Source organism: Paenibacillus sp. sg306046, assembly GCF_059821225.1.
Window position 1 is genome coordinate 55,242 of record NZ_JCAMRT010000005.1, and the last position, 57,671, is coordinate 112,912.

At 56.9% G+C, this 57,671-nt stretch carries 50 protein-coding genes (1 of these 50 only partly in view); 16 read left to right on the forward strand and 34 right to left on the reverse strand.

Going from position 1 to position 57,671, the window contains the following annotated elements; translation table 11 throughout:
* Positions 1-96 carry the start of a spore protease YyaC gene (gene yyaC / locus AC6ROY_RS06650; RefSeq protein WP_500099373.1) on the reverse strand. It extends 498 nt beyond the left edge of the window, so 96 of the gene's 594 nt are visible here — the first part of the coding sequence; it begins with the start codon at positions 94-96; its stop codon lies off the left edge, out of view.
* Between the two features lie 250 nt (positions 97-346).
* On the opposite strand from yyaC, the gene AC6ROY_RS06655 reads away from it, so the two are divergent.
* On the forward strand, positions 347-1,606 hold the full coding sequence (locus tag AC6ROY_RS06655; protein WP_500099374.1) for a glycosyltransferase family 2 protein: 1,260 nt from the start codon (positions 347-349) through the stop codon (positions 1,604-1,606).
* 493 nt (positions 1,607-2,099) lie between these two features.
* On the opposite strand, the gene AC6ROY_RS06660 is transcribed toward AC6ROY_RS06655, so the two are convergent.
* A complete protein-coding gene (locus tag AC6ROY_RS06660) occupies positions 2,100-2,417 on the reverse strand; it encodes a hypothetical protein (RefSeq protein WP_500099375.1) in 318 nt (105 codons plus the stop codon).
* A gap of 198 nt (positions 2,418-2,615) precedes the next feature.
* Between AC6ROY_RS06660 and AC6ROY_RS06665 the strand changes: the two genes are divergently transcribed.
* The 5 genes from AC6ROY_RS06665 (at position 2,616) to AC6ROY_RS06685 (ending at position 8,011) form a co-directional block, all read left to right on the forward strand.
* Positions 2,616-4,175, forward strand: coding sequence for a helix-turn-helix domain-containing protein (locus tag AC6ROY_RS06665; RefSeq protein ID WP_500099376.1), 1,560 nt, complete (start codon positions 2,616-2,618; stop codon positions 4,173-4,175).
* 121 nt (positions 4,176-4,296) lie between these two features.
* Positions 4,297-5,253, forward strand: coding sequence for an ABC transporter permease (locus AC6ROY_RS06670; RefSeq protein ID WP_500099377.1), 957 nt, complete (start codon positions 4,297-4,299; stop codon positions 5,251-5,253).
* Positions 5,240-6,187 (forward strand): iron chelate uptake ABC transporter family permease subunit, encoded by a 948-nt coding sequence (locus AC6ROY_RS06675; protein ID WP_500099378.1) that lies wholly within the window; start codon positions 5,240-5,242, stop codon positions 6,185-6,187. The genes AC6ROY_RS06670 and AC6ROY_RS06675 overlap by 14 nt, the downstream gene beginning before the upstream one ends.
* Complete coding sequence (locus AC6ROY_RS06680) at positions 6,184-6,942, forward strand: iron ABC transporter ATP-binding protein (protein WP_500099379.1); 759 nt, start codon at positions 6,184-6,186, stop codon at positions 6,940-6,942. Before AC6ROY_RS06675 ends, AC6ROY_RS06680 begins: the two co-directional genes overlap by 4 nt.
* Positions 6,943-7,015: 73 nt before the next feature.
* A complete protein-coding gene (locus AC6ROY_RS06685) occupies positions 7,016-8,011 on the forward strand; it encodes a siderophore ABC transporter substrate-binding protein (RefSeq protein WP_500099380.1) in 996 nt (331 codons plus the stop codon).
* A 191-nt stretch (positions 8,012-8,202) separates the two neighbouring features.
* Here AC6ROY_RS06685 and AC6ROY_RS06690 read toward each other — a convergent pair whose 3' ends face one another.
* From AC6ROY_RS06690 to AC6ROY_RS06700, 3 genes are all read right to left on the reverse strand, one after another.
* Positions 8,203-8,961: an AAC(3) family N-acetyltransferase gene (locus AC6ROY_RS06690; protein WP_500099381.1), complete on the reverse strand. Its 759-nt coding sequence runs from the start codon at positions 8,959-8,961 to the stop codon at positions 8,203-8,205.
* 88 nt (positions 8,962-9,049) lie between these two features.
* Positions 9,050-9,580 carry a dihydrofolate reductase gene (locus AC6ROY_RS06695; RefSeq protein ID WP_500099595.1) on the reverse strand — a complete coding sequence of 177 codons (531 nt, stop codon included), beginning with the start codon at positions 9,578-9,580 and terminating at the stop codon, positions 9,050-9,052.
* Between the two features lie 9 nt (positions 9,581-9,589).
* The gene (locus AC6ROY_RS06700; protein WP_500099382.1) at positions 9,590-10,384 is read right to left on the reverse strand and encodes a thymidylate synthase; all 795 of its coding nucleotides are present in this window, start codon (positions 10,382-10,384) and stop codon (positions 9,590-9,592) included.
* 204 nt (positions 10,385-10,588) lie between these two features.
* On the opposite strand from AC6ROY_RS06700, the gene AC6ROY_RS06705 reads away from it, so the two are divergent.
* From AC6ROY_RS06705 to AC6ROY_RS06715, 3 genes are all read left to right on the forward strand, one after another.
* The gene (locus tag AC6ROY_RS06705; RefSeq protein WP_500099384.1) at positions 10,589-11,389 is read left to right on the forward strand and encodes a Cof-type HAD-IIB family hydrolase; all 801 of its coding nucleotides are present in this window, start codon (positions 10,589-10,591) and stop codon (positions 11,387-11,389) included.
* 316 nt (positions 11,390-11,705) lie between these two features.
* Entirely contained in the window at positions 11,706-12,221 is a 516-nt protein-coding gene (locus AC6ROY_RS06710) for a hypothetical protein (protein ID WP_500099385.1), read from the forward strand.
* A gap of 300 nt (positions 12,222-12,521) precedes the next feature.
* Positions 12,522-13,247, forward strand: coding sequence for a class I SAM-dependent methyltransferase (locus AC6ROY_RS06715; RefSeq protein WP_500099386.1), 726 nt, complete (start codon positions 12,522-12,524; stop codon positions 13,245-13,247).
* Between the two features lie 469 nt (positions 13,248-13,716).
* On the opposite strand, the gene AC6ROY_RS06720 is transcribed toward AC6ROY_RS06715, so the two are convergent.
* The 10 genes from AC6ROY_RS06720 to AC6ROY_RS06765 all read right to left on the reverse strand — a co-directional run bounded on the left by AC6ROY_RS06720 (position 13,717) and on the right by AC6ROY_RS06765 (position 28,950).
* Positions 13,717-15,015, reverse strand: coding sequence for an MGH1-like glycoside hydrolase domain-containing protein (locus AC6ROY_RS06720; RefSeq protein ID WP_500099387.1), 1,299 nt, complete (start codon positions 15,013-15,015; stop codon positions 13,717-13,719).
* A gap of 28 nt (positions 15,016-15,043) precedes the next feature.
* Positions 15,044-17,692, reverse strand: a complete 2,649-nt coding sequence (locus AC6ROY_RS06725; protein WP_500099388.1) for a family 78 glycoside hydrolase catalytic domain — start codon at positions 17,690-17,692, stop codon at positions 15,044-15,046.
* Positions 17,693-18,292: 600 nt separating this feature from the next.
* Positions 18,293-19,750 (reverse strand): DUF5060 domain-containing protein, encoded by a 1,458-nt coding sequence (locus tag AC6ROY_RS06730; protein ID WP_500099390.1) that lies wholly within the window; start codon positions 19,748-19,750, stop codon positions 18,293-18,295.
* Between the two features lie 229 nt (positions 19,751-19,979).
* Positions 19,980-21,752 carry a DUF5605 domain-containing protein gene (locus tag AC6ROY_RS06735; protein WP_500099391.1) on the reverse strand — a complete coding sequence of 591 codons (1,773 nt, stop codon included), beginning with the start codon at positions 21,750-21,752 and terminating at the stop codon, positions 19,980-19,982.
* Positions 21,753-21,775: 23 nt separating this feature from the next.
* Positions 21,776-23,248: a DUF5605 domain-containing protein gene (locus AC6ROY_RS06740; RefSeq protein ID WP_500099392.1), complete on the reverse strand. Its 1,473-nt coding sequence runs from the start codon at positions 23,246-23,248 to the stop codon at positions 21,776-21,778.
* A gap of 49 nt (positions 23,249-23,297) precedes the next feature.
* Positions 23,298-24,140 carry a carbohydrate ABC transporter permease gene (locus AC6ROY_RS06745; protein WP_500099393.1) on the reverse strand — a complete coding sequence of 281 codons (843 nt, stop codon included), beginning with the start codon at positions 24,138-24,140 and terminating at the stop codon, positions 23,298-23,300.
* Between the two features lies 1 nt (position 24,141).
* Positions 24,142-25,092 carry a carbohydrate ABC transporter permease gene (locus tag AC6ROY_RS06750; protein ID WP_500099394.1) on the reverse strand — a complete coding sequence of 317 codons (951 nt, stop codon included), beginning with the start codon at positions 25,090-25,092 and terminating at the stop codon, positions 24,142-24,144.
* Between the two features lie 94 nt (positions 25,093-25,186).
* On the reverse strand, positions 25,187-26,512 hold the full coding sequence (locus tag AC6ROY_RS06755; RefSeq protein WP_500099395.1) for an ABC transporter substrate-binding protein: 1,326 nt from the start codon (positions 26,510-26,512) through the stop codon (positions 25,187-25,189).
* 554 nt (positions 26,513-27,066) lie between these two features.
* Entirely contained in the window at positions 27,067-28,086 is a 1,020-nt protein-coding gene (locus AC6ROY_RS06760; protein WP_500099396.1) for a Gfo/Idh/MocA family protein, read from the reverse strand.
* Positions 28,087-28,194: 108 nt separating this feature from the next.
* Positions 28,195-28,950, reverse strand: coding sequence for a sugar phosphate isomerase/epimerase family protein (locus AC6ROY_RS06765; RefSeq protein ID WP_500099397.1), 756 nt, complete (start codon positions 28,948-28,950; stop codon positions 28,195-28,197).
* 142 nt (positions 28,951-29,092) lie between these two features.
* Between AC6ROY_RS06765 and AC6ROY_RS06770 the strand changes: the two genes are divergently transcribed.
* On the forward strand, positions 29,093-29,905 hold the full coding sequence (locus AC6ROY_RS06770) for a helix-turn-helix domain-containing protein (protein WP_500099398.1): 813 nt from the start codon (positions 29,093-29,095) through the stop codon (positions 29,903-29,905).
* On the opposite strand, the gene AC6ROY_RS06775 is transcribed toward AC6ROY_RS06770, so the two are convergent.
* A complete protein-coding gene (locus AC6ROY_RS06775) occupies positions 29,902-30,129 on the reverse strand; it encodes a 3-dehydroquinate dehydratase (RefSeq protein WP_500099399.1) in 228 nt (75 codons plus the stop codon). The genes AC6ROY_RS06770 and AC6ROY_RS06775 overlap by 4 nt on opposite strands.
* Positions 30,130-30,340: 211 nt before the next feature.
* Here AC6ROY_RS06775 and AC6ROY_RS06780 point away from each other — a divergent pair, with 211 nt between their 5' ends.
* Together AC6ROY_RS06780 and AC6ROY_RS06785 are read left to right on the forward strand one after the other, a co-directional pair.
* Positions 30,341-30,853: a MarR family winged helix-turn-helix transcriptional regulator gene (locus tag AC6ROY_RS06780; protein WP_500099400.1), complete on the forward strand. Its 513-nt coding sequence runs from the start codon at positions 30,341-30,343 to the stop codon at positions 30,851-30,853.
* A complete protein-coding gene (locus AC6ROY_RS06785; RefSeq protein ID WP_500099401.1) occupies positions 30,850-32,118 on the forward strand; it encodes an MFS transporter in 1,269 nt (422 codons plus the stop codon). Before AC6ROY_RS06780 ends, AC6ROY_RS06785 begins: the two co-directional genes overlap by 4 nt.
* Positions 32,119-32,130: 12 nt before the next feature.
* On the opposite strand, the gene AC6ROY_RS06790 is transcribed toward AC6ROY_RS06785, so the two are convergent.
* Positions 32,131-33,459, reverse strand: coding sequence for a PucR family transcriptional regulator (locus AC6ROY_RS06790; protein WP_500099402.1), 1,329 nt, complete (start codon positions 33,457-33,459; stop codon positions 32,131-32,133).
* Between the two features lie 375 nt (positions 33,460-33,834).
* Here AC6ROY_RS06790 and add point away from each other — a divergent pair, with 375 nt between their 5' ends.
* Positions 33,835-34,887: an adenosine deaminase gene (gene add, locus AC6ROY_RS06795; protein WP_500099403.1), complete on the forward strand. Its 1,053-nt coding sequence runs from the start codon at positions 33,835-33,837 to the stop codon at positions 34,885-34,887.
* A gap of 7 nt (positions 34,888-34,894) precedes the next feature.
* On the opposite strand, the gene AC6ROY_RS06800 is transcribed toward add, so the two are convergent.
* The 7 genes from AC6ROY_RS06800 to AC6ROY_RS06830 form a co-directional block, all read right to left on the reverse strand.
* Positions 34,895-36,643: a two-component system sensor histidine kinase NtrB gene (locus AC6ROY_RS06800; RefSeq protein WP_500099404.1), complete on the reverse strand. Its 1,749-nt coding sequence runs from the start codon at positions 36,641-36,643 to the stop codon at positions 34,895-34,897.
* Between the two features lie 210 nt (positions 36,644-36,853).
* The gene (locus AC6ROY_RS06805) at positions 36,854-37,993 is read right to left on the reverse strand and encodes a metallophosphoesterase (protein WP_500099405.1); all 1,140 of its coding nucleotides are present in this window, start codon (positions 37,991-37,993) and stop codon (positions 36,854-36,856) included.
* A 167-nt stretch (positions 37,994-38,160) separates the two neighbouring features.
* Entirely contained in the window at positions 38,161-38,736 is a 576-nt protein-coding gene (locus tag AC6ROY_RS06810) for a hypothetical protein (protein WP_500099406.1), read from the reverse strand.
* Positions 38,737-38,817: 81 nt separating this feature from the next.
* Positions 38,818-40,050 carry an S-layer homology domain-containing protein gene (locus AC6ROY_RS06815; RefSeq protein ID WP_500099408.1) on the reverse strand — a complete coding sequence of 411 codons (1,233 nt, stop codon included), beginning with the start codon at positions 40,048-40,050 and terminating at the stop codon, positions 38,818-38,820.
* Positions 40,051-40,332: 282 nt separating this feature from the next.
* Positions 40,333-42,399, reverse strand: coding sequence for a molybdopterin oxidoreductase family protein (locus AC6ROY_RS06820; protein ID WP_500099409.1), 2,067 nt, complete (start codon positions 42,397-42,399; stop codon positions 40,333-40,335).
* Between the two features lie 195 nt (positions 42,400-42,594).
* Positions 42,595-43,881, reverse strand: a complete 1,287-nt coding sequence (locus tag AC6ROY_RS06825) for an ammonium transporter (protein WP_500099410.1) — start codon at positions 43,879-43,881, stop codon at positions 42,595-42,597.
* A gap of 496 nt (positions 43,882-44,377) precedes the next feature.
* Positions 44,378-45,352 (reverse strand): Gfo/Idh/MocA family protein, encoded by a 975-nt coding sequence (locus AC6ROY_RS06830; protein ID WP_500099411.1) that lies wholly within the window; start codon positions 45,350-45,352, stop codon positions 44,378-44,380.
* Positions 45,353-45,545: 193 nt separating this feature from the next.
* Here AC6ROY_RS06830 and AC6ROY_RS06835 point away from each other — a divergent pair, with 193 nt between their 5' ends.
* Positions 45,546-46,121 carry a hypothetical protein gene (locus tag AC6ROY_RS06835; protein WP_500099412.1) on the forward strand — a complete coding sequence of 192 codons (576 nt, stop codon included), beginning with the start codon at positions 45,546-45,548 and terminating at the stop codon, positions 46,119-46,121.
* Between the two features lie 128 nt (positions 46,122-46,249).
* On the opposite strand, the gene AC6ROY_RS06840 is transcribed toward AC6ROY_RS06835, so the two are convergent.
* The 9 genes from AC6ROY_RS06840 to AC6ROY_RS06880 form a co-directional block, all read right to left on the reverse strand.
* Positions 46,250-46,378: a hypothetical protein gene (locus AC6ROY_RS06840; RefSeq protein WP_500099413.1), complete on the reverse strand. Its 129-nt coding sequence runs from the start codon at positions 46,376-46,378 to the stop codon at positions 46,250-46,252.
* 41 nt (positions 46,379-46,419) lie between these two features.
* The gene (locus AC6ROY_RS06845) at positions 46,420-48,219 is read right to left on the reverse strand and encodes a leucyl aminopeptidase (RefSeq protein WP_500099414.1); all 1,800 of its coding nucleotides are present in this window, start codon (positions 48,217-48,219) and stop codon (positions 46,420-46,422) included.
* Between the two features lie 38 nt (positions 48,220-48,257).
* Positions 48,258-49,283: an aldo/keto reductase gene (locus AC6ROY_RS06850; protein ID WP_500099415.1), complete on the reverse strand. Its 1,026-nt coding sequence runs from the start codon at positions 49,281-49,283 to the stop codon at positions 48,258-48,260.
* A 48-nt stretch (positions 49,284-49,331) separates the two neighbouring features.
* Complete coding sequence (locus tag AC6ROY_RS06855; protein ID WP_500099416.1) at positions 49,332-49,553, reverse strand: hypothetical protein; 222 nt, start codon at positions 49,551-49,553, stop codon at positions 49,332-49,334.
* Between the two features lie 5 nt (positions 49,554-49,558).
* On the reverse strand, positions 49,559-50,275 hold the full coding sequence (locus tag AC6ROY_RS06860; RefSeq protein ID WP_500099417.1) for a DUF3221 domain-containing protein: 717 nt from the start codon (positions 50,273-50,275) through the stop codon (positions 49,559-49,561).
* Positions 50,276-50,399: 124 nt separating this feature from the next.
* A complete protein-coding gene (locus AC6ROY_RS06865) occupies positions 50,400-50,702 on the reverse strand; it encodes a PIN domain-containing protein (protein WP_500099418.1) in 303 nt (100 codons plus the stop codon).
* A gap of 254 nt (positions 50,703-50,956) precedes the next feature.
* Entirely contained in the window at positions 50,957-52,504 is a 1,548-nt protein-coding gene (locus tag AC6ROY_RS06870) for an anti-sigma factor domain-containing protein (protein WP_500099419.1), read from the reverse strand.
* Positions 52,497-53,330, reverse strand: a complete 834-nt coding sequence (sigI, locus tag AC6ROY_RS06875; RefSeq protein WP_500099420.1) for an RNA polymerase sigma factor SigI — start codon at positions 53,328-53,330, stop codon at positions 52,497-52,499. The genes AC6ROY_RS06870 and sigI overlap by 8 nt, the downstream gene beginning before the upstream one ends.
* 251 nt (positions 53,331-53,581) lie before the next feature.
* Positions 53,582-54,010, reverse strand: coding sequence for a hypothetical protein (locus AC6ROY_RS06880; protein WP_500099422.1), 429 nt, complete (start codon positions 54,008-54,010; stop codon positions 53,582-53,584).
* Between the two features lie 296 nt (positions 54,011-54,306).
* Here AC6ROY_RS06880 and AC6ROY_RS06885 point away from each other — a divergent pair, with 296 nt between their 5' ends.
* Positions 54,307-54,519, forward strand: coding sequence for a KTSC domain-containing protein (locus tag AC6ROY_RS06885; protein ID WP_500099423.1), 213 nt, complete (start codon positions 54,307-54,309; stop codon positions 54,517-54,519).
* 239 nt (positions 54,520-54,758) lie between these two features.
* Positions 54,759-56,735, forward strand: coding sequence for a glycoside hydrolase family 15 protein (locus AC6ROY_RS06890; RefSeq protein WP_500099424.1), 1,977 nt, complete (start codon positions 54,759-54,761; stop codon positions 56,733-56,735).
* Positions 56,736-56,829: 94 nt separating this feature from the next.
* On the opposite strand, the gene AC6ROY_RS06895 is transcribed toward AC6ROY_RS06890, so the two are convergent.
* Positions 56,830-57,627 carry a peptidylprolyl isomerase gene (locus AC6ROY_RS06895; protein WP_500099425.1) on the reverse strand — a complete coding sequence of 266 codons (798 nt, stop codon included), beginning with the start codon at positions 57,625-57,627 and terminating at the stop codon, positions 56,830-56,832.
* Between the last annotated feature and the right edge of the window lie 44 nt (positions 57,628-57,671).

Genomic DNA, 57,671 nt, shown 5'->3' on the forward strand with positions numbered 1-57,671 from the left:
TGTCGTTCCTTGCTCGCGAATCGTATGCAAAAATGCGGGCAGCTCGCCGCCCTTTACTTTTTTCCGGAATAACGGCTGAGCCGCATGTTCGTCCATTTCACGTCACCTGTTCCCGTCCGAATTATGCTTCGCCTGCCGCCAGGCATGGCCTGACGGCCTGTCACGTACATGTAGCATACTGTACGTCCGGCGAATCCGGCAACCCTTTGTTGACGCTTGGCCGAGATGGACGCCGGTCATCGTTCGCCGCCCCCTGCAGCTCTGTGCCGCCTCGGCAACATTTGTTGAAGACTGTCGACGCATGCTATAATTCGGACAAACCCGGTAACAGATGGAGGTGCCGCTCATGAGTCTGCTTGGCTTCCTGTCGCTGTGCGCGCTCGGCTATTGGCTGGCGCTGCTGTGGGATACGCTGCGTGCGCGGCGCTGGATGTTTTCACTTCCGCACTTTGCGGGTAATACAGCTCTACAGACGCTGATCCGCCGGATGGACCCGTCCCCCGGCAACCGGAGGGAGGAGCTTGCCCGAAAGCAGGCGTTGTTTGACTACCCGCTCGTGTCCGTCATTATTGCGGCCAAGGAAGAGGAGTCAACGATTACCGACACCGTGAAGCATCTGCTGAATCAGACGTATCCCCGACTGGAAATCATTGTTGTCAACGACCGTTCGCAGGATCGGACCGGGCGGCAGCTTGACGAGCTGCGCAACTGGTCGGAGCGCCGGGACGGCATCGCCGTACCGCTGCGAATCATTCATATCACAAGCCTGCCTGCAGGCTGGATCGGCAAAAACCATGCGCTGTATCAAGGTTATGCGCAAGCGAGAGGCAGCATTCTGCTGTTCACCGATGCAGATGTGCTGTTTTCGCCCGATGCGGTGTCAGACGCCGTCGCGTATATGCAGCAGGAGCAGGCCGACCATCTGACGCTTGCGCCGCGTATGAGGGCCCGCGGGCTGTGGCTGAAAGCTTTTGTTCATTATTTTCTCTTCACCTTGAGCGCTTACGTCCGCCCCTGGCGGTCCAACGACGACTTCCAGCACCAGCACGGAATGGGCATCGGCGCTTTTAATATGATGACCCGCCGCGCTTACGAAGCGATCGGCACTCACCGCGATTTTGCGATGCGGCCGGACGACGACCTGGAGCTTGGACGGCGGGTCAAGCGGCGCAGGCTGCGCCAGCGGCTTGCATCGGGCGTCAACCATCTTGAGGTGGAATGGTATGGCAGCATGTCGGCAGCCGTTCAAGGACTGGAGAAAAATTTGTTCGCCGGCTTCGGCTACCGGCTGTGGCTGGCTGCGCTTGGCGTCGTCGGGCAGCTGGCGCTGTTTCTGCTCCCGCTTGTCGGCTGGCTGTTTGCCCCCGGCTGGGCGGCCTGGGGCTTCGGAGCCTCTGCCCTGCTGCTGCTGACCGTCTATCTGCTGCTGGTTCGTTCCATCACCGGGGAGGGCGGCCGTGAGCTGCTGGTGCTGCCCGCGACCATTCTGCTGCTCGTGTATGTGGTCGTCCGCTCCGTCGGGCTGACGCTGCGCCGGGGCGGCATTTATTGGCGGGGCACGTTTTATTCGCTCAAGGAGCTGCGCGCCATGCGCAGCAGCGATTAGGCCGCCCAGCGGCTGTTCCGGCACGCAGGAGCCCTTTATGAAATCTTAACACGAACCTTGCCCGGCTTGCGTTACAATGAAGGAAAACCATCCGACTTGAAGGAAAGGAGAGAGCTGCGATGCATGTTTCCGACAAGGCTGTGAAATATACGCTTATCAGCACGCTGCTGACGTTCACGCTGCTTGCGATCCATCAGCTGACCGGGGCCCTCTGAGATGACGGAGCTGACCTGCCGGTTGATCCGGACTTCCAGACAGCTTGCCCGGCCTGTTCGCGCCTCGAACCTGAAGGCTTGCTCTCTTTACTTGACTGTGTTTCATTAGATGACATTAAACAAAGAGCCTCGGCTGTCCACGATGCATCGCGGATCGCCGAGGCTCTTGTTTTGTACAGCATGTTAGGCTGTGCGGTCCGCGTCTGCCGTCTGCAAGGCAAGGCCCTGCTTCTCAGAACAGACCATCAGGGCCAGCAGGGTCATCCGGGCTGACCGGGCTAACGCACCTGCTTGGGCTGATGCGTATTCGATGCGGTCGCATCCAGGCTTTGCTGTGCTTGCGTCAGCTGATCCCATACCTGCGTCAGCTCCTGCTGCTGATGCTCGGCATCCCGCGAAGCCATCTGCGCTCGCGCCTTGTCCAGCTGCTGCTGCGCCGCCTCCAGCTCGGCCAGCGCAGCCGCAAGCTTGTGCGGGTTGGATTCCAGCTGCGCGTGGCGGACGGCCATCTCCGCATCCTTGGCGATCTGAATCGCCTTCTCCGCGTTGTCGACGACATGCTTCGTCGGCATCTGATGTTGGTTGATATCGGTCATACCAGCATGCTCCTCTCGATCCTGTAAATGGGCCTGCGCACTTAACATGCGCGAACGACAGCCGTTTCATTCCGTCATTTCCTGAGGATAACATTGACGCTTGCTGCACAAAACCAGTACGATTTAATGAACACCCTTTTTCAATAGAAGTGTTATTCCTGCACAATATTCACGCTACAAGGAGGAAAGGTGGATCGCATGGAGCCCTCTAATCCTGCACCTGTCAACTTTGCACATATTGAGCTGCAATATACAGAAACACGCGAGGTGCCGCTTGAGCCCGGCAGCCCGTACCGGCAAACGGCAGGCGGCCTGCACCGCTTCCTCATCTGTCCGAGCGCGGACTTATACGTCACGCCCCAATCTGACAGCCTGGATGACTGCACCGTACCGGCTGGCGAGCTGCTGTACCTTCCGGCCGGCCAGCCGGCTGACGTGCAGCTGAGCGCATCGCTAGGCTCCATACTCGTCGTCATCATGTTCCGCCTGCGCTCCGGTCAAGACGCGGTCAGCCTGACCGGCTCGCTGCAGCCCAAAGGCTTCCGGATGCCGCAAATTAAAAATTTGCTCGCCGAATTCATCGCTCATGATGAGCATAGCCATCCGTCGGATTACTTCCGCATGCAATCCCATCTGTATGCGCTCGCTTCGGTCTGTCTTACGTCTGACGTATGGGCAGCGCCGGAGAAAAGGAGCCGTACCGGCGTGGTCGAGGCGCTGCGCCAGCGCATTTCCAAAAACTACGCCGCCCCTCTGGATATGGATCAGCTGGCGAAAAGCTCGGGGATCGGCGTACGGCAAATTAACCTGGAGTTCCACAAGCATGTCGGGTTAAGTCCGCATAAATTTCTGATGACGACACGGCTAAACGCCTCCCTCCGGCTGCTTGCCGACGCCGACATGTCGATCGCGGAAGCGGCCCATGCGGTCGGCTACGCGGACGAATATTATTTCAGCCGGTTATTCAAGAAGGAAATGGGCGTAACGCCAACCGTCTTTGCCTCGCGCGCCCAAGTAGCGCTTGCCAGTCTGACCGTCATTTTCGTCGGCGACTTGTCGGTGCTTGGCATTACGCCGCGTGTGATGATGAAGCGGGACTGGGAGCTCGATACCGCGAACAAAGAGCATTATTTGGCCGAAATCCGGCGCAGCCGCCCCCGATTGATTTTGACGGGACCGGTTGAGAAGACGTTGGAGCAAGAGCTGGCTGACATCGCGCCTGTCAAGGTTATCCCATGGCATCAGCGCCACTGGAAGGAGCGGCTGCTTGAATTCGGCGAGCTGTTTAACCTGCAGTCTGTCGCCCGGCGCTGGCTGGCCGAGTTTGAGCGCAAGGTCGATAACGCCAGGCAGTATGTGAGCCAAACCTTTGGCTCCACGCCGTTTCTCATTATCAGCGCCCGACCGGGCACGTTCCGGCTTTATGGAGCCGGGATGCCCAAGTTTACCAACTTCATCTATAAGGAATTGGCGGTACAGGCCCCGTCCGCTATTGAGCAGCTGCATGTGATCGACACCCCCGCGCTGCGCGAGCTGGCACAGCTCGACTGCGACAATGCCTTGTTTCTGATCGAATACCCTGCCTCCGAAGCCACCCTGCAGCAAATGGCGCAGGAATGGCGCAGCCTGAAGCCGGCCGGCGCCGACGCGCACTGCTTTTTTATTCGTCTCGAACAGCCCTTCCTCTATAATGCCTCGATGCACATGCTGCTCATAGATCAGATCGTTAGTCATATTCTTGTCAAAAAAAACATGTAAATGAATGAAAAATCCATCTGCCTATCAAAAAGTCCATTCCGTTTTCGAATGGACCTTGTTAAGATAGGCTTCGATCGAAAATGAAAATGATAATTGATATCAATTAGATTGGAAGAACACTATGCGAGTTTATGTGCTGGCGCCGGCACTGCTGATTTTTTCCGTGCTTTCTTTATTCGTCGGCGTCTCGGATTTAAGCATAACCGATTTGTTTGCCTTGACCGAGCATCAGCAAGAAGTGCTGGTGATCAGCCGGATTCCAAGGCTGCTGAGCATTTTAATCGCCGGAGCGGGAATGAGTGTGGTCGGACTGCTGATGCAGCAGCTTGCGCGTAACCGGCTCGTCTCGCCTTCGACAGCCGGTACGAATGAATCGGCGATGCTCGGCGTATTAGTTACGCTGCTGGTTTTTCCCGGCGCGCCCATTTTGCTCAAAATTTTGATAGCTTTTGTATTTGCCTTGGCGGGAACGATGGCGTTCATGCATATTCTCAGCCGCATTCAGTTCAAGGACCCGGTGCTGATTGCGCTGGTCGGGCTGATGTTCGGCAGCATCATCGGCTCCATCGCCAGCTTTGTCGCCTTGAAGTACAATTTGCTGCAAAGCGCGTCGAGCTGGCTGCACGGCGATTTCTCCGCCATTTTGAAGGGCCGGTATGAAATGCTGTATATTAGCGTACCGCTGCTGATCGTGGCGTATGTGTTCGCCGACCGGTTTACGATTGCGGGGATGGGCGAGCAGTTTGCCGTCAATCTTGGGCTGAATTACAAGCAGGTCGTGTTTATCGGGCTGACGCTTGTCTCGCTTGTATCGGCAGTCATTTTGCTGACGGTTGGCTCGCTGCCGTTTCTGGGGCTGATCATTCCGAACCTCGTCTCCTTGTACAAAGGCGATCGGCTGCGCAGCAACTTGCCGCATACGGCGCTGGTAGGCGCTTTGTTCGTGCTCATCTGCGATATCATCGGCAGACTGCTGATTTTCCCGTATGAAATTTCAATCGGGCTGATGGTAGGCGTGATCGGCAGCGCGATCTTCCTTTATTTGCTGGTAAGGAGAAATATGTATGCAGGATCGTAGGAAGCTGGTACTGCTGGCGGTTATCGCTCTGGCGCTGATCGTCGTATTTATGACCCTGTATGCCAGCGGCAACTGGGACTATATCATTCCCCGGAGGGCGAAGAAGCTGGCCGCCATCGTGCTGACCGGGACGTCGATCGCCATCGCCACCGTCATTTTTCAAACGTTGACCCAGAACAAAATTTTGACGCCGAGCCTGATCGGGCTTGATTCCTTGTATGTGCTGCTGCAAACGGCGGTTGTGTTTTTCCTGGGATCAACGAAGCTGACCTTTATGGACAAAAACCTGCAGTTTGTCATGGCGCTTGTCGTCATGACGGCGTTTGCCGGCTTGCTGTACAAGCTGCTGTTCCGCAAGGAAGGAAGTCATATTTTGTACCTGCTGCTGGTCGGCATTATTTGCGGGACGTTTTTCTCCAGCTTGTCCTCGTTTCTGCAAATGCTGCTTGATCCCAATGAGTTTGCCGTCGTGCAGGACAAAATGTTCGCCAGCTTTAATGCGGTGAACACGGATATTTTGCTGCTGGCGTCGGGGCTGACACTTGTTGTGCTTGTCTGGTTCCGGAAAGATTTCAAGCTGCTTGATGTGCTGGCGCTCGGCCGGGAGCATGCCATTAATCTCGGGGTAGACCACAACCGGATGACGAAGCGGCTGCTGGTCGCGGTTACGCTGCTCGTCTCCATCTCGACGGCGCTTGTCGGGCCGATTACGTTTCTCGGCTTTCTCGTGGCGAATGTCGCTTACCGGCTCATTGGCTCCTACCGCCACCGGCTCGTGATTCCCGCTGCGATTCTCGTCAGTATCATTGCCTTGGTCGGCGGACAGTTGCTGTTCGAGCGGGTATTTTCGTTTTCGACGGCGCTGAGTGTCATTTTGAATTTTGCAGGCGGTATTTATTTTCTTTACTTATTGCTAAAGGAGAACAAATTGTGATCGAGGTCAGCCAACTATCGAAGCGTTATGGAGATCGACACGGCATTCACGATATTTCACTGCGCATCTCCAAGGGAAAAATCACCTCCTTCATCGGGCCGAACGGCGCCGGTAAAAGCACGCTGCTGTCTGTCATCAGCCGTCTGCAGTCGATGGATGAGGGCACGGTGACGATCGACGGCATGCAGGTAGCCGCTGAGCATACCCGGGAGCTTGCCAAAAAAATTTCCATCCTCAAGCAGTCGAACACGATCCATGTCCGGCTGACCGTTGGCGACCTGGTCGCCTTCGGCAGATTCCCGCATTCCGGCGGCAATTTGACCAAGGAGGACCGCGAGCATGTCGAGGAAGCCATCGCGTATATGAATCTCGGCGACATCCGCGGCAAGTACCTCGACCAGCTCAGCGGCGGCCAAAGCCAGCGGGCGTTTATCGCGATGGTGCTGGCGCAAAATACCGACTACATCCTGCTGGACGAGCCGCTGAACAATCTGGACATGAAGCATTCGGTGCAGATGATGAAGGTGCTGCGCCGGCTGGTGGACGAGCGGGGCAAGACAGTCGTGATGGTGCTGCACGATATCAACTTCGCCTCCGCTTACTCGGATTATATCGTCGGGCTGAAAGATGGCCGCGTCGTGCGCGAAGGCGCAACGGATGACATGATGGAGCCCGGCGCGCTGATGGAAATTTACGACATGGATATTCCGGTGCACATGATTAATGGCAGCAAGGTTTGTCTTTATTTCAAATGAGCCGTCGCGGGGGGTGGGGGGGCTGCCTGTCCGCGCGCTACATTACATACTACATCGTATAGGAGTGTTCATTATGTTAAAGAAAAAATCATTCGCCCTACTCGCTTTGACAATTGCAGGCTCGCTGCTGCTGTCCGCTTGCGGCTCTACAACAGGAGGCGGCGCGACCACCGGCAGCAGCCCGGCGCCAGCGGCAACACCGGCTCCGGCTCCGGCTCCTGAAGCAGCCAAGGAAATTACGATCACCCATTCCCTCGGCACCGCTACGCTGAGAGGCAAGCCTGCGAAAGTCGTCGTCTTCGATTATGCGACGCTGGATACGCTGGACAAGCTCGGCATCGAGGTTGCGGCTCTCCCGCAGGCGAATCTTCCAAAATATTTGTCCAAATACGCCGACTCCAAATACGTGAATGCCGGTACGCTGTTTGAGCCGGATTACGAGAAGCTGAGCGCCCTCAAGCCGGACGTTATCTTCATCGGCGGAAGAACCGGGGAAGCTTACAAGGAGCTGAGCAAGCTTGCGCCGACGATTTCGATGGCTTCCGATTATAAAAACTACACGGCCTCGTTTGCCGCAAACCTGAATAATGTCGCCAAAGTATTCGGCAAAGAAGCGGAAGCAACCAGCGAGCTGGCCAAGCTGAACGCCTCCATCGCCGAGTTGAAGGGCAAAGCGGGCGCGGCAGGCAAAGCGCTGATCGTCCTGACGAACGGCGGCAAGCTGAGCGCTTACGGTCCAGGCTCGCGCTTCGGGATGATTCATGAGCAATATGGCTTTGCGGCGGTCGATGACAAGCTGGATACAGCTACCCACGGCCAAAGCATTACGAGCGAATATATCGTCGAGAAAAACCCTGACGTGCTGTTTGTCGTCGACCGCGACTCGGCTACCGGCGCAGCGGGCGCGAAGCCAGCCAAAGAAGTGATTGAAAATGAGCTGGTGAAGAAAACGAACGCTTATAAAAACGGCAAAATCGTGTACCTCGATTCCAACTACTGGTACTTGTCCGGCGGCGGCCTGCTCTCCGATACCGAAATGGTGAAGGAAGCAGCGGCAGCGGTGAAATAACAGCAGCTTGAACAAACATCCGCACATCCGCGGCCGAGCAAAAAATCCTCCGCACTCACAGCAGCTGTGAGTGCGGAGGATTTTTTAATGCGAGCGTAGAGCAGCCGGGCAGCTGTTCCGCACAGCCCCTGCGCCATAACTATGCGGCACATGCGAAACCCGCGAAATTTCCGGTCAAGCTAAGCTTCCGTTTACCGCAGCGGATCATTATCCGAAAACAAATCCGGATTAGCCTTGAGCATGTCCGTTAGGACGGCTTCTACCTTTGCAGCGTCGCAAACCCTTACCACCGCATCGCCAAGCTGTCCCTTGTACATCGCGCCTGCGCGTTCAAGCACCTCATCCACTTTCCAGAAATGCTGCGACCACGACAGTCCGCAATGTCTGCGGGAAGGCACCGGAATTTCGGTTCCATCGGGTAAAACGGTGTACAGCCTCTCATGACCATCCGTAAGTCTGCCGGGGATGTCCAGCCATTCTTCGACGCCATGTATAAAGGTGTTGCGCTTCAAGTCAACCCCCACCAGCAGGATGGTCGCCCTTCGGTCCAGCAGCTTCCCCCAGGAGGAGCCTCTGGCGCATGGCGTATCGAAGCGGTGATCGTCTTGCGTAAACTCAGCCGAATCCGTGCCCAGAGCCGCCACCGAATGCGTAGGGTGCAGCGAGCGCACGACACCCGGCCGCTTGCGAAAAAGCTCAGGCAATATGCCGACGCAGGACGGGGACTGAGCTACGTAAAATTTCGGATTATCCGCCTTGATATAGGACCACGTATGTGTGGGCAGCACCAGCAGTCCATCCTTCATATACGCTGTCAACGCATCCAGAACGGTGTCTGCTCCACCCTCGACGGGTCCCATGCTTTTCATCGAAGAGTGGACCAACAGCGTCCCGGCGCTGTCGATTCCCAATTGCTCCAATTGCTTCATCAGGCTTTTACTCGTATGCATACTCTCCACCGCTTTCTCGGACATCCTAGCAAACTATGTTCCTGTTCAGTCCGATTCCCTTCTGAAGAAAACATGTCACGCCCAGCCTCTAGTGAGGCAAAGGGGAACCATCCTGACCCGGCTTCCGCACATAGAAGACAAAATCGTAATCATACGGATTTTTCTCGTCGCGTACACCCGCTGTGCGGGACACCTCCTGCCACCCGCCCGGCTCCAGCTCCGGGAAAAACGTATCGGCGGCAAACGTATGCCGGATTTCCGTCACGATCATCCGGTCCGCATGCGGCAGCAGCAGCCGGAACACCTCGGCGCCGCCGATGACAAACAGCTCCTCGTCCGCCTGCTCGCCGCCCCGTCCATATAGCTGCACCGCCTCCATCACGGAGCCGACGACACGACAGCCCTCCGGCGCAAACCGGGCGTCGCGGGTCAGCACCACATTGGTCCGGCCGGGCAGCGGCTTGCCGATCGAGTCATACGTCTTGCGCCCCATCAAAATCGTCTTGCCCATCGTCGTTTGCTTGAAAAATTGCAAATCAGCCGGCAACCGCCACGGCAGCTTGTTATTGACGCCGATCCCGCGCTGCTCGTCCATCGCAAAAATAAAGGTGATCAACAGGTCGCCCTCCTAGATCGCAATCGGCGCTTTGATGCCGGGGTGCGATTGATAATCGACAAATTCGAAATCCTCATACCGATAGTCAAATATCGACTCCGGCTTGCGTATGATGCGCAGCGTCGGCAGCGGATACGGCTCGCGCGTCAGCTGGAGCTGAACCTGCTCCTGGTGGTTCGCATAGATGTGGACATCTCCGCCCGTCCAGATCAGCTCGCCGACCTCCAGCCCGCATTGCTGCGCGATCATATGCGTCAGCAGCGCATACGAAGCCAGATTAAACGGCAGCCCCAGAAACGTATCGACCGATCGCATCTGGAACATACATGACAGCCGGCCTTCCGCTACATAAAATTGAAAGGCATAATGGCAGGGCGGAAGCGCCATCCCGTCCACCTCGGCCGGATTCCAGGCGCTGACGAGATGCCGGCGGGAATCCGGGTTCGCCTGCAACTGGTCGATCAGCTTCGCGATCTGATCTACAACTTGTCCGTTCGGACCAAGCCAGGTGCGCCACTGCGCGCCGTACACCCGTCCCAGATTGCCGTCCTCATCCGCCCACTCATCCCAGATCGTCACGCCGTTCTCCTGCAAAACTTTCACATTCGTGCTGCCGCTCAAAAACCACAGCAGCTCGTGGATGATGGAGCGCATATGCAGCTTTTTCGTCGTGAGCAGCGGAAATCCTTGCCGCAGGTCCACCCGAAGCTGCCGGCCGAATACCGACACCGTGCCCGTGCCTGTACGATCCGACTTCACGGCCCCGTTCTCTTGTATATCTCGAAGTAAATCCAGGTAAGCCTTCATCTAACCGTCACCCCGTTTTCCCTATACAAGGCCGCACGATTCAGCTGTTCAGCCTGCGCGCCTGTATGCGATTCATGTTCTGCCGAGCATTCCCTTCCTAGTATAGCAAACCGCTCTCCGTTGCAAAAGACGGCTCGCGCATTGATATCCCGCTTCCTGAGGCCTATAATGAAGGAAAACGGGATTGGCGGGAGAGGATTAGCCATGTATACGATGATTGCGATTGATATTGACGACACCTTGATTAATGATGAGAAGCAGGTAACGCCGGGCACGGAGCAGGCGCTGCGGGCGGCGATGGCCAAGGGCGTCGTCGTGACGCTCGCTACCGGACGCATGTATGCGTCGGCCAATCAATTGGCCGCTCAGCTCGATCTGAATGTGCCGCTCATTACCTACCAAGGCTCGCTGGTCAAAAAATCGCTCGACGGCGAGGTGCTGTACGAGCGTTATGTGCCGCTGACTGCGGCACGCGCAATTTATGAATATTGCAAAACAAATGAATTACATTTGCAAACCTATCTGGATGATTTGCTCTACGTGCAGGAGGATAATGCGAAAGCGCAGGCGTACGCGGCGCTGTCGAAAATTCCGTATATCGTCGAGCCGGATTTCGCCGCGCTGATCGAACGGCCGTCCTTCAAGCTGCTGATCATTGATGAGCCGGACAAGCTGGACCGGGTTGCCCAAGAGCTGCGCGGTCTGCTCGGCACCGAGGTGCACATTACGAAGTCCAAGCCGCACTTCCTGGAAATTATGCACGTGGAAGGCACCAAAGGCCACGCGCTGGCCCATCTCGCCGAGCACTTCGGCTTTGGATTGGAGCAGGTCATTGCGGTTGGCGACAGCTGGAATGACCATGAGCTGCTGGAAACTGCCGGACTCGGCGTCGCGATGGCCAACGCTGTGGATTCGTTGAAGGCGATCGCAGACTACATCACGTTAAGCAACAACGAGGACGGCGTGAAGCATGTCGTGGACAAGTTTATTTTTCAGACCGTCTAGCGGCCTGTCCACTGATGTTGTCATGAAGTCCGAACGCCGGACTGCACCGTTCCTTAGCCAGCCGTCATGAGCCTAAGCTCCCGACGGCTGGTTTTTCTTGTCAACCGTTGTCCATCACAACAGACATGTGTCCGTTCCAGGGAGCTTGCAGGTTCCGGAGCGGCTCAGCCGAGATTTTCCAGAGCTGTGGCTTGACGAGCCTCCGCTTTTTTCGGTTCACCTTTCCTCTTTCCTTACATATAGTTGGTAAGGGTGTCATAGGCGCCGGCCTATGTTCAGGAAATCATTTTACCCTGAAGAGGAGAGGATAACATGGATGAATTTGATCCGAATGCGGCTCCTTCGCAGCGCGGCCTATTTCCCGGCTTACCGGGTGGCGGCCTTGGGGGGCCGGGTATGCCCGGTGGGCCAGGTATGCCCGGCGGGCCAGGTATGCCCGGCGGGCCGGGTATGCCCGGCGGGCCAGGTATGCCCGGCGGGCCATTTATGCCCGGTGGGCCGGGTATGCCCGGCGGGCCAGGTATGCCCGGCGGGCCGGGTATGCCAGGCGGGCCATTTATGCCCGGTGGGCCGGGTATGCCCGGCGGGCCATTTATGCCCGGTGGACCGGGTATGCCCGGCGGGCCAGGTATGCCCGGCGGGCCTGGTATGCCCGGCGGCGGGCCTGGGGGGCCGGGCGGCGGACCGGGAGCGCCCCAGTCGGCTCCGCCTTCCTTTATCCCGCAAAAAACAGCTCAACTGTACGCAGTCGACCCAGGCAGCATCCGTAGATGTCTGTTTCGCTTTGTGTACATCTGGCAGCAAAATGGAGAGCAGTATTGGATTTATTTGACATTTGTCGGGCGTAATTCAATTTCCGGCTTTCGCTGGTACGGTGTCGGCCCCGTCGGGTATTGGATTTACTTCGGACTTGATTTGCGGAGAATTGAATCGTTCTTCTGCTGGCCGTAAGACAGTTGAAGAAAAAACCTGCGTCCTCTGTACGAGATGCGCAGGTTTTTTCGGCTGTAAGCCGCTTCTACCCGCAAACAGGAGCAAGAAAAAAACAGCCACCCGTGACAGCCGTCCACATCCATTTTCCCGGACGCACATACGCTACATAGATACCTGTGGAGAAGTGAGGGGACGTGTGATGCGTTACTTGGATATGCTGACTCGCCTCGGCATCGGCAGCGCCCATCCGGGCGGCTTCGCTGCCACGCTGGCACAGCTGGAGCGGTATCCGCTGCCTGCGGGCGGGCGAATTTTGGAGGTTGGCTGCGGCACTGGCCGTACCTCCTGTTATTTAGCGCGGCAGGGCTATCAGGTGACCGGGCTGGACCTGCGGCCCGAGATGCTTGCCAAAGCCGAGGCCCGCTCCCGCGCCGAGCAATTAAACGTAGAATGGGTGCAAGGCGATATAACGGCGCTGCCTTTTGAGGATGAAACATTTGAGGTTGTGTTGGCCGAATCGGTGACCAGCTTCGCCGTCATCCCGGATGCGCTGCGCGAGTATGGCCGGGTGCTCCGTTCCGGCGGGACGCTGTATGACCGGGAGGTCATCGCGTTTGCAACGATGGGCACAGCATCAAGCGAGCAATTGTGCGCGTTTTTCGGGTTCGACAAGCTGTACACGGAAACGAATTGGCTGGGCGCTCTCGCAGCAAGCCCGTTCACGAGCTACGAGCTGCTGGAGCGCTCTCTGTTCCAGGAGCATCTGGGCGAGGACCAGCTCAAGCATCCGGACGCCCAGCAAATTTCCGATGGCTCCGCCTTTTTCGATCTGGCGCTCTGGGAAATATCCATGCGTCACGATGAGCTGATTCACTCGCATAGAACCGAGCTTGGCTACACCTTAATCAGGGCGATCAAGGGCTGAACGCCCGGTTGGCCCACGCGCTGCGACGAAACAGCGGCCCTCCTTTACTACTGGAAGCCGGTTAATCGTTATATCGAACACTTATCAACAGAATATCCACAAAATTCACAAAGTTATGCACAAAAACTCACAATCCATCCACATATCCACCCTGTTTACACACAAATCTGAAGCTGAACACCAAGCTTTTTCCAGTTCCATATTTCAAAACAGGAGTATTTACAGCCAGTTATGCACAGACTTATTCACAATGTATGCACAATCTATGCACAACTTGAGTTTTGCTTCATCGAAGCTGCGGATAACTTACCGTTATGTCTGCTTTCCTATGTGGACGAAGCGGGTTGCGGGTTGCGGGCTGTGACCTGCCCCAACCGCTCCGCCTCCTTGGCCGAAGCACAAAAAACGCCAGCCGCTTCCTGAATGCTGCAGCAGCAGACATCAGAAAAGAGGCTGGCGTTTCGTTGGTTTAGGACAAATGGCGGCTTAGCGGCTCCTTGCCGTTCCACTCGTCGATCATATTCAGCACCAGCAGGTTCCAATTCAGAAACCCGCCGTTCATCACCGGTTCCCCGGTTTCCGGATTGTAATATTCATGCAGCGTGCCGGTTTGCTCAAGATCGCGGCCCAGCAGCTCGACAGTTGCCCGGCAAATTTCCCCGGCCTCCTCGCGGCGGCCATAGTTCATCAAGCCGCGGAAAACGACATAATTGGCGACAATCCAGATCGGACCCAGCCAGTTGGACGGGTTATTCGTCACTGACAAATCATACATTTTCTCATCGCGGGACAATGTCCGGACCCCATAATCGCTGGCGAACGTTTCCGGATCGCTGGCATGCCGTTCGGCGAGCAGCGCCGCCTGGGTATCGTCGGCCGCGCCGCACCAGAGCGGCAGAAATCCGGTCCAGGCCCGGATTTTGATCGGCAGCGTGTTCCAGAACACGCCAAGCCCCTGGTGAAACCAGTCGTACGCCCGCGTTCGGATATCGACATCGACGGAATAAAAAAACTTGTCCCGCCGGTCCCAGCATTCACGCTGGATCGCCGCCTGCAGCGCTTCCGCCTTGGCCGTATACTGCGCTGCACGTTTGCGGTCTTCGCCGTCCAGCTGCCCCGCCAGCAGCGCCATCGCTTTCAGCTCGCTGACCATAAAGCCGTTCAGAAACATATTCGCGGTTGAAAATCGCGGTCTGCCAAATGTCGCCGGATCATTGTCCATCCCGATCATCACATCGTCGACCCATACGTACAGCCCGGTCCGTTCATGATAATAATACCGGTCGTAGCACGCAAAATAAGCTTCCAGGCCGCCCATGTACGGATGCATCCACGTATAGTCGCCGCTAACTCCGCTAATAAGAGCCATCTGCTGGCACAAAAACGGCTTGTGCATATTCAGAATTTCGCCTTCCTTATGCTTGGTGATCAGATAAGGCTCCTGAACCCCCTCGGCCTCCTTCATGATCATCATCGGAATGTAACCGTCCTCCAGCTGATGATCCATGAAGTTGTGGACGTTGCCCTTGGCGTAAATCAAATACCGCTCCGTTTCCTCAGGGCTCTCGGCCAAATTGAGCAGCGCATACACAGCCCAGAAGGAATCCCAGTCCCATAGATTGCCGTCATAGACGGAGCCGGGATCAACAAACGGGTGACGCAGGAAATGCGTCGGCTCCTTCAACGTCAGATGCGCCTGGCTGCGAATGAAGTCCCGCAGCTTGCCCGCATAATCCGGATTATAGCCTGCCGTAGTCGTCGATGTCATACGTATTGTCCCCTCCCGCGCCTGAGCCTTACAGCTCAACAGGCCGCTTGCTGACGAACGTATACCGGCCAGAGCCGATCCGGTATTTCCGCTTGCCGCCTTCTACACCCAGCTCCTCCGCGTCGGCAGGCACGTCCAGCACATCGGCCGGCACGTACACCGTCGCCTTCGTGTTGGCAGGCACGACGACCTCCAGCACGAAACGGTCCGTCTCCAGCTGCCAGCCGCTGCGAATCGGTCCATAACCGCTGTCCACCTCAGCCTGCACATGCGTCAACCGGCCGCCAGGACGCGGATGAATGACAATATGCTTGAAGCCCGGCTGTGCGGCATCCGCGTCGATTCCGGCCATGTACCGGTACATCCATTCGCCGACAGAGCCGAGCGAATAGTGGTTGAAGGAATTCATGCCGGGATTTTGGAAGCCCGCCTCCTCTGTCCAGCCGTCCCAGCGCTCCCAGATTGTCGTCGCGCCATGCTTGACGGAATACAGCCAGGACGGGAACGTATCCTGATGCAGCAGCGTATATGCCAGCTCCGTCAACCCGTGCTCGGTTAAGGCGGGCAGCAGGTAGCCGACGCCAAGGAAGCCCGTGGACAGATGATTGCCGTTTTCGCGGATCAGCTGCTCCAGTCGGCTCGCGGCGAGCGGCAGCAGCTCCGGAGGCAGCAGATCGAAGTACAACGCCAGTACATAGACCGTTTGCGTATCCCCTTCGATCAAGCCTTGCTCGTTCACATAACGCTTGGTGAAGGCGGTACGGATTTGACGGGCCAGCTCTTCATAATGCGCGGCGTCGGCTTCCTGGCCGACAACCGCCGCAATACGGGCGAACAGCGAAGTGCTGTAAGCGAAATACGCGGTTGCCAGGACATCATTTGGCGTATCCGCCTTAATCGACAGCCAGTCCCCATAGTTCGCATGATCCGGGCGAATTAGATCAGTCGCCGTCGTTTTGCAATATTCGACCCATTTTTTCATCGGCTCGTAATGCTGCTCCAATAGGCGTACATCGTCATACATCAAATACAGCGTCCACGGAATGACAACACCCGCATCGCCCCAGCCTGCATTATCCGGAGCAAACCAGTTGACATGACGCTGCTTCCATTCGAACCAGCCCGCATCGGGGGCTACGTCCGGGAAGGCGCCTTCCGGCGTCTGGAAGTCAACCATGTCGGTCATATATTTGATGAAAAACCGCGATACGTCCATGTTATATGCAGCCGTCCGGATGAAAATCTGCGCATCGCCGGACCAGCCTAGCCGCTCATCGCGCTGCGGGCAATCCGTCGGCACACTCACATAGTTGCCGCGCTGTCCCCAGCGGATGTTGCTGATCAGCTTGTTCAGGCTTGCATCGGACGTTTCCAGCGTCCCGGTCGGCGGCGTATCCGAATGTGCAACCCGTCCCGTCACCGCATCAGCCGTCAGCTCGCCCGGATATCCTTCCACCTCGACATACCGAAAGCCATGGAACGTAAAGTGCGGCTCGTACACCTCCGTACCTTCGCCGCGCAGGATATAAATATCCTCTTGCACAGCACGGCGCAAGTTTTGGATGTACAGCGTGTCATCCTCCTGAATCATCTCGGCATGACCAAACTTCACACGGGTACCTGCCGGTCCGCTGACCTGCAGCCTGATCCAGCCGACCATATTTTGTCCCAGATCGACCATATACGTGCCGCGCGGCGTTGACCAAATCTTCACCGGACGCACTGATTCCGTTACCCGAACCGCACGGTCCGGCTGCGCCGTCAACAAGCCGCTGTATGGCTCCAACACCTCTGCGGACCTCCATGCGTCGGCGTTGAAGCCTGCTGTCGTCCAGCCGATCGGCTCCTGCCGCGCGTCATACGTCTCGCCCATCAGCATATCGGAATACGCAATTGCGCCATGACTCATCATCCAGCTGCCATCCGACACAACACGTGAGCGGCTGCCGTCCGTATATTCGATCTCCAGCTGCAGCAGCGCACTTGGACTTGTCCCATAAATACAGCGCCCCATCATGCCGACATGTCCCGCATACCAGCCTGTGCCGAGCACAATGCCCAGCGCATTGGCTCCGGACGCGAGCAGCGACGTCACATCATACGTCTGGTATTGCGTACGCACCTCGTAATCCGTCCAGCCGGGGGCGAAATAATCGCCGCTAACCCGCGCTCCGTTCACGTGCAGCTCATAGACGCCGCGGGCCGTCGCGTACACAAATGCCCGTTTAACCGGCTTGTCGGCTGCAAATTCCTTGCGGAGATATAACGCAGGCGGCAGCTCCGTCGCCGCATCGACCGTCTCGCCGATCCATTCGCCGTGCCAATCGGCTGACGCGAGCAGCCCCATCGACCAGCTTGCAGGCTCGCTCCAGCCGGACTCCGCTCCGCCTCGCTCCCATACCTTGACCTTCCAGTAATATACCTGCCCCGCCTGCAGCTGGCTGCCAGCAAAAGCAACTTGCACAGAACGGTCGGACACAACCTTACCGCTGTCCCACACATCGCCTTGATCTTGGTCAAGCAGCTCCGAATCAGTCGCTACAAGCACGTGATACGCTTCCTGCCACTGGGACGCTTGCTCGGATTCCAGTACCCAGCCAAATCGCGGCTGCAGCGTATCCAGGCCAAGCGGCTGCTCCATGGATTCCACCCGCAGGCGACGAACTTCGATAGACATTTCCTTTTCCTCCTCAGATTTCCGTTTCAAAATTGCCTGATTTATGCGGCGCTTGTTCCCGTGTCTGTAAAACCACTTTTACAGCAGCTTCCTGAGACTAGCGAGCCGCTTCAAATCCATCGCACAAGGTCTTCATGACAGCTGAACACTGAACGCCAGACGGCGTTCTCCCTTGACCACCCGCCACAAATCCGCCCCGCACCAAGCGCTCCTTGTCAACCATATGTCCGCCTCCAGTAGACATTTGTTTTTAAAAGGTGGACATTCCCCCACCATCTCTGCCACCGGCCTTATGTCCATATGTGGACTCTGGCGCGCCTGAACCTACTAAATCCGGGATTCAAGCTCACTTGCACACTCACAGCCGAGGTACATCCCTATCTATGTCCACCCTTCAAAAGACAAATATTCGATAAAAGTCCTCCCCCGGAGGACATTTCCTAGCCGGTGCTTATCCTGACGCTTTCATTGACATTTTCCCAGACACTTTCATGGACACTTTCCTTGACACTATCCCGGACGCTTCCCTTGACACTTTTCTCGATACTTTCATTGACGCCATCCCAGACGCTTCCCTTGACACTAGCACACTTCACCCGGCTATCCGACGTACGGCTCCAGCGCTGTCGCCCGCACCGCCATATACGACTGACGCGGCAGCGGGATTATGCAGCTTCCTTCTACGGCGCCCTCCAGCCGCTCAACCTGCATATGCCAGGTGTCGATCACCTCGATCCGGAACAACCGGCCCTCAGGCAGCTCCAGCTCCCAACTGGCCGGACGGCTGACGCCCAAATACCACCAGAAGCAGTCCCGTTGCTCCGGCTTGCGCCACAGATCCGCTTGTCCCTGCTCCATCAGCTCGCGCAGAAAGGCGATCCGCCGCGGGCTTTCCCCGTGCAGCTTGCCGCCCCGTGAAATCCAGGAATCGTCGCCGAATACTTCGCCGTGCGCCGCATAGCCACCGTGTACCATGCTGTCCCAAAAGCGGCTGACCAGCTCCTCTCCCGGCACATTGCCCCAGCGGCGGGGCGAGTTGCCTTCGTAGCAGCATTCATCCAGGACAACCGGCTTGCCATGCGTGCGAATCCATTCCGTCATCAAGCTGGAATCCCAATGCTGCACGCTTTGGTGAGTTATCCACGGTTTGGAATAATTATACGTAGAGGTCCGGGTGTAATCGTACATTTTGGTGCCATTATGAATGGAAAGCAGATGTCCGTACGGATCATAGCGACGCACGTATCGGCAGACGCGATCCCAATCATCCATCGTCTTGTGTACGTTAAAGTCAAACTCATTGGCCAGCGACCACCAAACGTTGCGGAAGGAGGACAGCCGGGCGATCACGTAACGAAGATACAGCTCCTCCGTTTCCGGCTCCAGCTGCTCGAAGCCCCAGACCCCCATATCATAAGGGTGGAACAGGATGATGTCCGCTTCGATGCCAAGCCGCTGCAAGTCCGTAATCCGCCGTTCCAGATGGGCGAAAAAAACCGGATTAAACCGGCTGACATCCGCCCCCGTTTCCCGGCTTCCGGCGAAAGCCAGCTGCCGCGAATGCATATCGCCGGTCGGCAGTATGCACATCCGCACCTTGTTAAACGGCGAAGCCGCCAGCTCGGACAACGTCAGCTCCTCTTCCGCCTCGTCCTCGTGGTGGACCCAATGGTATAACGTCGTGCCGAATGGCAAATAAGGCGTGCCGTCCGCAAACCTGAACCGGTACGCGTCGTGCGCCTGGACGAGCCCATGGCTGTCCGCCTCCGGTTGAACGGCCTCGAAGCTGCCCTCCAGCCCATCCAGCTGCCCGCTGCTGCTGCGGGTCCTATACGTCCACTTGCCCGGCGTATCCGGCATAAAGCGAAGCTTGTACACGCCATCGCCGTCATAAAAGCCCTCTGCCTCCACGGTCCGGTTGCCGCGGCTGAACTCGGCGTAAAAGATGACCTCTTGATAAGGATTACCGGTCCGGGGACCGTCGAAGCTGCGCTCATACCGCCCCCAGCACGGGATAGCGGCTCCTGCTCCATTTGCGTTAGCGCTTTGCTGATCCATACATTCCTCCGTTTCTGGCTCCATGCTCCGTATATTTCGACCTGTTCAGATCGTTCTGTACTACGGTTTCAGCTCATCTGTACTAAGGGAGCTATACGAGCACTTCTGTATCACTGAGCAGTACGGCCGCTTCTGTACTGCCCGCCTCGCCCGCTGGCCGACCACTCAGTAGCTCTTATCTGCTGTTGTCTGCTCTTATCTGCTCTTATCTGCTCTTATCTGCTCTCACTCAGCTCTCATCCGCTCCAGCCGTATCCGCCCGCAGCCGCTCATCGGCCCGGATGAAATTGTCGTCGGCTTCCAGACGATGCGCAACCGCCGGGCGCTGTCCGCTGCCGTTCGCTGCCCGCGACGCCCGTACGGCAAACACAGATGGCCGCCCGGACAGCTCGCCATGCCGGTCAGACGAGGCCGCTCCGGCATTCGGCACAGCGCGGCTGCAAATACGCAGCGCTTGGTACAGCTTCGACGGCAGCGGCACATGAATATGGCCGTCCGCGCCGAAGTCGCCTTCGACGTCCGTTACCGTCATCTCCCACACGTCGATCAGCTCGACGGCATAGCGGCCCGGCGGTACAGTCAGCTCCTTGTACGGAAAGCGGTGCAGGCCGTGATACTGCAAATAAAACAGCCCGTCCGCGCCAAGCGTCGCCGCATCATAATATTCCGGCATATACCGCAGACCGGCAGGCGCATTTTCCAGCACCCGGCGCAAGAAAGCTACGCGAGACGCCGATTCGCCGGCAAGCCGTCCGCCATGCGTTTGCCAAGTGCCGCCGCCAACCGAAGCGGATTGCCCGGTCAGCGCGCTCACAAACGCCTCGCCATGCCCGGCATAGCCGCCTCGGCAGACGCTGTTCCACAGTCTGCTGATCAGCTCCTCCGCAGGCAAGCTGTCCTGCAGTCTCGGCGCATCGCCCTCGCCCCCGCACACATCGAGCAGCACAGGCTTGCCGTGCAGCGCCGCATAACGTGATACCTGGCTCGGATCATAGCACTGCAGGCTGACATGGGTAACAGCAGTCGCGGCAAAATCGAGAAACGGGTCCGCCGTATGAATCGTCAGCAGATGCCCTTCCCCGCCATAAGCCAGCACCTGCCGCAGCCATGCCTCACTTGCTGCCGGCGTCAATCCGTCCGCTCCGGCCTGCAGCGCCCAACCGACATGCCGGTACGCGCCGTAGCGGCTGACCAGCTCACGCAAGCCCGCCGCCTCTTCCGCATCGCCGAGGCCTCCGTTCAGCAGCAGCTCGGCTTCGATTCCCAGCTCGCCGAGCTTGGCTACTGCCGCTTCCAGCCCGCGGTCCGCGGGTCGGCGCACATCAGCCTGCAGCCTTACCTTCGTGAAGGCTGCTTCACTCAGGGCAGCGAGTGTTGCATCCAGCGCTGACTCCTCATACCCGTGCAGGCACGTTGTACCTAACGGGTAATACGGCGTGCCATCCGCGTAAGCGAATTCCCGCGGGCCGATGACCCGGACCGGGCCGCGATTGCCCGGACCCGGCGCTGTGCAGGTAAACTGCCCGCCGCCGCTCCCCAGCGTATAGGCCCATTCGCCCTCTTCATCCGGCATAAATCGGATGACCATCCGCCCTTCCTCGTCGCGGAAAGCAAACCGCTCGCGGGTTAGACGCGGCTCTGCGAGCCGTATAAAAACCGCCCGCAGCGGACCCCCGCCCGGCTCCGATGCCTGAAGCGCCTGCCCCGAGCCGAGCCCCCCGCTCACTCTGCTCTCACCCTCGGCTGCGCTCCTGTCTCCAGCTACGCTCCCATCCTCGGCTTCTCCCCCGGCTCCTGCTCTGCTCCCATCTCCGGCTGCAACCCCGACTCCTGACGTGCTCCCATCTCCGGCTGCAACCCCGACTCCTGCCGTGCTCTCACCCTCGACTACGTCCCCGGCTCCCGCTATGCTCCCATCCTCTGCTACGATCAGCTCCAGCATCCCCCAACGCTCCACCTGCCGTATCAGGCTGCCTGCCGATCCTGCCGCTGTTCCCGTCATTACGCCAACACCTCCATCAAGCTTTATATCGCCCTGACCCGGACAGCCATATACGGGCGGCCCGGCATCGCAATGCCGGTTACACCAGAGTACGCGCCATCCAGCGGGGTAATGGTCATATTCCACGTATCAATCAGCTCAATCGCATACTGCCGGTCCTCCGGCAGCGGCAGCTCACGGTACGCCGGGCGGTGATTGTTGTAATATTGGAGAAAATACGTATCCTCGCTCCCCAGCGTCGGCACGTCGCGGAACCGCTCCTGCGGCCGCAGGCCGGCCGGAGCCTCATCGACGATCTGGCGCATAAACGCCAGCCGCCCCGGCGTATCTCCGTACAGCTGACCGCCGCGCGCCCACCAGATCACGTTGTCGGGATGCATGAACGTTTCACCGTGACCGCCATAGCCGCCCCGTGCGAAGCAATCCCAGAACTTGGCCGTCATCTCCTCGCCGGAAATATTGCCCCAGCGCTGCGGCAGGTTGCCTTCGTAGCAGCATTCATCGACAATAACCGGCTTGCGGTACAACGCGCTCCATGATTTCATCAACGTGACATCCCAATGCTGCATGCTGACATGCGAAATCCATGGCTTCGTATGGTCGTAATAAATGATTGCGCCGGGATTGTACATACTCGATCCGTTATGAATCGAACGCAGATGCTGATACGGATCACATTCCAGCACCGTGCGCAGCAAACGGTCCCAGTCGCTCATCACCTTTTCCTTCATAAAATCAAATTCATTCGCAAGCGACCACCAGACATGGCGGTACGCGCCCAGACGGGCAATCACATAACGCAGGTAAAAGTCGTCCGTCTCCGCCGACATCCGGTCGAAGCCCCAATGACCGACATCGTAAGGGTGGAACAAAATCAGATCAGCCTCAATTCCCAGCTCCTGAAGCTGGACAAGCCGCTTCTCCAGATTGGCGAAGTATACCGGATTAAACCGCTCCCAGTCGAAGCCAGCGGCCCTGGAGCCCTCGAACGGAAAGTACGCGGGTTCATTGGCATTAAAGCTGTACCGCTTCGGAAACAGGCACATGCGGATTTTGTTAAACGGGCTTTGCCGCAGCGTAGCCAGCGTCTCCTCCTGCAGCGCTTCATCCTGATGCGTCCAGGCGTAGGAGGTTGTCCCGAACGGCACGTAGGACGTCCCGTCCTCATAGTGGAAGTGCAGGTCGTCGCGAACACGGACCGGTCCATGATTGTCCGCCGCAGCCGACGTACATACAAATTCGCCGCTGGCGCCGGCCAGCTCGGCATGACTGCTGGAAACCTCATAGGTCCAGACGCCTTCCGTATCCGGCATAAATCGGATTTTGTAGCTGCCGTTCCCGTCGTAGAAGCCGTCTACCGCAACTGTGCGCTGCCGGTGCCGGAACACGGCGCCCAGTGTAACTTCTTTGTACGGATTGCCTGCGGAAGGACCGGCAAGCGTCAGCTCAATCATACCCCAGCGTTCGATCGTCTTGTTGGACAGTAATGGTCTCATCTCTATCACTCCTGAAACGTTTTAATAGTCATCGGCAGAACGATCAGGTTCAGCCTTTGATGCCGGTAGTTGAAATCCCTTCGACAAAATATTTCTGGCAGCTGAAAAAAATAACGAGACTTGGAATCAGCGCCAGCACGGACATCGCGAATAAAACGCCCCAGTTCGACTCGCCGGAGGAGTCCATAAACAGACGCAAGCCGAGCGGAACGGTGTACAGCTTGGCTGTATTCAAGTACAGCAGCTGGCTGAAGAAGTCATCCCATGTCCAGATGAAGGTGAAAATCCCTGTCGTAATGAGCGCCGGCAGCGCCAGCGGCATGACGATTCTCCAATAAATACGGATTTTGCCGCAGCCGTCGATCGTCGCCGACTCGTCCAGCTCCTTCGGCAGTCCGCGAACGAACTGAACCATCAGGAAAATAAAGAAGGCGTCGGTGGCCAGCCACTTCGGCACGGTCAACGGGTAATACGTGTCCACCCAGTTTAATTCCTTGAACAAAATATATTGCGGAATGATCGTGACATGATGCGGCAGCATAATCGTGACCAGCATAAGGGCAAACCAGATTTTTTTCCAATCAAAATCCAGGCGTCCGAACGCGTACGCGGCCATCGAACAGGACAGCAGGTTGCCGACCACGCAAAGTATGGAAATAATAAACGAATTAAGCATGAACGTCATAAACGGAACACGCGCGATCCCCTTCCAGCCCCGGATATAGTTGTCCAGCGTTACTTCCTTGGGCCATAGGCTGAGATCGGTAAAAATGAGATTGGCCGGCTTCAGCGAGCTGCTGATCAGCCACAAAATCGGATACAGCATCACCACGCCGAGGACGATGATGACACTATGGAGCAGCAGTTGCTGCATGCGATTGGATGCCGCCATATCAGTTTCCTCCATCTCCGTAATGAACCCATAGTCGCGATGTGGCGAACAGCACGGCCGTAAAGATGCCGATAATGATCATAAGCGTCCACGCCATCGCGGAAGCATAGCCCATCTCATAGAAAGCGAAGCCTTTCATATACAGGTACAACGTGTAGAACAACGTCGAATCCATCGGTCCGCCCTGACCGCCGCTAATAATAAACGACTGGGTGAACGCCTGGAACGAGCCGATCAGCTGAATGACCAGGTTGAAGAAAATGACCGGCGTCAGCAGCGGCAGCGTAATGTTCCAGAACTGCTTCATTTTGCTCGCGCCGTCCACCTGCGCCGCTTCATAGAAATCCTGCGGAATCTGCTTCAGCCCGGCCAGGAAAATAATCATCGAGGAGCCGAACTGCCAGACGGACAACGCCACAATCGAATACAGCGCATAGTCGGGGTTGGCGATCCAATCGGGAGCTTCGATGCCAAACAGCAGCAAAAACTGGTTGACGACGCCGGTGCCGCCGAAAATTTTGCGCCACAGCACGGCGATCGCTACGCTGCCGCCAAGCAGCGTCGGCAAATAATACATCGTCCGGTAAAAGCTCAGCCCGCGCAGTCCCTTGTTCATCAGCGCCGCCACCAGCAAAGCAAAAATCAGCTTGAACGGAACGGAGGCGAATACGTAAATAAACGTTACCTTCAAGGACGTTATAAACCTCGGGTCGGCGGTAAACATCGTCTTGTAGTTTTCCATTCCAATAAATTGCGGCGGTGCGATCACGTCAAATTTGGTCAGCGAATAATAGAAAGAACTGATCATCGGTCCGATGGTCAAAGCAAACAAGCCGATGAACCAAGGCAGCAAAAACAAGTAAGCGACGGCGTTCCGTTTCCATAAACGTCCGAGAAATCCCGCAGCTTTCACAGCAGAACGTTTTGGAGCCGCGTCGGTAACTGAGCTCATCAGGCACACTCCTTTACATAGTCGTACAAGCCCAAGACGGATGACAGCAGGCCCGAATCTGAGGCACTCCGGATTCGGGCTGCTGGCGATGCGATTATTTTTTGACGACCTTCTCCGCCGCGCTTAAAATTTCCTGGGCGCCGTTCGGAATCGTGTCTTTGCCGAAGCCGACCTTCTGCGTCACATTGACCAGTGTCGTTTCAAATTCCTTGCCGTTCGGAATTTCACGATCCGGTACCCGAGAGTTTTTGGCGGCCACATCAATGTAAGCGTATACTTTTTTATCAACCTCGCTTGCTTTTGCTTTCAAGGCTTCACGTGCCTTGGACGAGCCTGGAACACCGCGTTCGCTGCCCAAAATCATCGTCGCCTCCGGATCGTTGACCATAAAGCTGATGAACATCGCGGCTTCCTTCGGATTTTTGCTCTTGCTGTTGACCGACAGGAATTGGCTTGGCTGCAGCCACAGCCCTTGCGCCGATCCAGCTGGACCCTTAGGCGGCAGTACGACCTGAATTTCATCCTTCATCGCCTTCTGGTAAGCATTGAGCTGGTTGGACCAGACCAGATGCATCGCGCTTTTGCCTTCAACAAAGGAGGAGTTTTCCGGATTCTCGGTATACGCCGCCGTGACAGCAGCCGGAGCCACGCTGCCTGCTTTACGGAAGTTGTCCCACAACGTCAACCAGCTTTCCGCTAAAGCCTTATCGAAGCCGACCTTGCCGTCCTTGTATAAGGTCTGGTTGCTTTGACGAGCGAAATAGTTCATATACAGCGGCAGCTTGGACTCATCGACCGCTCCGTAGTAGCCTTTGCCCAGCGCCTTCGTCAGGTCGGCGGCATATTTTCCGAATTCCTCCCACGTCCAGTCGCCAGTAGGCGGCTGCATGCCCGCTTTCTTGATCAGCTCCGTATTGTAAGCGATTCCGTAAGCATTTGAGCCAAGAATGATCCCGTATTGCTTCCCGTCCATCGCCCCGGAATCAATGCTTGACTTCTCGAAGTCCGCGATATTAATTTCTTTGCCCATAAACGGAGTCAGGTCGTAAAAGGCGCCCTTGGCGACATAATCGGGGTAATTGTTGCCGATCTGGATCAGGTCCGGCGCGTTGCCGCCCGCGATCTGCGTGTTCAGCTTATCGAAGTAGCCGTCGCTGCCCATATATTCGCCGTTGATTTTAATATTCGGATATTTCTTCTCGAACAGCTCAATCACCTTGAGCGTAGCATCATGCCGGGCTTGAGCGCCCCACCATACCATCCGCAGCTCAACCTTCGCATCGCTTGCAGCAGCTTTGCCCGGATCGGCGGCCGCGCCCTTCTCCGGTTCGGAAGCGCCGCCTCCCGGGGAACAAGCGGACAGCATCGCGGCTGTCAGTACCGTTGAGAGCAACAAAGACATGTTTCTTTTCATTTTCATGTGACAAGCCTCCCTTTTTTGTGTACAGTTGATTCACTTCGGACTTGCTTGATGGCTGAATCTCAGGCTGCCCCTTTGTAAACGCTATCATAATGAAATGTGCGGCATCAGCTGCGACCCTGCCTCCTTCATCGGCCCCCCCCAATAGGTAGGGTTAATGAAGGCGTTGTCTGTTCATGAACTAAGCTTGCAGTGATTCTCCTCAATCATAACACTAGAATAAAAAAAAGGTCAATCAGAATTTACTAAACTTAATAATTAAATTATCAGATTTGACAACTAAAATTATTAAGTTTTCTTGTAAATTTTATTTAACAGCGATTTCATCCTGACTAAAAACAAAAAAACCAGTCTTTAAGCCCACGATTTCCCATCCAAATCGCCCCTTGTCAAGGAAATCCAGGTCGGCTTACATTTCTTACGCAACTAATTATTTTAGTTAAGTTTAGTTGATTCTTGGTGAATTGTTCACGTGAAGCGGCTGAAGGCCATAAAAAAACTGCAGAAACCGAACAATCGTCCGTTTCCTGCAGCTTAATGATCGTGCCTGACAATTACAGCGAAACAATGCGGCCGGTCGCTTGCGATTCGAACGCCGCCAAAATAACATTCAGGGAGCGCTTGCCCTCTTCGCCGGAAATACGCGGAGGCGTACCGCTAAGAATACCTTCGACGAATTCACGAATCACGCCGCTCGTCAGCTGCTGCTCGTTCGTTGAGATGCCGCCCACGTTGTGCTTTTCCACGGAGCCGTCACGCAATTCGACGATAACCTGATCCTGCGGGTCCGTGCCGATTTTCATCACGCCGTTCTCGCACCACAGCACCGTGCTGTTGTCTTCGCCCTTGTAATACGTCCAGCTCGCAACAAGCGTGCCGATCGCTCCGCTTTTCATCCGAAGAATACAAGTGGCGTTGTCGTCAACATCCGTACCTTCCTTATGGCGCGTATCGACAAATGCCGCTACCTCGGACACCTCGTCGGACAGCAGCCAGCGGATCAGGTCGGACTTGTGTACGCCGAGATCGCCCATCGCGCCCATAACAGCCTCAGGCTTGCGGAAAAACCAGCTCTCCCGTCCGTCTACACTCCAGCGCTCCGGACCCGGATGTCCGAACGAGGTGCGGAAGGTCAGCACCTTACCCAGCTTGCCGCTTTGGAGCAGCTCCTTCGCTTTCACATGCGGAGGCATCAGACGCTGGTTGTGGCCAACCATCAGCTGTACGCCATTCGCTTCGGCAGCCGCGATCATCGCATCGGCTTCAGCGGTCGTCGCAGCCATCGGCTTCTCGACCAGCACATGCGCGCCCGCATTCGCAGCCGCAATCGACACCTCGGCATGAAGGGCGTTCGGCGTGCAGACGCTCACGGCATCCGCCTTTACTTCAGCCAGCATCTTGCGATAATCCGTAAACGCCTTCGCGCCGTACTCGTCCGCGTACTTGCGCGCGCGCTCTTCGTTAATATCGCAAAATGCAACCAGCTCGACCTGCGGCAGCAGGGCATACTCCAAAATATGGCGGTACTTGGCAATCGAGCCGCAACCGACAACAGCTACTTTCAGCTTGCTCATGAATGTTTCGCTCCTTTGATTATGAGTTGCAGCCAGCTCTGCTCCACTTCTCCAATACGCTTCGCGCACGCCTCGTGACCGATCGTTCCTTCATGGAACTTTTCCTGGCTATACGCGCTGCAGGTAATGCTCCTTCAACCAATTCAAGCTGTTTGAAACACTTTCCAGCGGCGGCTTCTGGCAGTTATCCTGCTCGACGATCAGCCACTCCACCCCGGCGTCCGAGGCAGCCGCGATGACATCATTCAAAGCCACGATGCCTTCGCCCAGCTCCAGCGTCACGGTATTGCCGTCCTCCACCTTGTAATCCTTGGCATGAACCAGCGGCAGACGTCCGGCATACTTCGCGATATAAGCGACCGGGTCCTGACCGCCCCGATGCACCCAGCAAGCATCCAGCTCCACGAGCAGCTCCGGCTGCGCTTCGAAAATCGCATCGAAGATCAAGGCGTCGCCCACCTTGCCTTCAAATTCGAAGGCATGGTTGTGATAGCCGAAGCCGAGTCCCTGACGGCGAATTTCGCTGCCGAAGGTTTGCAGCTCGGCGATAATCGCCTTCCAGCCTTCCTCGCTTTCATCCGGCGCCCACGGCACAATAATCGTCTGGCCGCCGATTGCTTTCATATAGTCAATTTCGCCTTGCAAATCATTGCGCAAACGTTCGAGGCTGACGTGGCTGCCCGGAACCTTCAGGTTCAGCTCCTGCAGAAGCGCATTCATCCGGTCGGCAGGCAGTCCGCCATAGCCGGCGAATTCCACGCCCTCATAGCCGAGCGCGGCCACCTGGCGCAGCGTGCCTTCGAAGTCGGCCGCCGTTTCATTGCGAAGCGTATACAATTGAACGCCGATTCCCATTTTTCTCATAGCATCCACAGCTCCTTAATCTATCATTCCATGTTATGCGCTTGTTGTTCTTTTACTATACAAACAATCGTTTTTTTTGCATATCGACGATATAATTAAAACATCAACAATTTGGCTATCATTTTTTGGAGGAGGGGTTGCCTTGCGCGCCACTGTATTGACCTGCGGTTATTCATTCCATACCGAGCGTTTTACCATGCAATATAAAAACGGCTCACCCCACTACTTGTTCCGGCTGCAGACGGAGGGCACATGCCAGGTGTACATGAACAACCAGTGGCTTGCCATTGAACCGGGCCACCTGATTATGATCAAGCCCGGCGATACGTACATGCTGCTGATGGATGAGCAGTCCGGTCCGGACGGCGAGCTGACGCGGGTAGCCAGCGGCGATTATTACTTGTGCTGTGAAGGCGACTGGATGGACGAATGGTGGGAGCGGGGAGCAAGACCGCCGCTTAGCCGGATCGACCCCGACGAGAAGCTGATCTCGCTCTGGCAGCAGTTGCTGCTGGAGCATCTGCGGACGGCAGCCAGCGAGCCTTCTGAGCTGACCGACTACTTGCTGCGTGCGCTTTGCCTCTGTCTGGAGCGCGCCATTACCGATACGGCGCCGAGACCGGGCCGTCCCTTCGCCGCCGTCAGGTTGAAGCGGTTTATCGAGGAAAACGCCACCCGCACCTTCAAGGTCGGAGAAGCGGCCAGCCATGCCGGACTAAGCGTCTCCCGCGCCGTCCACCTGTTCAAGGAATGCTTCGGCTGCTCCATGATGGAGTATGCGCTTGGCCTGCGGCTAGCGGCGGCGGTGGAGCGGATGACGTATACGTCGATGTCGCTGGAGCAAATAGCCCAGACATGCGGCTTCGGCGGGTATTCGTATTTCCACCGGGTGTTCAAGGACGCTTACGGGGTCGCCCCCGGCCACTATCGCGGTCTACAAAAAAAGTCCCTCTAGTAGAGGGACAATGCGAGTGAATCCTTTTCATTAAAAGAGTGCAAAATGGCTTCACAGCCGATGACTTCAATGCTTATGAGCGATTTCAAACATTTCTGCAAGGTCGTTCTTCCGGTTGCCACCTTTTTGTCGAGTGCAGCCTTCAGCAGCTTCAGTGTCTTTTTATTCAGGCTGTCGGCGAAAACCGGGACCTCTTTGTTTTGAAACGTAACAAAAACTTTCATCCCTGACACCGTCCTATTCGATTTCTTGTTTAATTCGGAACTTATACTATTAGCATAATCTACTATTATTAAAATAAGCTTAAAAACATATTACAAAATAAAGACAAGTTGCGCAATCAAACACTGGAAATCAGGTTGCATTCCATAATCCCGGTTCGTATAATCGAATTAGTAGCACTTGCAACTAACCTATACGGAACGAGGAACTATAGTGGCTGAGCATAAATACACGATTCCCCGGTTAATTTCACTGCTTCACCGCTCCGGCCACATGTATGTCGCCAGCCGGCTGAAGGAGCATGAGATTGGCCGCGGCCAATACATTTTTCTCAATGCGTTGTACAAGAAAGACGGACTTAGCCAGGAAGAGCTGGCGGAATATTTATGGATCGACAAGGGCACAACCGCCAAGGCGCTGAAGAAGCTGGAGGAGCAGGGCTACATCCTGCGGCAGGTACGGGATGACGACAAGCGGTTTTACCGCGTCTTCCTGACCGCCAAAGCGCTGGATATCCGCGATGAGGTACGGCGCGTGCTGACGGACTGGCGCAGCCTGCTGACCGAGGGCTTGTCCGAGGACGAGAAGGAGCTGGTCTGGACGCTGCTCGAACGGATGGGGGAAAATGCGGCCCGTGTGGCGAGGGACAGCACAGCTCCGCGCGAGGAATCCGATCCTCGGCCCAAGCCGCCGGCCGAAGAAAACACGGGCGGTGAGCCGTCATGAATGTCAGACCGGCAGGCGAACGGCTGGTTCACAACCATTTCCATGCGTTGACACACCGGAATTACCGCTACTTCTGGTTCGGCCAGTGCATCTCGCTGATCGGCACCTGGATGCAAAATATCGGGCAGGCGTGGCTGGTGCTGACCTTAACCGGCTCGCCGCTGCTGCTCGGGCTGCTGGGTACTGCGCAATTTCTGCCCTTCACCCTGCTGTCGCTGTTTGCAGGCGTCGTCATCGACAAGTTTCCGAAGAAGCGCATCTTGATCGTCACGCAGTCCGTCTCCATGTGCCTCGCCCTGACGATGGCGGCGCTGGTGTTTACGGACACGGTGCGCTACAGCTATGTCGTCGTACTGGCGCTGCTGCTCGGCATTACGAATACGTTCGATATGCCGACCCGGCAAGCCTTTAACATCGAGATCGTCGGCAAGGATGATCTGATGAACGCGATTGCCCTGAATTCGGCGACGTTTAACCTCGCCCGGATTCTCGGTCCGGCGTTCGGCGCGCTGATGATGGCGCTGCTCGGCGCGGGCTGGTGCTTCCTGCTGAACGCTCTCAGCTTTATTGCGGTGCTGTACGGCCTGACGCGCATCGAAGCGCCAGCCTACGTTCGCGAGAAGCGGAAGGACACGGGCCTGCTCAAGGAAATCAGGGACGGCCTGGCGTACATCGCACGCGATCGGCTGCTGGCGCAGACGATGCTGCTCGTCACGATCGTCGGCACGCTGGCCTACAACTTCAGCGTACTCATCCCGGTTTTTACGAAGGACGTGCTGCACCTGCAGGAGCAAACGTACGGGCTGCTGATGTCTTGTCTCGGCATCGGCTCCTTCTGCGGCGCGCTTGCGATGTCCTTCCTGAGCAAGCAAGGCCCGCGGCGGCGGCTCATTTTGATCTGCTCCATGCTGCTGTCAGTGTGCCTGGTTTTCATCGGATTGACCCGTTCGCCGGTAACCGCCGGTATTTGTCTGGCTGTAGCGGGCGTGTTCAATATTTTGTTTGCAACCAACTGTAACTCCACGCTGCAAATGCATGCGAAAGACGAATACCGCGCCCGTGTTATGAGCGTGTATTCGCTGCTGTTTGTCGGCTCCGCCCCGCTCGGCAATTTCCTGACCGGACTGGCGGCAGACCGGCTTGGGGCGAGCGGCGCATTTATCGTATGCGGCGCGACTTGCCTGCTTCTCTGCTCGGCGGTCATTCTGATCTTCCGCAAGCGGTCTGCTCCGGCCGTTCCCGGCGAGCCTGTGAAGGCAGCCTGAGCCTGAGCGGCTTTAGAGACTTTCGTGCAGGATGCGGCGGAACATAAAGGCCAGCTTCAGCCGCAGCAGGTCGTCGATCCGCTTGAAATCGACATCCAGCAGCTCGCTGATTTTCTCCAGACGGTAAGCGACGGTATTGCGGTGGACGAACAACTGCTTGGCCGCTTCATGAATCTGGCCGTCGCATAACAGGAACGCTTCCAGCGTACGCATCATCTCATGAGCGTAATCGGGGTCTTTGGCGAGCAGCGCCTCCAGCACCTCTTCGCCATAGCCGCGCATTTCCTGCACCGGCACATGGCGGAAAATATAAGCCAGATCAACGGAATCGAAGCGGACGACCTGCTCCTTCATGCCAAGCTGCTGCGCCAGCCGGAACGCATCGACACATTCCTCATAAGCCTGGCGCAAAAACGCGCTCCGCGTCTTCCGCCCGCTGACCGACATGCGAAGTTGCCGCCGCAGTCCGGCTTCGGGCAAATGCCCGAGCGCCTCGGAGGCCAGCTGAACAAGCTTCCCGGAATCGGCAAGCATCCGCGCACAGCAGATGGAAAGCACCGCCGCTCCGACAGGCACATGGACAAACTCCAAGGGGCCAAGCGTCGGATTGCTCTCCAGCACCCGGATCAGCTCGGCTGCGGACACCTCCTTGCGAAGACCCGCGGCTTTGTCCGGAACCATTTGCGTCAGCATACATTGAAAGGTGCCGCGCAGCACGCGGACTCCCGCCAGCTCCAGTTGAGCGTTCAGCGCCCCTTCGGCCAGCTCGTCCCGCAAATACCGGGCAAACAGCTCGCCCAGCTCAACCTGCTTCGCACGACCCGGCTTCGATAAGCGATTCTGCTTCAAGTGGTAGGCGGCCGCCTCCGCAATCTGGATCAGCAGCCCCTCCTCCTCTGGCAGCAGCCCGCCTCCCTGACGATAAAACACAGCGAAGCCAAAGCTTGTATCCCGCCATTCAAACGGAACGCGCAGCCATTCACCGCTCTGCGTGCGGAGCCGGCGCACCCCTGTTGACCACGGCCAGCCGCGCAGCAGCTCCTCCTCGCGTTCTGTAATGGACGTAAACAGCAGCTCCCGTTCAGGGCTCAGCAAGGCGAAGGGCGTCTCCGCAATTTCCAGCAGCCGGTCAAAGAAATCCGTTGACTCCTGCCCGTTCAAAACAAGCTGCATCAGCTTGCGCTGCTTCAACAACAGTCCGCCCATTTTCAGCCGGTTTTCAGCACCCTCCTCCTCCTCAGCTCCCGTCCTCACCTTCGTTGCACCGCTTCTATTTGTCAGTAATCGTCTTTCGACAGACGGGTAATTGACCATGGTTTGTCCGACAGCCACCTTCATCATCCTGTGACTCCCCCTTCAAAATCTAACATATATGTAACAAAAATAACCTCAAAACTGAATGCTTAGCGTAAAATATACCATCACATTTAGATTTTTGTAAACAATCTTACGTATTTATCCACAAAAACGCCTATTATTGTTATGTTTATTGACACACAATTAACGTAATGTTATGATGTGAAAAAAAGCTTCTGAATTGAAGCACTTTCGAACTTGGCCCGTCACCCAAAGCTCTCCCCCCGCTTGAGCTGACGCCGACCAGGACGATCACCCCCCTGTACCCACTCATGTCGGCCATCCCTAGTGCCCGTAGACATTCGAATCGAATGTCTATTTCTTTTATCTTCATCACCATCCCCAAGGAGGCTGCCGCTTATGTTGAATCCCGTTACCGATTGGAAGCTGTTGTCGGAGCTGCCCAAGGTCGATCTGCACCTGCACCTGGACGGCTGCGTGAAGCCGGAAACCGCGATCGCGCTGGCGAAAGAGCAAAAGATCCGGCTGCCGGCTAACGGCACGGAAGCGCTCGCCCATTACATGCAGGTGACAGCCGCCTGCAGCAGCCTGAAGGAGTATTTGCGGAAGTTTGATTTCACCGGACAATTTCTGCAAACCGGAGCCGCCTTGACGAGGGTTGCGTACGAGGTTGTGGAGCAGGCGGCCGCCGAACGCTGCCGATACATCGAGGTCCGGTTCGCCCCGCAGCTGCACCGGAAAAACGGCCTTTCTCTGGACGAAGTGCTGCGCGTCGTCACCGACGGACTGCGGCAAGGCGAGGCGCAATTCAAGCTCAAGGCGCGCGCCATCGTCATTTGCATGCGAAATCACCCCGCGGAGATAAACCGCGAGGTGATTGAAGCAGCCGCCCGTTATATGGGCAAGGGCGTCGTTGCCGTCGATCTGGCCGGAGACGAAGCCGCCTACCCGGCAGAGCTGTTCCGTTCCACCTTTGCGCTCGCCCGCCAGCACCGCCTGCCGATCACGATCCATGCCGGAGAAGCTGCCGGTCCGGAAAATATTTACGAGGCCATCACCGAGCTAGGAGCGGTTCGGATCGGCCACGGGGTACGGCTGGAGGAAAATCCGGAGGTGCTTCACCTGATCCGGGAACGCCAGATTCCGCTGGAACTTTGCCCGATCAGCAACATTCAGACCAAAGCCGTGACCGGCTGGGACGCCTATCCGATCAAACGGTATTTCAGGCAAGGACTCGTATTGACGATCAACACCGACAATCCGGTCGTTTCCTCCACTTCGATCACGCAAGAGTACCGCACCATTGCCGAGAAATTTCAATTCACGCTTCGCGAGCTGGCCGCCCTGATCATGAATGGGGTCGAAGCCGCATTTTTGCCGCCAGCCGAGAAGCACCAGCTCCGGATCGACTTTATTCGCCGGTTCCGTGAATTGAATGTGCCGCTTGTCTAACCAGCCATCAGCCTGCCGTATGGAAGCGGACGTTGAAGGTCGTCCCTTCTCCCGGCATGGATTCTACGCGAATCGTTCCCTCGTGACGCTCGGCAATGCTCAGGCATACTGCCAGCCCCAGCCCCGTCCCTCCATGCTTGGTAGTGAAAAACGGCTTGAACAGCTGCTCCTGCACCTCGCGCGTCATGCCTGAGCCGGTATCGCGGATCAACAGCTCCACGGCATCCGACGCCCGGCGTGTTTCTATCGTAAGTATTCCGCTCCGTTCCATCGCTTCCATTCCGTTGCGCACCAGATTGATGACCAGCTGCTTGATTTCCTTCTCGTTCAGCAGCAGCCGCGGCGCGGTCTCAGCCAGCTCATAACGCAGCGTATGCCCGCGCATATTGGCGTTGGCCATCAGCAACGGATGAAGCTGCCGGAGCAACTCATGCAGATCCGTCTCGGCGCGCTCCACAATCCGGTTTTGTGCCAGCGACAGAAAATCATTAATAATGACATTAGCCCGGTCCAGCTCCTCCTGAATCACGGCCAGATAAGGCTCGGAGGGGATGGACTCGCGCTCCCGCATCAGCTGAACGAAGCCGCGAATGACCGCCATCGGGTTACGGATCTCATGTGTAATGCTGGCGGCCATCTGGCCGACCAGACTCAACCCCTCCATATGACCGATTTCCCGCCGCAGCCTGGTGACCTCAGTCATATCCATCATAATCGTAACCGCGCCATCATACACCCCCTCTGCCGTAAACAACGGATAAGCGCTGACTGCATACGTTTCGCCCCTCACATCAAGCTCCAAACGGATCTCACGCCCTTGAGTTGCGCCGTATAGCGGAGAATCCTCCACCGAATAGCCGTACAACTCGGCCAGCTCCCGGTAGGGCATCCCGAGCAGCTGCCATTTCGTATGATTGGGAAAAAAACGCTGAGAAGCTTCATTAGCAATAGCGACGTTCCCGTCGCGGTCCAGGCCGAAGACCGTAATCGGGGCGCCATCCACCAGCTGCTGCAGCTTATGCGCCTGATCGGCGTACCGCTCAGACATGACACGCAGCTGACGCTGCAGCCGCCGTTTCTCCATAATACTTTCGACCAGGTAAATCATCATTCCGATCGCGGCCATCTTAAGCAAGCTAAACAGGATCGTGTTCCAAATCATGTGGCCTAAGCCAAGCTCCGCCTCAGCTCCCAGTCCGAGCAGAATTGCTCCGACCAAAAATTGCATCAGGCAGCTAAAGCCGGTAATGATGACCGCCACTCTCATCCTCCCGATCACGGTCGAGATGTCAAACCAGCGCTTGCCCGCAAACAAAGCCGCCACCGTCAGCAAACAGCCGGCCATCACCATGGCCAGTCCCATCCCGGAGCCAGCCATAATCAGCCGCGATCCGACGTACAGCAGCGTCACCAGCAGGGCGCTCCGCCTGCCGCCGTACAGCACCGCTACGATATAAGGGAGGACGCGCATATCCCATTGGATATACGTCCCCGATCGCATCCCAAACAGCACACATAACAGCAACGCGACAGCTGAATACAACACCAGCCGGTTTTTCAGCTTTCGCTCATCATTTTCCCGGCATGCCATCTGGCGGCCCGTCCATAACTCAACGAGAAACAAGGGCATCACAGCCAGAAACACCTGTAACAGCATTTCCTTGAAAACCAGCATAGCGACCCACTCCTGGTTCATGTCAGATAACTGGACAATCGTCCACTGCTTCATCATATTGGAAAAATTGATAGGATTCAACAAAATCCTCGCTAAACCGCCATTTCCCTTGGCTATAGCTCCGCTTGCTCTGCAAGCGATTACGCGCAACCGGACATTCAAGCGCCTCAGACTGCCCCGCAGAGCCAGGCCCAAGGAGCAGACGGCGTATACAAATGCAAACAAGCCCCGGAGCCAAGCGCTCCGGAGCCTCCCTACTTCCTTCCTGATAAAGCTTCCTTACCGATACGACTACCCCTGAAACACAAGCCGGATATCCAGCACCTCCGAGCGGCTTCCCAGCCGGATTGGCGGCCCCCAGAAGCCGAAGCCGGAGGACACAACAGCATGCATGGCCCCCTTGCGCAAATAACCCCAATCCAGCTCGAACAGCCGACGCGTAATCAAGTGATTGGGCAGCATTTGTCCCCGGTGCGTGTGACCCGACAGCATCAGATCGACGCCGGCCTCCATCGCAACGCCCAGCTTGCGCGGCTGGTGGTCGAGCAAAACAATCAGCTTGCTGCGGTCCGCATCGTGGAGCAGCTCCGCTACCGGCAGCCTGCCGCCCGCGGAGCCTTCCGCCGTATAATCCTTGCGTCCGGCGACATAGACGCCGCCGTCCAGCAGCTTCACGCGATCCAGCAGCACCTCGATGCCAAGCCCGCGCATATGCTCCACGTAGTCCGCAATATGCCCGCCGATGTACTCGTGATTGCCCAGCACCGCGTATACGCCCAGCGGAGCGCGCAGCCGGGCCAGCTCCTCCCCCATGCCTTCGCGGACGAACGGCTCAAAGCTGTCATCCAGCACATCGCCGGGCAGCAGGATCAGATCAGGCGACAGCTCCGCCACCTTCCGGGTCAGCCTTGCGATATGCCGCTTCCCAATCATCGTGCCGAGGTGCAAATCCGACGCCACTGCGATCCGCAGCTCCTTCCGTTCCCCTGCCTGCTTCGCAACCTGCAGATCGTACCTGCGGACAACCGGGGTCCATGCATTCCACGACCCGCGAATGAACAGAAACGCCAGCACGGCCAGCTCCGCCAAGCCCGCAACCGCCGTCGCCCGGCCCGGCGTCAGACCGCCCCGCACCAGCAGCCAGCCTCCCAGCTGCGCGAACGGCGTCAGCAGCAGCCCGTAGAAAAACAGACCCAGCCCAAACGCCCCAACCACGCGCAGCAGCTTGTAAAGCCCATACGGCAGCACACGGCGCAGCAGCATAGCCGCTATATAGCCGAAAGCCAGCACACCGTACCCGGCCGCATACAACCAGCCCGGCGCATTCGGCAGCAAAGTTTCCCAAAAGCGGTAGCCGCTCCAGCCGACATAAATCTGCAACGCAGCAAAGACAACCAACATAATCCCAATGATGACGAAACGATTCCTCACACCTATCTGACTCCTTGCCGCGTACCGCCTTATATTTTCGACAGCTTTCGCTTTATTTTCTCACAGCCGCCCCCTCAGCGGCAACCGACACACCACACGCCTCTTGCCGTCGAATCCAGTCCCCGACACGTATGACCGATCGCAATTTCATCAATCATTACCCCGAGCTACGCCCGTGCCGCATAAATATGCATCCGGCCAATATATTCGCTCACCATCGTATGGATGGCATCCACAGCCTGTTCAACAGACAACTGCTGCGACAACTCCATGCGAATCGCTTCGATCCAGCGCTTGCATTCCTCTGCGCCAGCCTCATGGACCCGTCCATAGTCATCCAAATATCCCGGCACGAGGAAGCAATCGACCGAATTCATCACATATCCGAATACGCCGCCCGGCATTCCGGCTTCCTTCCACGCCTTCAGCCGGTCATACAGATCACTTAGCGCAATCAACCCGAGCCGATGCGACCGCCGCGCCCATTCATAGCGATCCTCGTCCAGCAAACCGCGCTCCAGCCGCTTCTTGTTCGTTTCATCCAGCAAATACAACGCGCCGCCCCACTCCGACGTAAATTTCAGCCAGAACTCGGCCGCCTCTCCGTCCAGCTCCAGCCGAAGCCGCTCCTCAAATACGATATCCGGATTTTGCTCCAGCAGCTCGCGCGCCTCTTCTCTGCGCTCAGCCCCTTCGCCCTCCCGCTGCTGACGGTTTACCTCTGCATCCATTCCCTTGCCCATCTCATCCTCGCTCCTCATTCACTTGGTTATTGCTCTATCATACACGAAAAGCCGCCCATCCGCAGATGAGCAGCCTCTTCGCTAACCAGTGACCGAAAATACAAGCGCCTTGCCATCCGCCTGCAGCCGAAGCTCGACCGAAAAACGGCCGATCTGCATCGTTTGCGGGGCTACAGTCTCCCCCTTGACCGCCTGCTCGTACACAGCCGCAAACAAGCGGTTAAACGTCTCGGCGTCGTAGCCGAAAATAAAATCCGTAAATTTGCGGATGCTTTCCAGATTACGCGCCAGCACCCCATCCTCCAGCCGCACCGTAACACCGTACGCCCGGAATTGCGGGTCCAGCCACAACGACGCTTCATTATTGTTGCGCCCGCTCTCCGTGGCGCTGTTTAAGGCGGCCGACTTCGCTTCCGCATCCTTAAACAGCCTCAGCACCGTTTCCTCCAGATCATAATTCGAACCGCGCAGCTTGCCCGCAGCTTCCATCACCCCATAGCTTTGCAGCATCCTGTCGTCCGGAAAGACGAGCCGTTTGTAGCTCCCGTCCTTTGTAGGCACAACCTTGACAAACGATTGCTGCGCCGCCGTCACCGCAATACGCGCCGATTTATTTTGCAGCCGGGCGACAATTTGCAGCGCCTCCGCTCTCGTCACCTCGCGACCAACGCCGAAGTAGCCATTCGGGTAACCTTCCATGATCCCCTTGGTCATCACTTCGCCGATAAACTTCTGCTTGCGAGCCTGAACACTCTGGAAGTCGCCGAATTGCCGGGCCGTCGCCAAGCTGTTGACCTCATCCTCCAAATATTCCGTGCCCTTCAATGCGTAATAGATCAGCTCCGCTACATCCTCGCGCTTCAGGTTCGCCTTGTAATCGGAAAACTGCTGCTTATCCATAAAGTGCAGATCGCCTGCCAAATCAATGTAAGGCTTGGCCCAATAACCGACCGGGCTTGGCCGGAAGGAAAAATCCCGGTAATCCTGACGAATCAAGCTTTGATTCGCCGGACTCAGCGCCTCCAGAAACGCGTTCGACCAGCTCCGCTCCCCGTTCGGATGAAGCTGCGAGAAGGATAGCAGCAAAATTTTGACGAATTGGTCCACCGTAACCGGATCATCAGGACGGAACGCGCCGTCAGGAAAGCCGTCCAGCAGCCCCTGCTGCACCATCCCGTACACCGTTCGCTCAGCCCAGTGTCCGGCCACATCCTTGAATATTGTCGCCTGCGCCCCGGCAGGCTGTCCACCGAAGCCGAGCAGCCCGGCTATGCAAATCGCGATAATACTTAGTTGCTTCATCAGTCTGATCATCAGGTGTCGCTCCACTTCTTCTTAGAGGTTCAAAGGACGCCTCGCGCGCCTCTCCTAGAATAAGTGTTGTTTGCAAATTTGAACACCTGCCGGAAGCCCAGATTCCAAGTTTCGCTATAACGAATCATTTTCAGGACCAAAGCCTCAGTTCAAGCCGCCAGCTTGCAGCCCGCAGCCTGGACTTTGGGCGCACACTCCGACCGTTCCCCTCCCCATACAGCCGCCGGCAGCCCTGCCCGCCAGCGGCGCTGAGAAGTCAGACCTAGGCCGCCATTCGACCCTTTATCCGCTGATGCCGGCCGCAGCAGCCCGCCCTAGCTTCTCTACCTGCACCTTCCCCGAGAAAAAAGTCGCGCCGCCGCCCATATCGGCCACCCGATCCGGCGTCAACGCATTAACAAGCGCCGCAGCTCCAGCCTTGCCCGCCCATAACCCTTGACTGACGACGACGCCAGGCAGCACATCATAGCCGGCCGCCACGGTCAGCTCGCATTCGCCGCGGCCATTCCACACCCGCACTCGTTCGCCGCTGACGACGCCGAGCCGTTCCGCATCGGCTGCATGCATGTGCAGCTTGGGGGTGCGCTCCATTCGCACATGCTTCTCATTGTGAGCAAACGTCGAATTAAGGAAGTTATGATTCGGCGCAGGAATAAACCAGAACGGCAAGTCCGTTTCATCCGGCAGCGGCGTATAGGTCGGCAGCGGCGGATAACCCTTGCGCTCCATTGCCTTGGAGTACAGCTCGATTTTCCCGCTCGGGGTGAACAGCTTGCCTGGAAAAAGCGGCTGCACCGCCGCCTTGATGAACCGTCGCTCGCGCAACGCCTCCAGCGTGATCGACTCCAAGCGCGGATTGGCCGGGTGATTCAGCGCCTGCCGGATCAGCTCGTCGTCCGAATCGCGCAGCGCCTGATCCTCGAAGCCCATCGCCTGCGCCAGCAGCCGAAACACGTCCACATTGGACTTGCTTTCGCCGTAAGGCGCGATGACCGGCTCCTGCAAATGAACGAAGTGATGCCAGTACGATTTCATAAAATCCGTGTTTTCCAGCGACGAGGTGGCCGGCAGCACGATATCCGCGTACATGGCGGTTTCCGTCAGAAACAAATCATGCACAACCGTAAATAAATCGTCCCGCTCCAGCCCCCGCTTCACCTTGCCGGCGTGCGGCGCGACCACCGCAGGATTCGAGTTGTACACGTAAAGCGAGCGAATCGGCGGGTCCAGCTCCAGCAGCGCGCTGCCAAGCAGATTCATATTGATGCGGCGGGTCGGGGAAGCAAGCAAGTCCGGCCGCTGCAGCCCCGACGTATTATGCTGCAAATATCCGCTGTTGCTTTTGATCGCGCCGCCGCCCTTGGCGAGCCAGGCGCCGGTCAGCGCCGGAAGACAGGAAATCGTGCGCACGCACATCCCGCCGTTGTCATGATGCTGAATCCCGTTGCCGATGCGCAAAAACGAAGGCGACGTTTGTCCATACAGCCGCGCAAGCTTGTAAATATGCTCCACAGGAACTCCCGTAATCGCGGACACCCGCACCGGATCGTACGCTTTCACATGCTCGCGCAGTTCGTCGTGACCGACCGTGTAGGTTTTCAGGAAGCTTTCATCCACCAGCTGCTCGGCAAATAACACATGCATCAAGCCAAGCGCCAGCGCCGCATCCGTCCCCGGCATAATCGGAATAAACCAGTCCGCCCAGCGGCCCGTCTGATTGCGATGCACATCAATGACAACAATTTGAGCGCCTTGCTTGCGCGCCTGCTCAGCCAGCATCACCTGATGCATATTAGTGCTAACCGCATTGATGCCCCACATCACAATCAGCTTGGCATGAACCGTATCCTCCGGATCGCAGCCGACACTGCCGCCCATCGTATAGTGATAACCCTCCTCGCCTGCCGCCTGGCAGATCGAATATTGCAGCCGACTTGCCCCCAGCCGGTAAAAAAAGCGCCGATCCAGCCCCTCTGTTCCAATCCGCCCCATATTGCCATAAAAGCTGTAGGGCAGTATAGATTCCGCGCCATGCTCGGCAATCAGCCGCTTCCAGCGGGTCGTAATCGTCTCGATCGCTTCCTCCCAGGAAATGGGCTCAAACCGATTTTCACCCTTTCGCCCTACACGCCTGAGCGGAACCCGCAGCCGTTCAGGATCATAAATACGCGACGCCAAATGCCGAACCTTGTTGCAAATCGCCCCCTTCGTGACCGGATGATCAGGGTCCCCTTCGACTTTGATGATTTTCCCTTCCTCTTTATGAATCAACAGCCCGCATTGATCCGGGCAATCCAGTGAGCACACAGCAGGCACAATACCTGTCGATTGTTGGAGATAAGCTGACATGAACAACCTCTTCCTTCCCTTGCATCGGACAGCCTGCGGCGGACCTTGCTGTTATCTTGCTGATATCGTAACGACCGCCAGCCGCCGCTGTCAAGATGTCAACCGCAAGCAGGACCCCCCGGTTCCCTGGAAGGGAATCGAGAGGTCCTGCCCTATGCCTTATTTTTGTATAGAAGCGATCATTTAATCCATCAACTAAGCGTTAACCGTGCCGCGTTTTTCAACTTGCGCAACCTTCAGGTGCTCCGGGTAACCGTAGCTGCCGTGCTCGCTCAAGTCGAGGCCGATCGTTTCTTCTTCTTCCGTTACACGCAGACCCATGACGGCCTTCATAATCGCCAGAATAATGAAGGAAGCAATGAAAGCGAAGGCTCCGCATGCGATAACCCCCATAGCTTGAACTCCCAATTGCTCGAAGCCGCCGCCATACAGCAAGCCTGCTTTACCCACGCCAACCTTTTCAACCAGCTCAGGCGTTGCGAAAATACCTGTGGACAACGTCCCCCATACACCAGCTGTACCGTGAGCGGACAAAGCGTAGATCGGATCGTCGATCCGCAGCTTTTCAAACATCCGCATGCTGGCGAATACCACAATACCCGCTACCAAACCGATTACAATCGCCGACCAGGATTCAACAAAAGCGCAAGATGCCGTAATGGCAACGAGGCCAGCCAACGCACCGTTCAGCATAACGCCGATATCAGCCTTGCCATTTACCGCCCAAGCCACCAGGAAAGCTGCAACCGCACCCGCAGCTGCGCCGAGCTGGGTGTTAATCGCTACGAAACCGAAGAAGCTGCCGTCGCCTACTGTAATTGTACTGCCTGCGTTAAATCCGAACCAGCCTACCCACAGCAGCATAACGCCAAGCGTCGTGAATACTTGGTTATGGCCCGGCATATCATTCGGCGTACCGTTTTTGTTATATTTGCCAAGACGCGGCTTCAGCAAAATGGTTGCAGCGAGAGCCGCCATTGCGCCCGTCAAGTGAACAACCGTCGAACCGGCAAAGTCTTGCTTGCCATGCTCCGCGAGCCAGCCGCCGCCCCAGATCCAGTGCGCAACGACCGGATACACAATAACCGAGAACAACACGGCAAACACCAGATAAGCGGACAGCTTCGCTCTTTCGGCAAATCCGCCGAAGGCAACCGCCATGGAAATGGCAGCGAAGGCTAGCTGGAAAATAAACATGACCGTCGGAGCCACTGTAGCGCCATCCGGCACTGTCTTCACATCAAAACCGAAGTAGTCTCCCCAGCCGATCAGTGAATTGCCTTGCGATCCGAAAATCAGCGCGTAGCCAACCGCCCAAAAAACCAACGAGACGATGCCGAGTGCAACAATCGTTTTACCGGCGATATGACCGGCATTTTTCATTCTGGTAGACCCGGCCTCCAACATGACAAACCCCGCTTGCATGAATACAACGAGAATTGCGGCAAGCATGACCCAAATCGCATTCATTCCTAATTCCATAGCTTTCACCCTCCACTTGATCTGAAGTAATGATTCGAGGAGCCTGCTTGACTGTTGCTTCAGCTCGTCAGCATCGTTTCGCAATCGCCATCCTCTCAACTCATGTACATATTCTATGACACAAGTTCTTGTTATGTCAATAATCCTTACACAAATAAATTTTGGATGTGCTAAATACGGTTTAACCTAACATCTGCAATCCATCTTTCCTTTAGAAATCCGAAATTGACACATAGCTAACACATCGTCGGTGCAGCTATCGGTTTGCTTGCCTGCTCGTAAAGCCCCTAGCGGCTCCAGCCTGCGATTCTCCCGGCTCAAGTCTCGTTTTGAGCAAGGCCATAAGTGCTGACAGCCACCCGGAACACGACCGTCCCACCCTGCCTTTTGCCTTCCTTAGGCGCATGGCAAACAGGCCAAACCGCTCTATCGGCTTGACCTGTTAACACGCCTTTTGCTTTCATTCCCTTGGTTTACAAAGCGATACTCCCGTTCGCTAACTTCCCGGATGTAAGGTTTCGATTAACCGGTGCACAGGCAATGTCAGCTCTGCTCGCACCGTACAGCGCTGCGGGTCCGTCAGCGAGTCAAGCACATGCCGGACGATCCCGGCAAAACCGCGCCGCTCCAAAATCGTGTCCCAGCTGCCGAAAACCAGCTCCTGCGGAGCGGCTCCACGTTCCATCCAGACTGCCCGCTCCAAATTCACGACCTCGATCGAGCCGCCGCCGCCGTGAAGCTCCAGCTTCTCCAGATCAGCTCCTGCACGGCGGGCCATCGCAAATTGACCGACCGCCCCCGGCAGGCAAGCGCCTGCGCCCGGCCCAGCATCGGTCCTGCTGCCGGAAAAACGCAGCGTACCGGAGCCAAGCGTCAGCTTGCCTGCCTGATCCGTCAGCTCGGTATAAGCGGCTGGCTCCGCTTCATCTCCGCCCAGCCAAAGCAGCAGATCGAGCATATGGATCAGATCGTCGTACAATGTTTGCTTGGCCGGATAAGACTGCAGCCGCATACGGTGCTTGACCACCGAAGCTAGCTCGAAGCCGCCCAAAGCGGCCATTCGCTGCTTCGCCTCGACATAAAGCGGCGCAAACCGGCGGTTGAAGCCAACCGCCAGCAGCAGCTGCCGTTCGGCCGCGTAAGCAGCCATTCGCTCGGACGCTTCGATATCGTAAGAAAGTGGCTTGTCCACGTACACATGAACGCCGGCCCGCAAGCATTCCATGACAATCTCCTCGTGCGTAGGCGTCGGACTATGCACTAACACAAGCTCAGGCCGCTCCGAGCGCAGCAGCTCGCTGACCGATCCATAGGTTCCGCTGATCCGGTACTGCTTGCCGATTTGCTCGACGGTGGCCGGCGTGCGGCTGTACAGCCCGACAATATCCACCTGCTCGTCGCCGGCCAGCAGCGGTACATACACTTTACGGGCGATATCGCCCAGCCCGATGATTGCAACCTTCGTCTGCATCCGCTTGCTCCTTAATGAAAATTTGATGATCCCAACTTCTGCCGACTGCTTTCATGACAAGAACCGATGTGATACTATTTAAGCATATGTGATGCTGACGACGGACGTGCCCGGCCGCGATCAGCTTGTAAGGAATGCGGGCAGACACGCCTGTCAACGCACCACAACAGTATGTCTGGAGGATTGCACGTACATGTCCAAAATGAAAATCTGGTTGCTGGCCCTGTGGATTACCTTGTTCGCCGTGTTTCTCGGATGCTCAATCGTGTTCGAGTCGCCGGTGTGCCTGTATGTAGCCAGCGCCCTGCCGATTCTGATTGTCTTATGGCTGCCCAATTCCGAGCAGCACCAATATATCCGCAAGCGGCATCTGCGGCGGGTCCGGCTGGTCACCCGCGACAGCGGCGAAAACGGCAGGCTTATCATCAGCTTTAAGCCGGGATTTGTCCGCTGGAAGCCCGGCAGCAGGCTCTACTTTCATCTCGACACGCTGAAGCGCGAAAATGCGGAGGAAGCCTCCGGCCGCGCCGGCCAGGAGCAGGCAGCCGGACTTTCCGTGCTTGGCTACGACTTGATCGCCCATCCGAGCAAATCCGGCTGGGTCGGCATTGAACTGGATCAGGTGGCGGCGCGGGCGTCCAGTCTGTCCATTGCAATCGGCCAGGTTTCCCGCTTCATCATCCCACTTGAGGACGTCGAGCAGGCAGCCGTTCGCCGGATGGCCGGTCTTCTTCCGATGACAGGCGGCGGCAATCAGGTCCACGCCTGACTAATATGCAGCCCCTCTGATCGTCCCCGGCTTGCACAGCCGGCAGCCGCAGACTCGGTTCGGCTTTCGCCGACCGGGTCTGTTTTTGATTCAGGGGCTGCCGCTGCCGTTTGTTGTTCCCCCCCGCATCAAGCCGTTTTTTCACCTTGCAGCTCCAAAAGCGGCCGCGACACGAACGAAGCTTTCGCCCACTGCCCGCTGTTTCCGGGTTCCCGATCCGACTTGAGGCAGACTTTCATGCACGTCGCCAGTTCCATCGCCCGGCAGCTTCCTCGGCTCCGGCCTGCAAGTCTGTCCATCAGCTCCCGGCTTGCAGCCTGTCCATCAGCTTGGCCAGCGTGCGAACCAAGGCGCCGGTGCCGCCCAGCGGCTCCGTTCCGCGCTCGCTCCACAGCCAGGCTGTGCCGCCCGTATCCAGATGCACCCACGGCGTCTCGCCGGCAAAATGCCCGACAAACAGTCCGCCGGTAATGCAGCCCGCCCAGCGGTCGCGGCTGGCCGCGTTTTTAATGTCGGCAATCCCGCTTTTCAGCATCTCGCGATATTCCGGGTAGTTTGGCAGCGGCCACACCTTTTCATTCGCCGCACGGGCGCTCGCCAGCACCTCCTGCAGCAAAGCCTCGTCCCCGCCAACCGCGCCTGTTGCCACATCGGCAAAGCTGATCAGCACAGCTCCCGTCAGCGTAGCGACATCAATGAGCCGCGTTGCCCCAAGGTGTTTGGCATATAACACGCCGTCCGCCAGCACAATTCGACCCTCGGCGTCGGTATTCAACACTTCCACGGTCTGACCGTCCATCATCGTGACGATATCTCCCGGCTTGAAGGCCGCGCCTGACGGCATATTTTCCGCAGCCGGGATGACAATGACCACATTCACCGCAGGCTTCTGCAAGCCGAGCACATGAATCAAGCCGAGCAGGACGGCCGCGCCGCCCATATCGCTGATCATTTCCTCCATGCCGCCCGGCTCTTTTAGGGAAATCCCGCCTGTATCAAATGTAATGCCTTTGCCCACCAGCCCGAGGATCTCGTCCGGCCGGTCCGGAGCTCCGTCGTAACGCACCGCAATCATGCGCGGCGGCAGCACGCTGCCCTGGCCGACAGCCGTCAGCCCGCCCATCCCGTGCTCGCGGATGCCCTGCTCGTCCAGCACCGTGCAGGCCAGCCCGTAACGGGCGGCCAACCCTTGCGCGGCGCGCGCAAGGTCATCCGGCCCGAGATAATTGCCGGGCAGGTTGGTCAGATCACGCGCCGTATACACGCCAAGCGCCGTAGCCCGCGCCGCATCCAGCGCGGCTTCCAGCGCCGCGCGCTCCGCTGCGGCTGCGCCCAGCAGCGCGACGCGCTGCAGCGTCCGCGTCTGCGGCGTGCCCCCGCCGCCAGCCGCAGACGCGCGCGTATAGCTCGGCATCCGGTAGCTGCCGAGCCAAAGCCCTTCCGCGAGCGCCTGCACGCGCTCGCTCAGCCCTTGCGCGCGCGCCTCGTCCGCGCGCGGCAGCGGCGCCGCCAGGCGCTCCAGCCGCAGGCTGAGCGCAGCGCGGGCCGCGTAGACGCCTGCGTCCCGCCAGGCGTCGGCGCTCGTGCGGGCGGCTGTGCCGAGCCCGCATACGAGCACGGCCTGATAGCCGGGCATCAGGCCCAGCGCAGGCACGGCCTCGGTCTCCCCGAGGCCGCCCGTGAACCGTCCGCGCGCGGCTGACGCGCGGACCGCCTCCACCAGCGCCGCAGGCAATGGCGCGCCTGCGGCCTCCACCCACGGATCGCCTGCCGCTTGCAGCTCCGCCGCCGTTACAAACACGATCAGCGCATCCGCCGGCTGATCGCTCGTCGAAGCTTGCCCATCACAGCCGTGCGCCTGCTCTCCGCCTGACCCTTCATCTCCCGCCTGATCAGCGTACGCTCCGCTTTGTTCCACGTTAGCGACGCCTGCCTGACCAGCCAGCTTTCCACTCAGCTCCGCGCCAGCCTGATCAGCCTGCTCGCCGCTCGACCCGACAGCTTCACCGCCGACCTGCGCCTGCTCCGCTTTCGCTTCCTTCTCCAGCTCGACGCGCAATTGCAGCTTCTGTGTCACATACTGCTCCAACGGGTCCATCGTATCCGCTCCTTCGTCTTAACGTCTCTGATCTGCCCTTATGCGCCGGTGTAATAGCTCGCCGCTTCCATGACCGTCCGCCGCATAGGCAGCTGATATGGACACATCGGCTCGCATACCGGCTTCTCCTTACAGGGGTCATGGTCTGCACAGGACAAAATTTTCGCTTTATTTTTTTGATAAAATCCATCGCCCTTGGGCAGCAAACCAAACGTCGAGCGCACCTGGCTGGAAATCATCACATCCGGAATCGCTATCTCCACCGGACAGGAGCAGTAGTTGCAGCGTCTGCAATCATGAGCGCCTAGTTGTACAGCCAGCTCCGCCAGCTCCTTCCGTTCGTCGTCCCCAACCTCCTCGCGTATAGCCGCGATATTTTCCTTCACCTCGTCCACGCTAACCATACCGGAAATAATGACATGGACGTCCTGGCTGAACGGGTAACGGATCGCCTTGTCCACCGGCTGAATAAATCCGCCTGACAACGGCTTCATCGCTACCTTGCCCATATCGCGGCGCGTCATCTCGGGAATCAGCTCATCCAGCGCAAACGGCTGGGCCAAATTCAAATGAAACAGCACCTGATCAAACTGGTCCTTCCCGATCCAGCGGGTCAGCAGATCAGGCCGGTGTCCGGAAATGCCGATATGCCGGACATATCCCTTCTCCTTCATCTCCAGCGCGGCCCGGTAAGCACCGTCCTCGGCCATCGCCGCCTGAAAATCCTGTACCTTGTTCACATAATGAATGTGCAGCAGGTCGATGACATCCGTCTTCATCCGGGTCAGGCTGCGCTCGATCTCTTCCTTCGCCGAGGCATAGTCACGTTTCGCCGTCTTTGTTGCGAGAAAATAGTCCGATCTTCTGTGCGAGATGCATTCCCCGATAATTTCCTCGCTGTTCCGGTAGCCTGCTGCCGTATCTATGTAATTAATGCCTTCATCCAGCGCATAGTTCAAGGCGGCGCGCGCCTGCTCCAGCGGCACCCCCGGAAGATTCATCGCGCCGAAGCCAAGCGAAGATACGCGGTACTCAAGCTTGCCAAATCTGGTGTAACGCATCATGTCATGCTCCTCTCCTGAGCTCGCCGGACACGCCGGCTCTCTAATTCATTATAGTTCAAGCGCATGCAAAAAACACCCGCAACGGACTCGCCGGGCGGGCATTCGGATGGGGCAAGCCTGGATGAAAAACAGGTAGAGCAGACGTTTCATAAACGCATACGCCTTGCGATCCTGGCCTTGACCGACCGCATGCCCTGGGAACGGGTATACCTCGATCGCTTTGTCCTGCACGGACAGCCGGTTGTACGCCGCGAAGATCGTCCCCGGCATGCAAATTACTGGTCAGCAGCAACCACCTCGATCACTAACGCAGACACCTGGCCGGGGTAAGAGCTCAGCGTCAGACCCGTCGTCCAGACGTTGACCTGCTGGCCTGCCTTGAGCTGCTCGAAGGAAAGCGACGCCTTGCTGTGAGCCAGCCTGATTTTACCGTCAGCCTCCAATGATACGTAATTAGCCACGGGATCATTCGTGTTTCCATTTTTTTTCGCCTCATTTACAACCAGCACTCGGTTGCCTTCCACATGCTTAATGGTCCCCGTCACATGCGCTGGCTGCTTGCAGCATGTGTATCCATCCAGCTTGAGCGGCAGCTCCTGGCCGACCAGCCCGTAGACCGTCTCACGAATCTTCTGCAGCTCTTCCTCGGTAAACGACCGCTCGATGTCGTCCGTATGCCGAACCGTCATCCAGACATGATCCTCAGCCGTTCCCAGCATCATCACCTTAATCGACAGTACCTCCTGCAGCTCCGCCCGTTTTCCGTCTATCTTCTGCTTGAAGCCGTTCACTTCGGTCGCTTCGGGCTGTGATTTCGTAATCTGCACATAACGGACCCGGTCCGTGTCGGGCGTTGAAGGCGGCACAGTCGTCGGTACAGACGCTGACGGAGCAGGACGCGCGGCAGCTCCCGCGCCGACGGCCCCGATTGAGGAAGACCCTGCCGATGCCACCATCACAAACCCCGCAAGCAAAACAGCGAATCCCTTCACTCCAATTCCTCCACCCCTGGTTTGTTAACCCTTTAACGCGGTGGCTGGACGAAAGGTTGCATTTGTAATTCACCCATTAAATATCGTTGGTTAGACTATACAGGGAAAATTAAGAAACTACCGCTCAACTCTTTGATTTTATGTAACCAACCGCATGCCGAAAATTCGAGAAAAATTTACAACGAAACGTTTTTAGTTCTTCTACAAGTTCTTCCTGACCAAAATCTTTCCAGTTTCGACTAACGATAATTTTCTCCGTATCAGGAGGTAGTTTTTCCAAACTATTGGTGATAGATGCATAAATGATCGCGTCCTGCGGAGAAATTCCAAGCTCTTTCTGGTAGTTTATAGATTTTTCATAAATGGCTGAAGATATATCAATAGGCTTGCCAGACCTTAACAATCGACTCAACACTTTCTCTAACAAGTCCATCTCCTTGTTTTCCACATCAATGATGGTTTAGTGACGGGCCGCAGCATCGAGACCAATTCGTGGCTATCGTCCAAAATGGTTCCATAGTGGTCACCGTTCTTGAGTCGTATCCATAATTAACGTATACAAAAAATGATCTACAGGGTCACCCCTGCATCCAAGCATATAAATGCCAATATTTAAAAGCCGAACCTGTCAGCAGGTCCGGCTTTTCCGCTCAAAGCTTCACCCCTCGCGGCAATACGCCGTCAGGAACGCTCATCGTCCTTGTCGTCTTTCGATTTCCGTGCTTCCTCTTGCTTTTTCCGCTCCGCTTCCTGCTTCTTTTTCCGTTCTTCTTCCTGCTTTTTACGCTCAGCCTCCTGCTTTTCGCGAGCCTCCTCCTGCTTTTTCCGCTGTTCTTCCTCTAGCTTGCGCTTCTGCTCTTCGTTTTTCTGACGCTCAGCTTCCTGTTTTTCCCGCTGCTGCTCCTGCTTTTTCCGCTGCTCCTCCGCCTTTTTCCGGTCAGCCTCCGAAAGCTTTTTGTCGTCCTTTTTTCCATCGTTTTTGTCATCGTCGTCATCGTTGTCACGAGAGCCGCTCGACTGGCCCTGCTTGGCCGATCCCGACTGCGCGCCTGAGGTACCCGGCTTGGCGGCGCTGCCGGCCGTCGTCCGCGTAGTATCCTTGCCTGTCTGATTGTTGCGGTTATTGCCGCTGCTTCGATCATCGTCCTCGTCATCGTCGCGGCTGCTGTTTTTACCGGTTGTCGTCCCTGCTTTCTTCGAATCGTCCTTCGCGGTAGAGGTGCTGCTTGGCTTGGCGCTGCTCGCCTGGCCGTTTTTGGTGTTCAGGTTCGTGCGGCTCTGATCCTGCTTCGTACCGTTATTTCCGTTCTCTTTTTCCTTGTCCCGGTCTTTATCCTTGTCCTTATCGTTGTCTTTGTCCTGCTTGCCCGCATTTTTCCGCTCGCTCAGCTTCTTGTCCAGCTGCCCGCTCTTTTCCTCCTGCACCAGCTGCTTCAAATCCGACTTGGAGGGCACCCGATCCGGTTGGATCGAATCGGCCACCTCCGGCTTCGTCTTTGACAGCTGAAGCACGGATTTCTTTTTGAGGTCATCGAGCGTGACGTCGGCGCCGCTGTTTTTGGCGTTCAGGTACACGGAATATTTGCCCGTTGACACGCCGTTCTGGCTGGCCGCCTCGCGTACCTCCTGAGGAGCTGCAAAGGCCGCCACCTGGTATTGCTTGACCTGCTGCGGATGAGTCTGCTCGATATGCTTGGTGACCTGCTCCTTCATTTTCCGGGCGATCGTCTCGTCATTGACCTTGCTGTCCGGCTGGACGACGGTGCTGGCAATCACAATTTCCCCTTCGCCCTTGGCCAGCGCCTCGCGTTCCGCATTATCCAGCAGCCGCTCCGTCACCTGCTCCAAATTTTTCCCTTTGAAATCCAGCTCGCCGATCAATAAGCTGCCGTCTTCATTCAGCCCGCGCAGCTCCAGCACGTTTTCCTGAACGTCGATGCCGATTTCAACGCTTGGATTGATGTCCATCGTGATATAAGCGACAACCTCCGGGCTGCCTAGCTTGCCGCTGAAGCTGGCGAACAACACAACGGCGAACACGACAGCGGCCGCTACGGCTGACCGTCCCGCTACGGATGGACTGCGCCAGCTGAAGCCGGGCGTCTCGTATTCGACCTCTTCGCCGATCTGGCAGGTACGCTTCCGTCGGGAGACACGGTCGAACCTGCCGTCGGGTCTTAACACGATAAGATGTCTGTTCGTTATTTGCATGACAATACCTTTATTCATTGCGTGTCCCCCCCTCCTCTTTTTCGCTGTCCGGCTCTTTCTCTGTGTACGCTTTGATATGTAAATAATCCTGCAAGTACGGGTACGCCCCGCTGTAAATCAGCGCCACCGCAATGATGAACTTCCGGTTGCGCTCCAGCGTCTTGCGGGATACGCTTACCTGATCGAGCAGCTCCTTGATCGGCAGCATCTTTTTGTGCAGCATCAGATCCATCAACGCCGGATTGCCCGACAGCTTGAACGCAATGGCAAACAACGCCTGCCTGGAATCGTCATGCTTGGGCGAGGCGTCTACCAGCTGCTCGAAACGGATGCCGAATTCCCCCAGCACCCCGCTCAGCTCCATAATCTCATGGCGTCGTTCTTCGGCCCCCTTCTGTTTCTCATACGCCTCGATCGCCTGGTGGGCCTCCACCGGATTAACCGTATGATCCTCCTCATCCTCCACGTCAAATGTGCTGTACGGAAGCTGCCCCGCGAACCGCTGCTCCTTGCGGACATAGTCAATCAGCCGGCGGCGCATCACCTGCTCGGCGAAGCCGAGAAACGACCGCCCCGCCTCCGGTGAAAACTGATTGATCGCTTCGTTGAAAGCGCCCAGCGCGATGCTGAACTCATCGTCGCGCGCAGGGTCCACGTACCGCTTGCAGAAACGGCTCGTCACTTTGGCTACATAAGGCTGGTAATCAATAATAAATTGATTGCGCAGGCGCAGATCGCCTGCCTGGATGCGGATCACAATTTCTTCCGGGGCAGCTGCCTCTCCGGAAGCCGGGTGGTGCGTCTGACGTTTTCCTAGAAATTTCTTGAATAACACTAGCAGCAACCGTTCCACCTCACACTAAATTTTTCGCTACGCTCTATAGGATTGCGGGGGTACAACACAGGTCCTCCGCACGATTCATTTCGGATGCCTGGCAAGAAAAAAAACGTCCCCGGCCAAGTCGGCGGCGGCCCGTTCCGGAAGCTCCGGAGCGGGCACGTCCGCCGACTGCTGCATGCCGAAGCTTTCCCGCTGCGCGAACCCGGCAGAGGGGAGAGGCATGCGGCCCAAGGGACGTTCGGAATCGGCAGTCCTCAGGACATGCCGCTGATCTTTTTCTTGTTTTTAAGCTTTGCTCTGCGCTGGCTCAGCACATGCAGCCGCTTCTTCAGCTGCTGCTCCCACTCCGTATCGCCAATCTCCTTGGCGACCGTCAGCAGGTCCAGCGCCATATCCACCTGACTGCGCACAACGTCCAGCGGCTCTTCATTTTCATGATTCACGCAGTTTTCAAACAGCTCCCGCTGGTCGCGATGCTCGACATATTCGCCAAAATCAACCTCAGGAGCGCCGTCCCCGTGCGCATATTCAGCCAAAATCTCATATTCACTCTCCACCAGATGGTGGACCTCCACACGATGGCACACCGGGCAGAACAACAGCGGCACATTGTGAATCTGCGTTCGGATATGCTTCAGCGTCCCTTTCGTTCCCAACATACTGGCTCCGCAACAAAAGCTCATTCACTTTCGCCCCCGTCTCCTATTCTTCTGTCCCTGCATACTGCTATTCGACGAAAACCGTCAAAAATCCTGCTTGTGCGGTCCGAACAGCCGTGTTAAATGTTGCCTGCCGTTGAAAAACGGCCGCTTGCATGCCGCTTCCGGCTGCTCTTCATCACCTATAACGGCCCAATACTCCCCGATGTTGCAGCACGCGGCGGCGCAGCCGCATCACTTTCGGAGAAGCTTCTTCTATAACCCGAATGGAGCACATATACATGTAATAACGCGGTGGTCTGAGAGGAGAGAGGATGGGTATGATGCTGATTCCAATCGGTTCCAAGCAAATCCCGTATGTGCGTTACGACGACGAGGCGTCGCAGATGCATATTCAATATTATACGGGGCAAACGCTCACATGCAGCGGCGTGGCGCCAGCTCAATGCCTGCTGCTGCTTCAGTCTCCGAACCGGTATGATATGATTATGAAAATGACGGCGGTGCAGCCAGGATGCGCCGATCAGGACTGAAGCAGCTTCCAGCGAGCGAGCCCCTCTAATCTCCCCTTTCGGCGGAGATTATTTTTTTGCCCAAATCTGTCCAGACTGCAAATAGAGTTCCGGCCCGGCCGAAAGCTGTCCAGCAACCGATTCCTGCAAATAAAGTGCGCCGGTATACGTTTTCATTCTTTTTCATGGATTGACCGGCTTGGCAGAAAACGGTACTCTTAGAAAAGAGAAAGCATTCTGAACAAGAAGGAAGTGGATGCATGCCAAGACATCTCGTTATCGGGAACGGCAAGTTCTTGATCAATCTGGATCGTAACACCTATATGCGCGACTTGTATTATCCCTACGTAGGGCAATTGAATCACGTCGGCGGCTATCAATGCCGCGTCGGCTTATGGGTCGACGGTACATTTACCTGGCTATCCGATCCTGAATGGAACTTCGAGCTCTCTTACGTTGAGGACTCGCTAGTCACAGAGGTGCGGGCATCGCATTACCACTTGGGCATTACGCTGCTGATTAATGATGGCGTACATCAGCGCGAGGATATTTATCTCAAGCGTATTACGGTGCACAACCATTGGGACCGCGTACGTGAAGTTCGGATGTTTTTCAACCAGGATCTTGTCATCAACGAAACGGAGGTTGGCGATACCGCGGCCTACTATCCGCTCAACAACACCGTGTTTCATTATAAGAAGGACCGCTACTTTATGTTCAACGGCCTGGCCGGAACCGAAGGTCTCTACCAGTACACCACCGGGGTCAAACGCTTCTATAACGCCGAGGGCACCTGGCGCGACGCCGAGGACGGCCAGCTATCCGGCAATGCGATTGCCCAAGGCTCGGTGGACAGCACCATTTCCGTGCGTACCGAGGTACCGGCCAACAAGGACGGCGTGCTGTATTACTGGATGACGGCAGGCCGCGACCTGGAGGAAGTCAAGAAGCTCGACGCTTATGTCAAGGACAGCCACCCTGACAATCTGCTGGAGCGGGCCAAAATTTACTGGCAGCGCTGGGTTAACAAATCGGAGCGCGATTACGGCAATCTGAGCGATGCCTGCGTCCGCTTGTACAAGCAAAGCCTGCTGCTGGTGCGCACCCAAACCGATGTGAACGGCGCCATTATTGCCGCCAATGACTCGGACATTATGCATTCCAACCGCGACCACTACAGCTACATGTGGCCGCGCGACGGCGCGCTGATCGCTTATGCGATGACGATGGCCGGCTACCAGGGGATGATCACGCCGTTTTTCCATTTCTGCGCGAACGCGTTGTCGCCGGAAGGCTACCTGCATCATAAGTACAACCCGGACGGAACCGTCGGGTCAAGCTGGCATCCGTACCTCAACGGCGGCAACGTGCAGCTGCCGATTCAGGAGGATGAGACGGCGCTGGTGCTGTTTGCGCTCTGGCAGGATTATGTCCGGCATGAGGACATCGAGCTGCCGCAGTCGCTGTACCGGACGCTGATCCGCCGAGCAGCGCGGTTTATGTCCAGCTATGTCGAGCATGAGCTGTCGCTGCCCAAGCCGAGCTACGACTTGTGGGAGGAGCGGTACGGTATTTTCACCTTCACGTCCTCGGCCGTGTACGGCGGTCTGATTGCCGCAGCCAACTTCTGCAGCCTGTTCGGCGACGAGGAGCGCGCAGGACGTTACCGTCTGAACGCGGAGAAAATCAAGGAAGGCATCCTGAAGCATCTGTGGGATGAAGAAGAAGGCCGTTTCGTTCGCGGATTGTATCAGGAAAACGGAGAATGGGTCAAGGACCGCACGTATGAGAGCAGCGTCTACGGCATCTTCGAATTCGGCGTATTGCCGGCCGACGACCCACGTGTCGTCAGTACGATGCAGGCGAACCGTGAGAAGCTGACGATCAAAACCGAAATCGGCGGCGTAGCGCGCTACTATCATGATTACTATTTCCAGCGCTCGTCGGATATCGACAAGGTGCCGGGCAACCCATGGATCATCTGTACGTTATGGATCGCCGAGTGGGAAATCGAATACGCCAAAACGCTGGAGCAGCTCGAAGCGCCGCGCCGCACACTGGAATGGGTAGTCAAGCACGCGATGGAGAGCGGCGTCCTGTCCGAGCAGCTTGATCCGTTTAACGGCGATCCGGTTTCGGTCGCTCCGCTGACCTGGTCCCATGCCACCTACGTCCTGACTGTCGTGAAATATACGGAGAAATACAAGAAGCTGCTCGCTGAGAGCGAGAAAGCCTAAGGCGCTGGCTGTCAAGCCATAAGCCTGCACACCCAAGAAGCCGTGCTTCCCATTCGGAGGCACGGCTTTTGTGTCCACCTGTTTGCTTTGCCGCCTACTGCTCCTGAATCTGGATCGACAGCATCTTGACCGGCTCCAGCGGCGCGCTTGGTTCGCCGGAAGCATTGGGTTGAACGGGCACAGCCGCAATCGCCTGCACCGTCTCCATCCCCGCGCTCACTTTGCCGAAGATCGTATAGTTCGGGCTCTGATTCAGGCTCACGCTGTCTGTGCCCGTACAGATGAAAAACTGGCTGCCGTTTGTATCCGGCCCGGCGTTAGCCATCGCCACGATCCCCGGCTCATAGGTGTGTCCGTTGTCCAGCTCATCCGCGAATCTGTAGCCTGGGCCGCCGCGCCCGGTCCCGGTCGGATCGCCGGTTTGAACCATAAAGCTCTGAATAATGCGATGGAACACCACATCGTCATAGAAGCCGTCCTGAGACAGCCGGACGAAGTTGTTGACCGTTTGCGGCGCATCCTTGGCGAACAAGTCGATGACTATCGGCCCCTTCGACGTTTCGATCGTAGCTGTATACGTCTTGGCCGGGTCAATCGTCAGCTCCGGAGGCTTCGTATACCGGCTGCCGACCCAGATGGTATCGCGTTTTCCGTCATATTGCACAGCCTTGCCCAGCGCTTCGCTCATAAACCGCAGCGGCACATAGGTCGTTCCTTCATAAATAAACGGCGTGCCTTCGGCCGGCTTCTTCTCCTTGCCGTCGAACATAAACCGCAGCTGCTTCGCATATACCTCGATCTGCTGTCCTCCGGCTGCGCTAACGCCTGCAGCAGCTGTCAGCACAGTGCCGATCACCAGCCCGATCGCCGTATATTTAAGCTTTTCTTTCATCCGGATTACCTCCCATGAGTGGCCTTTTCAGAGAAATGCAGGTA

Bases quoted from the DNA above. Each gene is read 5' to 3' on its own strand.
- AC6ROY_RS06655 (WP_500099374.1), top strand. From the start codon at position 347: ATGAGTCTGCTTGGCTTCCTGTCGCTGTGCGCGCTCGGCTATTGGCTG.
- AC6ROY_RS06660 (WP_500099375.1), bottom strand. From the start codon at position 2,417: ATGACCGATATCAACCAACATCAGATGCCGACGAAGCATGTCGTCGAC.
- AC6ROY_RS06665 (WP_500099376.1), top strand. From the start codon at position 2,616: ATGGAGCCCTCTAATCCTGCACCTGTCAACTTTGCACATATTGAGCTG.
- AC6ROY_RS06670 (WP_500099377.1), top strand. From the start codon at position 4,297: ATGCGAGTTTATGTGCTGGCGCCGGCACTGCTGATTTTTTCCGTGCTT.
- AC6ROY_RS06675 (WP_500099378.1), top strand. From the start codon at position 5,240: ATGCAGGATCGTAGGAAGCTGGTACTGCTGGCGGTTATCGCTCTGGCG.
- AC6ROY_RS06685 (WP_500099380.1), top strand. From the start codon at position 7,016: ATGTTAAAGAAAAAATCATTCGCCCTACTCGCTTTGACAATTGCAGGC.
- AC6ROY_RS06690 (WP_500099381.1), bottom strand. From the start codon at position 8,961: ATGCATACGAGTAAAAGCCTGATGAAGCAATTGGAGCAATTGGGAATC.
- AC6ROY_RS06700 (WP_500099382.1), bottom strand. From the start codon at position 10,384: ATGAAGGCTTACCTGGATTTACTTCGAGATATACAAGAGAACGGGGCC.
- AC6ROY_RS06705 (WP_500099384.1), top strand. From the start codon at position 10,589: ATGTATACGATGATTGCGATTGATATTGACGACACCTTGATTAATGAT.
- AC6ROY_RS06710 (WP_500099385.1), top strand. From the start codon at position 11,706: ATGAATTTGATCCGAATGCGGCTCCTTCGCAGCGCGGCCTATTTCCCG.
- AC6ROY_RS06715 (WP_500099386.1), top strand. From the start codon at position 12,522: ATGCGTTACTTGGATATGCTGACTCGCCTCGGCATCGGCAGCGCCCAT.
- AC6ROY_RS06720 (WP_500099387.1), bottom strand. From the start codon at position 15,015: ATGACATCGACGACTACGGCAGGCTATAATCCGGATTATGCGGGCAAG.
- AC6ROY_RS06725 (WP_500099388.1), bottom strand. From the start codon at position 17,692: ATGTCTATCGAAGTTCGTCGCCTGCGGGTGGAATCCATGGAGCAGCCG.
- AC6ROY_RS06730 (WP_500099390.1), bottom strand. From the start codon at position 19,750: ATGGATCAGCAAAGCGCTAACGCAAATGGAGCAGGAGCCGCTATCCCG.
- AC6ROY_RS06735 (WP_500099391.1), bottom strand. From the start codon at position 21,752: ATGACGGGAACAGCGGCAGGATCGGCAGGCAGCCTGATACGGCAGGTG.
- AC6ROY_RS06740 (WP_500099392.1), bottom strand. From the start codon at position 23,248: ATGAGACCATTACTGTCCAACAAGACGATCGAACGCTGGGGTATGATT.
- AC6ROY_RS06745 (WP_500099393.1), bottom strand. From the start codon at position 24,140: ATGGCGGCATCCAATCGCATGCAGCAACTGCTGCTCCATAGTGTCATC.
- AC6ROY_RS06750 (WP_500099394.1), bottom strand. From the start codon at position 25,092: ATGAGCTCAGTTACCGACGCGGCTCCAAAACGTTCTGCTGTGAAAGCT.
- AC6ROY_RS06755 (WP_500099395.1), bottom strand. From the start codon at position 26,512: ATGAAAATGAAAAGAAACATGTCTTTGTTGCTCTCAACGGTACTGACA.
- AC6ROY_RS06760 (WP_500099396.1), bottom strand. From the start codon at position 28,086: ATGAGCAAGCTGAAAGTAGCTGTTGTCGGTTGCGGCTCGATTGCCAAG.
- AC6ROY_RS06765 (WP_500099397.1), bottom strand. From the start codon at position 28,950: ATGAGAAAAATGGGAATCGGCGTTCAATTGTATACGCTTCGCAATGAA.
- AC6ROY_RS06775 (WP_500099399.1), bottom strand. From the start codon at position 30,129: ATGAAAGTTTTTGTTACGTTTCAAAACAAAGAGGTCCCGGTTTTCGCC.
- AC6ROY_RS06785 (WP_500099401.1), top strand. From the start codon at position 30,850: ATGAATGTCAGACCGGCAGGCGAACGGCTGGTTCACAACCATTTCCAT.
- AC6ROY_RS06790 (WP_500099402.1), bottom strand. From the start codon at position 33,459: ATGATGAAGGTGGCTGTCGGACAAACCATGGTCAATTACCCGTCTGTC.
- add (WP_500099403.1), top strand. From the start codon at position 33,835: ATGTTGAATCCCGTTACCGATTGGAAGCTGTTGTCGGAGCTGCCCAAG.
- AC6ROY_RS06810 (WP_500099406.1), bottom strand. From the start codon at position 38,736: ATGGGCAAGGGAATGGATGCAGAGGTAAACCGTCAGCAGCGGGAGGGC.
- AC6ROY_RS06815 (WP_500099408.1), bottom strand. From the start codon at position 40,050: ATGATCAGACTGATGAAGCAACTAAGTATTATCGCGATTTGCATAGCC.
- AC6ROY_RS06820 (WP_500099409.1), bottom strand. From the start codon at position 42,399: ATGTCAGCTTATCTCCAACAATCGACAGGTATTGTGCCTGCTGTGTGC.
- AC6ROY_RS06825 (WP_500099410.1), bottom strand. From the start codon at position 43,881: ATGGAATTAGGAATGAATGCGATTTGGGTCATGCTTGCCGCAATTCTC.
- AC6ROY_RS06830 (WP_500099411.1), bottom strand. From the start codon at position 45,352: ATGCAGACGAAGGTTGCAATCATCGGGCTGGGCGATATCGCCCGTAAA.
- AC6ROY_RS06835 (WP_500099412.1), top strand. From the start codon at position 45,546: ATGTCCAAAATGAAAATCTGGTTGCTGGCCCTGTGGATTACCTTGTTC.
- AC6ROY_RS06840 (WP_500099413.1), bottom strand. From the start codon at position 46,378: ATGGAACTGGCGACGTGCATGAAAGTCTGCCTCAAGTCGGATCGGGAA.
- AC6ROY_RS06845 (WP_500099414.1), bottom strand. From the start codon at position 48,219: ATGGACCCGTTGGAGCAGTATGTGACACAGAAGCTGCAATTGCGCGTC.
- AC6ROY_RS06850 (WP_500099415.1), bottom strand. From the start codon at position 49,283: ATGATGCGTTACACCAGATTTGGCAAGCTTGAGTACCGCGTATCTTCG.
- AC6ROY_RS06855 (WP_500099416.1), bottom strand. From the start codon at position 49,553: ATGCCGGGGACGATCTTCGCGGCGTACAACCGGCTGTCCGTGCAGGAC.
- AC6ROY_RS06870 (WP_500099419.1), bottom strand. From the start codon at position 52,504: ATGAATAAAGGTATTGTCATGCAAATAACGAACAGACATCTTATCGTG.
- AC6ROY_RS06880 (WP_500099422.1), bottom strand. From the start codon at position 54,010: ATGAGCTTTTGTTGCGGAGCCAGTATGTTGGGAACGAAAGGGACGCTG.
- AC6ROY_RS06885 (WP_500099423.1), top strand. From the start codon at position 54,307: ATGATGCTGATTCCAATCGGTTCCAAGCAAATCCCGTATGTGCGTTAC.
- AC6ROY_RS06890 (WP_500099424.1), top strand. From the start codon at position 54,759: ATGCCAAGACATCTCGTTATCGGGAACGGCAAGTTCTTGATCAATCTG.
- AC6ROY_RS06895 (WP_500099425.1), bottom strand. From the start codon at position 57,627: ATGAAAGAAAAGCTTAAATATACGGCGATCGGGCTGGTGATCGGCACT.